Here is a 53,447-nt window from a genome sequence, read left to right on the forward strand (position 1 = left end):
GTAGCGCGGCAAAATTTTTTAATATTTTAGACAAAATTTCTTAAACGAAAAAACAGGATTGAAATACTATTTGAACGGCGTTTCAATCCTGTTTAAAACGGCTTTTGGATAGACTCAATTAGAGAAAATCTTTTTTACGTCTTCACAATCATTCAGTGATAACAAGAACTTTCCTTTGATCCCTCGTAATATCTCAGCCATTTCCTGAAATTCGGACCTGGTAAACTTGGCCGTGTAATAGTGTTCGGTCCCATAATAGGGCGGGTCGAGGTAAAATAGTGTCGAGGCAGTGTCGTAACGCTTTATCACTTCCTGCCATGGCAGACACTCAATCACCACGCGGGATAAGCGTTTATAAATCTCCTCAAGAAGAGGAACCAGTTTTGTTATGTCAAACCGGGCTGGAGCGGTTCTGACAACGCCAAAGCTGCCCCTTGTTTTCCCGCCAAATACCGTGCGCTGCAGATAGAGAAAACGGGCTGCACGTTCCAGATCAGTCAGTGTGTCAGGATCGGTTTTCATGAGTCTTTCAAACTCACTACGGCTCGTCAGTCGATATCTCAACATATCCAGCAACGGCACATAATGTCTCTGTAGAACCCTGAAAAATGTGATTACTTCCCGGTCATAATCGTTAATGACCTCGCATTTTGACACGAAATCACGTCTTAGAAAAACGCCTCCCATCCCGACGAATGGCTCTACATAACAACTATGTGTAATTTCTTTTTGACAACTGATAATCCTTTTTGCCAACAGCCTTTTCCCTCCTACATATGGGGCTGCTGGATGGCAGGGTTTAACGGCTTGCATGGTTCTCCTTCTCATATAATTTTGAATTAACATTTTTTACTGGCGTAACAGCCTCAAAATCTCCACATTCAGTAACAGCCCGGGCCGCCTCCATATTCTGCTCATTAACGCGGCGACCGTCGTAAAGAGCAGCAGAATGAGAGCACCTGATACGCTCCTCACGCTCGTAAAAGCGCTTCCATAAAGCCGCGTAATGCTCTCCACATTCTGTCAGTTTATCAGTCAGGAAACGTTCCCGCTCCAGCGCCAGACGAAGCTGCTCATTCTCAAGGGCACTTGCGTCAATAACATTACGCTCATGGCTCAGGCGGACTTTGGCCCATTGCCCGAACCACCCTGCAAACATGCCCACAACCCCGCCTATGACGGCTTCCCACCCTTTTGCGAGGTCCAGGAATTCTAACGGGCTCACATTACTCCGTCAGGGCATCCGGCTTTGCCGGCAGGTCTGTGCTTGTTGTGTCCGTGCCCCCAATGATGGCCTGCAACGCTTGCACATAGGCTTTAGTTTTGGGGCCAAATGTCTCTCCCATAGCCACCATCATGGGCGCCTGAGCATTGATTTCATCGACGGCATGTTGTGCTTTGTCTCCCAAACTCAAGCCAGGTTTGATATAGGTTGTAATTTTACAATCTTTATCAATATTGACACCCACATTATCCTTAAACAAGTAATTATAAACTTTGTTGTAATCATCTTCAGATAAGCGCAACCAATACGGATTATTTGAAACAAAATCTTCATAGCTTGCAGCAGATTGTACATTCCTGTGATCGTCAATCATTGCATAATAATACGTTGCCATTTTTACATAATCCCTGTTACGGTTAATACATATTCTCCGGCCACTTTTGACCAGGTTGACGCCGAATCAATAGAAACTCCGTAGATCATCACACCGTCTTTCGTTATGTCACGCTGCATACTGGATACGCCTGTTTTGTTGGCAATCATGACATTACGCCCCTTCCAATTTGGAGCGGCCTGATCGTAAAATTCAACATTGACAGATGTTTGAATCAGGATAGGGGTTTCTTTAAAGCTATAGGGAAATGGGACCCAAATATTTGTTTGGTCTCCATTAGGGGTTACAAATGTAAATATCTGTGTCACCAAACGCCCATCTCCTACCCCCTGGGTAATAATTTCTGAATAACGGTTACCACTTCCATTTTGTAAAACGCCATTCGAATAAAGGCGAACCTCGCCGGAACTCCCATCGCCATTACTCTGTTTGAGCGTTAAATATGTGCCCTCCTGAACGATTTCTCCAGAATAAGCACTGAGTTTACTGTTGAATTTTACACTTCCGCCGACAGTTCCACCCGCCAGATCAAGCTTTCCGGCTTCAGCGGCTTTGGCACGCGCAGCCTCGGCCTGCACATCATTCGTCGTAGCCAAAGTCTCGCCACCGGCATTTTTCAGGGTGCCATCCGTTGTAGCTTCCAGAACGCGGTAAAAATTCCCGTCCAGATCCTTGATCACCAGCCGGCCTGTAATGTGATTGCTCCCGTCTGGCTGGATGGCCTGCAAGTAAAACTGGCCGTTCCCCACCTGGGCGCCGAGTGTCTGGGACAGGGTTTCTCCCTTCTGGGCAAATGCCCCTCCAACCAGTAACGCCCCCGAAAGTGTCCCACCGGAAACAGGCAGTAGCCCGTCCTCAGCATTTCTGGCGCGTGTAGCTTCGGCCTGCACATCATCCACCGTAGCCAGGGCCTTTCCACGGACATTTTTCAGGGTGCCATCAGTCGTAGCTTCCAGAACCTTATAATAAGTTCCGTCCAGATCATTGATAAGCAGGCGCCCGGTGATGTGGCTTACATTATCAGGCTGAACAGCCTGCATATAAAACCGCCCGGTCCCTACTTGTGTGCCGAGGGGATTTGATAGCGTTTCCCCATTTTGGGAGAACTGTCCGCCTACAGACAGCTTCCCCGAAAGAGTGCCTCCGCTCAGAGGCAGAAGGCCCGCCTCAATACTCTTGGCGCGTCTGGTCTCAGCGGCAATATCCTCGCTTGTGGCAACGGACTTTCCCTGAATGGTTAGGCTGCCTGTAATATCGCCACCACTCAGGGGCAGATACCCGCTTTGGGCATCACTTACATCACAGAGTGTGTGAATGATGGGGTTGATGAGCGCCTGATTAAGCGGCGTCCCTTCCTGCTTGCCAGGCACAAGATCAAGGACAGAAGGACGCCCCTTATCATCCACCGTCATATTAGGCACGCCCATAAATTGGGGCCATTTGGGGTTAGTCATTTACCCACACTCCATCATGTCTGAAATAAACTTCGCTATGGGCCGGTTTCAGAAGTTGAAAAACCCGCATCAGCTCTGCAAAACCACTCTTATCGTCCTGCGCCGCGTCCATCATGCCAGACACAGCCAGCCCGCAAACGGCTTCCAGAGAGCCATTTGGCAGTTCCACAATCCACATAAAACGCAGCGTGACATCACTCACTTCAGAACCATCACCACACGTAACAGCCCCGCAAATCGCTGCTTCCGGCTCTGTAATGGATATGCTGACGCCGTAACTCTCGGCCAAAGCGATATAAAAAGCCGGGGTCTGGTTGCCTCGGGCCGTCCATCTCTGTTGCAGAATGTAACGCCACTCACGCTCAGTCAGATCCCCCTGATCCCGTCCCAGCGGATCAGGCCCCAGCAATGTACGATAATCATCAAGGAAGATCCGATGAACCAGGGCAAATCTCCCGCACAATTGCAGCGCCATCCCGCTCAAGTTCTTCCCGCGGGCCTGCGAGCGCACGCATAAGCACCCTGACATTAGAGCCGTTCAGGGCAGTGCCAGCCGGGAGGAGACCCTCACTCCACTCATGGGCAATTTCATCAGCAGAACGTGGAGCAGAAACAAACGTCATTTCTTTATCGCCTGCCACGTAATGCCGTCCATAACGGGTAGCTGATTCACATTATAGACGGTGTCATGAAGGGGAGAGATCACCGAGGACACCCCGCCAACGGCATTAAACAAAGCCGCCTGTAACGCTTCAAGATAGCGCGTTCCACCTATGCTGACACCGTTATAGACTGACTGAAACGCGGCCATAACCTTGTCACGATTGACCTGATTATCCAGCCCCAGCCTGACAATGGGCGTTTCATGCACCAGCTCAACAGGATAGACGGTCGCATGGCCCACAATGGGCCTGCGTGCTTCAATATAATCCTGCACCCGCACGATCTCTTCTTGCGTCGGCACACGCGGCCCCGCAAAACCGATAATCACCCCAACGGTGCCAGGCCCCGTATAAGAAGGCACGACATTGACGAATTTAGCCCCGGCATTACTCGCCCATTTGCGGTAATCCTCAGCATCTCCGCCATTATAGGGGTTGCGAATGGCATCAATAATGCGTCCCCTCCAGTCCTCAACGCCTTCAATATCAGCACCACCAGCCAGACCGTCCTGATCCACCGTGATCGTATCAATTCCAGCAACAGGACTAACCAATGAAAGGACATTATCGGCCGGAATGTTCCCCGTCGTTCCTGTGGTTTGACAGGATACAGAAGCGCTTTTGCTCTCTCCCGGGGAAAGTGTAACAGGCTGGCTTAATTCCCATTGCACAGAACCATCTTTGGTCAGCACACTTCCTTGCGGCAGGGACACGTCACTCACGGCCTTGATGATCACCTTACCCACTGCTGATTGCGGGGCCAAACGAGGCACACCCCAGATTTGTCCATGCTGTGGCAAAAGGCCGTCTGAACCCACCGTCGCCGTTGTCGGTAAAAGCTCAAGAAAACGATCCCGGATATAAAGGTAAGTCTCATAATCAGAGAGTGCCATGGCTGAGACCAGCACCTGCTCAAAGGTGGAGGGTGCGGTCGGGTCAAGCGTAACCATACTCCCATCATCCGCCCTGAATGTTGCCTGAGCGAAGCTTGCCATATAACGCTGAGCAATATCGGAAGGGGTGGGAATGCGCGCGCTCATAACGTCTCCACACGCTGGGTGACAGACGTGCCGGCATTTTTAACCGTTACAGTTAAAGCGCGGTCTTTCCACCCTGCTGAAACAGACATCTCCTGCCCATGATAGGCCCCAATCGGGTCCACGGCTGCCTGTGCGTAATCTTCCGCCGTAATGCGCGTAGCCTCACTTCTTTTGGCACGCTCCAACAGCCAGAGCTTGGAGCCAAGCCGTTGCCCTTCCTCCTGCAAAATATCACCAACCCAACCGCGCTTTCCGCCCAGTGGGATCATCGTGCCATCAGGCTCAGTCAATAAAGAGGGAATGACGTCATCAGGGTCTGCACGACGGTGCGAACCAAGCGCAATAATCAACGCTGAAGCCAACGTGAGATCAAAACTGATCTGTCCGCGTCCTTCACCGGTTCTGGTAATGACAAGATCAGTCTGCCCATGATGGTCGGGGCCAATATGAAGGGTGCCAATGCTCATATCCTACTGATACAAACTGCCACCCTAAAACCATCAGGGGGAAAACCTCCCCCCATATAATCTGTTACTGAGGTTTAGCTGTGCTAGCCCCACCAGCCTGCACACCACTATGAGTGTGGTTGTTGAGAGAAACTTTGGCGGTCACATCTTTACCGGCATGAATATTACCAGAGACCGTAAGATTACCTGTTATAGTGACACCACTCTGGTCCAGCTTTAATATTTCTGTCCCTTTCACGTGTATAACAAAGGAACTGACGACATCAACCTCGGCAATCAGACCGTTGCGGAAGATAAGCCTCTGTCCCGCTGCATCATAAAGAACCGTTTCGCCTTCTTTTAAATTTCCCATGCGTGCCGCCGCGGGATTGGACGGCGGTAACGCCACAAGATCAGCAGGGTCAGCCCCCGTGCTAACAATATGGGTAACCGCCCCATCAATAGGTACGTGAGAAGAAAAGCCGAACGGTTGATGAACCGGGATTTTGGTCCTGACTTGCCCCGCATGAACATTGAGATCCACCAGCTGCTCAGGCCCGTCATCATAAACAGCGCCCACAACAGCACGGGCAATTTGAGAGCGGATCGCATGATAAATATCAATGATATTCATGATTTATCCGCTTCATCACGCCGCCACGTCTTGCCATGCTTGCGGGTAATCTGTCCTTTGGTGGGAGTATGGTCAGCACCGCCTGTTAAATCATAGGCATCCGGCGGCACGACCGAAATCCGTGTCTCACACTGATCCCCTGAAATCATCCATGTTACCGCGCCAATCAGCATGTCCCCATTCACACCACAAACATCGTCTTTAACCTTCACGATCTGGTTGGGTTTCCAGAGGGTTTTCTTACTAGTCAGTAATCGGGGCACGGTATATACCCGAGCAGAACCCTGAGCACGGGTCGTGCGCATACGCCAGGCAGCCTGATCGTCCAGAGTAAAAGGCTGCCCGGCCTGACGTGACGGTGTGGCCGCCTGTTTGGGAGGGTCTGTCCTGTTCCAACCCGCACGGGGCGAAATTTGTGATTTTTGCAGGATCGACGCCAGTTCTGCCCCACTATGAGAAACCTGCTGCTGCCCCTGGCTCGTCGTTCCCGCCACATAAACCTTCGGCCGGTAACGCCCGACCTTCTCATCATAACAATAGCCAAACGCGCAGGCCGCCTGCTTTTCATGCGCAATATGCCCCTTTGTCAAAAGGGCAGCGCCGGCAGCTTCCAACACTGAAAACGCGCTTTTCTTACCCCTATGAACAGACGTGCCTTGTGCTTTGACGATATGGTCTGAGTAATTCTGGCTCAGACGCTCCTCAAATTGCAGCACATTGCCACTGGGGAAGATAAGATCCTCATCAGCGCGTGTGTTGCCAGGCTTTGTCAGAAGGATGTTGCCCAGCCCGTCAGACGTAACCAGCACGCCACGCTGGCGGCTCTGTTTCTCAATCGCATCCAGCACGGAAGACCCCGCCTCAAAGGCGACAACTTCAAAGGGAGCACCCGTATCAACCACTCTTTTGACACTGAGACCGTAAGGATTGGCCAGAGACCCGACGACCGTTTCCAGCCGGACATTATCCATCCGCCCCGGCCCCTCAGGCTGGGCGGTACAGTCAACAATATCTCCAGCGAGATCACGCCCCGAGATTGTAACGGAAAGAGAATGTTCATCCCCACGGGAATTGATCGCCTCAATCCAGCCCTTGAGCACGGGAAAGTTGGCGATATAGATCTCCACCGCCGCCCCCATGGAAGGGCGCTCCCCGGGTTGGGGAGGAAAGGATAACGCCAGCTCTGCACGGAAGATACCCGCAAGATTGGCGAGGTCCATCCCCACTTCAAGGCTGGTCCAGCGGTCATAAAGCTGCCCTTCAATGACAAGCAACGCATTGCGCTCAAGCTTCTCAAGAGACATGGTTCATCTCCAGCATTTCAAGCAGACCGGCAGGGGTGAGGGCAGGATGGCGAATACGATTGCGCGAGACGGCATCATCAAACATGGTCTGCATGGAGGAGGGGTCATCCCCCCCCATGGCATAGCAGAGCGACCAGAGCGAAGACCGCGCCGCAACGGGAACTTCCATCACTTGAGGGAGGCTCCCAATGCGGGAATTGGCATCAGCAATCAGTCCTGCCTTGAGGGCCTGAGCACCAGTATAAAGTCCTCCTAAAGACTGTGAGGATTGGGAAGAAGCCGCGTTCTCAATGGACGTACCCAAATCATTAATGGCCGCCACAATCTGGTCCCGCGCATCCTCTGCCTCCTGATTGCTCACAAAGTCTGACGCCGCCCAGCCAGAGACAAGCTGACTCACCACAAAAGCCTGCGCCGCCACGCTGAGCGCCAGCATCGTGCCCGGGTCAGTATTTTGGGAGGCGAGATCAGCACCCGCCTGTTTGATCTGCTGAGCTGCATTTAATAAGAGCTTCGTTACCGTCTGCCCTGTAACCTGCTCCCCTTGAGGCGTGACAGACGGGCTGGCAATCACCGATTGATCCGGTTCCGTAATGGCCGCAGCTACCGACGCGGGCAGCCCGGCCAGGACATCCACAACCTGTCCGCCATAATCAGGCTGGGAGGGGGACACGCCCTTTGCAGCCTGCACCAGAACAGGTGAAGCCGCACTTTTAATAGGCTCTGGTGCACTAGCGGTCAGAGAGTCAAAAATGCCCTGACATTGGGAGACGAGAGAACTCACCCCATTAATTAGCGCAAGGGGCAACGTTGCGACAGACAACACATCAGAAATCAGGCTCTGGGCCTGGTCCATTAATTGGTCAGCTGTTTCCAGAATATTATTGATGGTGTCACTAATCTGGGCAAATAATCCCTTTTTCGCCGGCGGGTCAGGGTCACGAACCAGCTCAACGTGAAAGGTCGTGCACCGGATGGCATTTTCACGGAACTCGAACGTCGCAGGAGAAACCAGCCGGACCTTGAGGTTCCCCCACCATGGATGCACCAGCGTCACCTTGCCGGTCTTCATCAAAGCCGTGCGCATCCGTTTGGAACGGGTAATATAATCATCCCCAACAATCACACCACTTATGGAAAGTGGGGTATCGATTGCACCAAAATCCTGAAAGAGCTGCTTGTCAGGGTCCTGATTAGGGAACAAAACCCGGTGAATACGCCGCCCGGCTTGTTCACGTGAGTCAATAATGGAGAAGGACACACCTGCGAGCGTGCTTTGCTGCGTAAAACGGGCAAAGAGTCCACCCGCCAAACCGCCAGCCAGCTGGGAAAGCTCAGACCCTGCAAGCCCGCCAAGGCCCTGTGTATCGATAAGCGACATCAGGGCCTCACCATCATCGGCCCATGATCGACCTGAATAGAGGAGTGGTCAGAACGGGCCGAGACCTTTAGCCCTTTCTCTGCTTCAATCCTGATTTTGACAGTGCGTTCTTTTGGCTCTGTCCTATGTCCCGAAGGCTGAGCATGATGCGCCAAAACATGGTGATGATGATAATGTTTTGTCTTTGAGATCACCGAAGAATGATGTTTCGGATGTTGATGATCATATGTTTTGAGAAGTTTGGCATTCACACTTCCCAGCGCCCTTCTTTTATTGAAATGCCTGATTTGCTCTGCATACCATGACTGAAAACCCTGAACTTGTTGGTCTTTTTCCTTTTGGGTTTGCAGCGTATTCACAGGGTCATAATGGGAGTGATCATCACGTCCCGATAAAAAATCATGCAGGTTTCTTGGCCACATATGCTTCAGGCGGTCAATAAACGCACTGATCTGGTCCCCCAAATCCTGGAAAAATTGCTTAACCTTGTCAGAATTTTTCCAGAGCAGAACCAGCACCACCACTAATGCCAGCAACCCCACAATCACCAGAACCACAGGCCATGAGACCAGCCCCAAAATAACGCCCATGGCCCCAAAAGCCACACTGGCCAGCCCGATGACAGCCCCCAGTCCCGTGATCACCGTAACCGCCGCAATGACCAAACCTACAAGGCCAATCAAAACAACCGTAAGACCATGACAATGCTTGTCCATCCACTCAAGACATTCATTAACAAAATTGACAGCCACCGTCAGACCATTGAGAATGGGCGTAAAATCATCCCCGATGCGTTTGAGCAACTCCATCAGGGATTCCTCAAATTTTTGCACGGAAATCAGACCGGACTTTTTCCCGTCTGCATAATCACGGTCAATCACCTGTTGGTCAGCCCCTGCCACTTTTTTACGAATTTTGCTGAATTGTGGCCAGTGATCCAAAATCGCCCGGATAGCCCCTGTGTCATATTGGTTGCCAAACAGGTTCGAGAGAACAATTTCTTTATTGCGGGCATGATCGACAGCAAATTTGATTTTGTTAATAACGGCTACCATTGGGTCGATACCATTTTTTCGGGCCTTGTCCTCAAAATCAAACAGATTTTCCCCTTTAAACACCCGTCCCCAATGCTGTAATCCATGCCTTGACGTTACCGTCTGCAAAAATGCCATACCTCTGGTGAACGCCTCACCATCATTACCGGTTGATTTTCTAATAACCCCGATAGCCGCAGCCAGATCATCAACACCTGATCGCCCTTTGATACCCAGACTTCCTGCTGCCGCTGCCAATTCTGGTAAGAGTGGTGCAACTTTTTCAAAAGGCAGGTCTGCATTTTTCCCGTCAATCGCGAGTGATGCCAAAGCACCCTGTAAGTGTTTGTCGTCAATGCCTAAATTCTCTTTGAGAGCAAAAGCCGTCTTGGCCACGGCTTCCGGCTTGGCATTATAGGCTGTGGCAATCTTTGCCGTTGTAGCCAGAGAGCTTTCCAGTTCCTGTCCACGAAATCCTTCACGTGAGAAAAACCCTAACGCTTCTGCAAGCTCCCCACCGCTCTGGCCTGTATTTCGTGCCAGCTCATTGATTCTTATTTTCTCAGCCGCAACATATTTATCGAGATCAGCCCCATGAATTTCCAGCCCAATCCCGACGTGCCTTATTGTATTGTCATACTCCGCCGCCTCCTTAGCCGGTTCCAAAAGCTCGAACCCGCCCATGAGCGCGCCAAACCCACGGGACTGCGTTTTTTCCCAATTTTCATGAAAGCTGTGTAAAGCCCCGCCAAACCGGCTCCCATGACCAGACTCACCAACCCCTGACAGGGCCGATTTCAGCCGCCCTAATACCCCAATAGAGGCACTGGCCCGCTCATCTAGAACCGCCATTTCCCCTATAGCCGCTCCGAGACCCCCAGAGGCCGCTTCACCAGCTCCTGCCGTAGCTCCCAAGGCCTCACTTAATTCCCCTGAAACCCCCACAGCACTTTGCATGGTTTCTGTGAGGTGCCCAGTTGTCCGTTCCATTTCAGTAAGGGAACGGTTCGCGGCCTCACTGCCTGTGGTCGCTTCGGCAATTCCCTCAAGCCGTGCGGTTAAATCCTCAATACGCTGGAGAATTTTTTGCAGGGGAGAGCTCATCTGGTCGAGCAACTGCAATTCAAATTGAGCCGTCAGTTCTCCAGCCACAAAGGCCTCCGTTAATCCAGCGTGTTAATATCCAACCTCTGATTTGAGGCGCTCGCTATAGTCGTTCTGGGCAGCGGTCCAGAAATTGAGTTCCTGAAACGTCAAGGCCCGAAGGTCGCTGCGGTTAAACCGCAGCGTATTGGCGAGAGAGGCCAGCCTTACGGGCCAGTCATCTCCCCATCGTCCAAAAAACCGGACATGATTTTCTGGCAGCGCACATAATCACGTCCACTCATGGCGCGAAGGAGCTTTTCCCCCACAATCCCCTTATTGCCGGTGCAGCGCTGCAACATATCGAGAGAGGTCTTGGCATTAACACCCCCCGTGCTGCTATCAATCAGATCACCAGCTGTCAGTTCACGGAAAACAAGCTCTGAAAGCTCTTTCCTGTCGCCACCCTGAAATTCAAGGGATACAGGGCGGGTCAATGTGTAACGGATGGAACCATCTTCCAACAGCTCAGCCCCTTTGGGGAGTTCTTCTGATTTATGCTCTTCGGTCATTATTTAGTCTCCTGATACGTATTGAAGGTAAAGGTCACGGTGGCTGGCTTGCCGCCACCAGCCCATTCCGGCTGCTCACGCACCCAGGCGTCAGACACCACAATGGTCGTGCCAAGGTCGGTCTGGAGCTGAAGTTCGCCTTCGCCAAGGGATGGGTCAAAATCATTAAGCGACATGTCGCTCGTCATATTGACGTTCACCTTGACCTGCCCGCCCTGATATTCAGAGGAACGGAGCGTGCGGAAATTGGCGTGAACGTCATTATTCTTGACGCCACTGAGTTTGATGGAAGAGCTTTTATCAGTGTCGTACTGTTTGCCTCGCCAGAAAAAGCGGATAATGCCAAGCGTTTGTGCCATTTTTACACCTGTAATTGCAGAGAGTTCGCCAGGACAACCAGACTGCCCATAGGCTTGATTGGAAGAGAGGAATCAACACGTGAGCGGTCTTCCCCATTGCGCTCAAACTGTGCCTGTGCCCCAGTCGTCGCCACATCATCAATCCAGCCCTGATTTTGATAAAGCAGGCACTGGGCAACCCATGAAGCCTTCAAGGTTTTGGGTGTGACCACCCCTTCCGCATTAGCCAGTGGACTGTCATCATCAGCGAGCTTTGAACGGGCATAGGTCTCATTTACGTAAGTGTTCCACTCATAGCGGACACGCGCCCCAATGGAAGGAATCATAACGTCCCACACTCCCATAGATTGCCCCGTTTTGGGGTCAGAGGTACGGGTAGTCACCACACGCTCAAGCGCCATTGTGCCGTCACGTTGGACTTTAACAGTTGAACAGCCATTCTGAAGCAGAACCGAACGCTGCGTGTCTGAAAACTGGTCCGCTGTTTCCGGTCCTAGATCACTCAATGTATTGAGCGGCAAGGTCCGCAACTGACGGGCGGGGTCATTATTCAGAGACTGTGCCACCTGTGCGCCCAAAGCCGCAGCAATCTGCCAGGAGCTGCAACGGGGGTTCTGGAGCGGCAGCATGATCAGCTCTTCAGAGGTCATGAAATTCTGTTGCACAGCCAGAGCCTGGCCCTGTGTGGCACGCAGACCAACAAAAACGCGCATATCCTTGGCGACCATGGCATCATTACGTCGTTTTGCTTCAGCCACAGCCGCAGAAATTGCCGTGACATCCGTCTGGCAGAGTATGACGTCTGTATACCAGGTTTCACCCAGAGCCAGTAAAGCCGGGGCAATATCAATGTCCCCCGTGCCGCCCGCCATAGCCTTGACGGTAACGGACACACCGGCAATCTGGTCACTAACCGCGCTGGAATAGCGAATATCAATGTCGTTGGTTAGGGAGCCACCTTCACCAGCCGTAATAGTCACCGTGCTTTTATCGTCATTGCCCAGAGCCACGGACAGCCCTGTCAAACGCAGCGCGGCACTGGCTCCTGCAGCCTTGACCAGCCCAGAGGCAATGTCACCAGAACTCGCCCCAACCGCCACACTCCAACTGACCCGCACACCAGCCAGAACGACCGCAGCCGTTGTGGCTGAAGTTGCTGTGCCTGCAAAGGTGATGGCCCCGGTTGCAGCTGTGGCATCATCAGGCAGGGCAATGCCAATAACATCTACGCTTAAAGTGGGTTTTTCATTAATAAAGCCACGGACCGTCTGTGCAAGGATGGAGCCTGCTCCATAAAGCTGCTCTGCCTGCCCAGTTGTCATATATTCATGTATAATCGCTGAAGCTGCTTTATTGCCAGTCTGGCCAATAATGACAGGGCGCAGCGGCATCCCCGCCAATGAGCCGGGTGCCGGCACATAACTGACCTCTGTATAAGAGCCGGGAACAGACCATTCACCCGGGATTTCCTGAAAATCAACCGTCATTATTTATCGTCCTTTTTAGAAGGAGCCGGGGCCGCTGTGACAGGTTTTGTCGCTACTGGTTTCGTGAGTGTTTTTTCATCGACCAGCACCAGATCACCCGCCCGCAACGCTCGCGCCCAATAGGGGTCGTTCTTTTTCACCTTGAACGGCTCACCCGGCACATCCTGTCCCTGTGGCGTAAGCACGCGCCGTTTCTCTCCGGCTTTCACCAGAATTGTTTCATCCATTCTTTTTCTCCTGTTCTGCTAACGTCTCAATCTGGTTGGTCTGTTTGATGAAATCGTCCAGCAGGGCGAGTGTTTCGCTATTGCCCAGCTCAACATTGTCAAAAACCAGTTCTGCGACGATCAACGCACTGCGTTCGTTAAACCACTCCGCTGTTTCCGGGATGTTCAGATTACGCACACAGCACGTGCCAATGCCCGGCACCGTCCAGTTATGCATCCCGCCCGCAATCGCGGCCATCACACCCATAATGCCCATGCCACGGAGTTGACCTGTGCCCTGATAAAGGGCCTCACTTTTCACCTGCGTCAGTAAAATGCCGACCGGAAAGGAAACCGTGCCGGTAAATGATGCCCCCGCACGGTCATTCCCCCGCCAGCCACCGAAACCTACCGCTACCGTGGCCCCGTTCTTGATGATTTTCTGCCATGTCCCCTGTGTCGGGTGGGGCGGTAAAATCGTGTGAGCGAATGAGGCTTCAGGCAATAATCCCCTCAAACGAGCACATACGGCCTCAAAGAGTTCGGCCAGAACATCACCCTTCAAAATCGCTTCAGGATAGCCTTTAGGGGTTATGTCTTTCACCATAACGCCCCCGCACTCATTCCAGCTTGCCGTGAAGTGATACGGGACCAGCTCTGGCTTGTTTCATTTACGACCTGGGCATCAAGCGTGGCTTTTCCAGAAGCAACATCACGCAACTCATGGCGGCCTGCTGGCCGGCTTTGATCTGTTCAGAGGGAATGTTGTCACCCCCCGTCGCCAGATCAAACCGTGCCAGTTGACAGCAAACACGCACCAGAACCGGCGTCACCGGGTTTACAGGCAATTGGTAACGACGCTGGAGATAGCTATCCATCACGGCTGAAACATCGTTTAAAACCTGTTTCACACGCACTTCATCCAGCGTGCCACGGGGCGCGTCCAGATCAGTCGTCGTGGCCGCAATTTCATCACGGCCGTAACGTGAAGTCAGATCATCCAGCGTCGCATAAGCCATTGTTACACAACCTCAACCAGCGTCAGTTCAGGTTCACGTCGCATTGTCTCAATCTGCTCATCAGACAGTTCACGGCGGGACCAGATTTTGACCCGCTCATGCGTAATACCTGCCCGCCTGAAGCCAGGGGTCGCACACATCACCAGAACAGAGCCTGAGGGCAAGGGGTGCTTTCCTGACGGCGTCAGCATGACAGCCTTCATTTCAGTTTTTTCGTCAGTCTTGCTCATCAGTCATTCACCGCCAAAGTGTTGAGGTAAGGGCACACAACGAGCTTGACCGTGCCAGCCCAGGGGTTGGACCCCGTGACGTACGTCTTGTTGTCGGGTGCTAGCGTGGGTAGGAAGTCCTTTTCCACCAGCTGCCGCGCAGGCCCTTCCAGTGAGGTCGGGACGTACAGAATGTCCGGCCGGGTGTTATAGGGCGTGCCATCCCGCCTGAACTGCGCCTGCATCTGCGCAATCGCTGCGCCAATATTCTCGGCCGTTAAGGGTGCCGTGGAGCGGAAGGCAAAATTATGCAGCCCATAACCAGCAGCACAACGCCCATCAGCCCCCCACACAAACTCATTGCCATTAAAGACATTTCCTTGTGTCAGCTGCGTGCGCGCCTGAACGGTAAAGGGACGGCGACGCTGGAAAATCAGGGGTTTTAAAGGCTGTTTTGTGTTGAACAGATACCAGGCCGGCACTGCCCCAACACTCCCGCTAGGACGCTGAATGTTAGAGAAAACACTCTCCTTGCCATTCTGGTCATAAGCCTGATGGTCGGTATCAAAGAAATATTGCCCGTCCATGCCCTTCTGCTTATGGCCATTTTCCAGAAGCTCAAAGACCAACTTATCCGGCAGACTTCCTGCGTCCGCAGCCAGTTGCTGGGTGATGGGTGTCAGAAATCCTAATTGATCATCCTCAATATCCTCACGGCGGATCGAGAATGTCTGCTCAAAGGTCTTGTTGCGGATGGTCATGCGCCCCGCTTCACCAATGCGGTGCACAATGCGCTGGCCGAACCATTCCCGAAAGCCGGGCAGTTCCAGCAGGCGGGGGTAAACTTCCTCCCCTGCGGAAGAAGGGACATCCAGCGTAAAGGGCTTATAATGCGTCTCAACCGTCTGGATATATTTATCAAACGCCAGATTAACACGCGCGGTCAGCGCATTAATCGTTCCAATATTAATGTCCATGATAAACCTCTCAGGAAATCAGCACGTAGGGAACGCCGGACTCAAGACCAGCAAGAATGCCCACCTTCAGCCGCGTTGCAGGGTTATGAATCTGCGGGTCATCAGAGGGAGCCGCGCCATTACCAAGGGTAACGGTCTCATCATCGAGCGCGTAAACATCCTGCCCGACTGCTACCCACCCAGGCACGCTATCAAAAGGCAAGGCGTAACAGCCCTTTTTCACCCAGACAGGAACGGATGCCCCCACCTGAGCAGAGCGGGCAATGCCCACAATGGACACGAGCGGTGACGGCGTATTGGTCGAACCAGCGGGGACAATCGTCCCATCCTCACACACCGCAACGAGTGATCCGCGATAAACCCGGAACCCCTCAGCCACAGAGTGACCAAATTCAGGCGCATGAGGCACGATCTTTTCAGAAAGGATGCGATCAGCTTTCAGCATTAGATCAACCCTCCTGCTTTCAGATCGGCCTCTGTTAGGCCAAGCGCGTTATCAACAACCTTCATGGATTTGTTCTCAATTCCAGAGGGGGCATGGCCAACCACAGCACCATGCAACGTCGTTACACCAGCGGCAGGAGCATCTGGCAGGCTGGCAACAATATTTTGCGCCAGCGCAGGATTGTTGGCATGAAGTGTCACAAGCTGGGCTTTCAGCTCATCACTTATGAGCTTTTTCCGTCCGGCTTCCTCAATAAAGCGCTCACCAGCCATTCTGGCGTTATTGGCTTTCAGCTCATTGATCTGTGCTTGAAGCGTTTGCTCAGCAGCGGAATGAAGTGTGACCTGTTCCTGCTGTTTTTTCAGTGTCGCAAGAAGGGTCTCATCAGTCGCCGTCTGATCCAGCCCTGCAAGATGAGCCAGCTGGGCATGAAGGGTAACGTGGCCTTTCGCTGCATCGAGCGCTGTATTAATCGCCGTTTCATCAGCATCAGCCGACAGGCCAAGGCGTGAACGCAGCGCAGAAAGTGGATACGTCAACGCATCCTCCTGTGTCTGTTGTGAATGAAGGGTTGTGAGCGAAAGATCAGGATTATTGGTCAGCGCTGCCCGCAGGATCTGCGTCACAACACCCCCAGTGCTTTTCAGGACGGGAGAAATGGCCCTATAGGCCCGGTCTGCCATCGCAGCCTTGCCACGCCGTGTCCATTCAACCCGCCCCCAAATCCCGTCAGGCCGGGTTTGCATTTCAACAATCCACCCCATGGCCGGGGCCGATTTCCCTTTTGGTGCGGCAAGGTCCGTGCTGTGATTTTCATCCAGCACGATCTTGCCACCCCGAAGAGAGGCGTTAATAATGGAAGAAAGATTGTCAGCCCGTAGCGTCCTGGACCCACCCACCGCCGGGAATGCCCCTGATGGCAGCACATGCACCCATTCAGGTACACCGTCAGTCTGTTCAGGTAGGGGAATTGAAGTCATCTCGCTCATGCGAGACAGAATGCGGGGGAATACCCCACCGAAGCAGGGGGAAAATCTCCCCCCCTTATAGCCCATTTAAAAGACCATCATATTTGCCCGCACAGCGCGTTTAATCCCCTCAACGCTGTCACGCATCATATCACGCCTAAAAACGCACGCTACCCCGTTCGAAACCGTTTGAAAACCGTTTGAAAATGAAACATGCACTCAGCAGTATAATGACCAGGCATAATAAGCTGCCCAAAATAGTATGATAGAAACCAGAAAGGTGAGTCCCAATCTGGACTCACCTTTCAATGAAATCACTCTTTTGTGGGAAACTGGGACAAATTCCCCTCATATTCCAAGCCTCTCTGAATAAGTTGTCTGATCGCTTCAGCCCTATTGATCTTATTAATTTCTGCCCATTTGTCCAACTTCTCAAGCAAAAAGCTATCTAACCTTGCGCCAATAAGGGGATTGGTACCTGTAGCAGGCCGGCCTCTTCCCTTTTTTATGTTATCATTTATTCTTGACGAGGATTGAGAGGGCATATTATGAATGTCCTTGGACAAAATTTTTTACACCAGTCCGTAAACCGACAGCACAAAGAAAGATTGCCGTCTCTCTTTGTGCTTAACCCTAAACATGAAAGCAGTAATTTCATGCCTAAAGATAGCTTACACTCTAGCACACTCGTTTTGTGTCATAAAGTTATAAGACAAGATGAAAACGAATGTAACCAAAGAGTCTTGGACAAAATTTTTTACACTTTCTGATTGATCTTACTTGCGGCGCATTATATACACAAATTATACCAAACAGGTAAGGAGACGCATGAACAAAAAAGACGAACAAATGCACATCCGTATTCCAAAAGACTTGAAAGAATGGTTGCAACAAGAAGCACAAAAAAGTTTTTGTTCTGCAAATGCCAAGCTTTTGATGATTTTGGATGAGAAAAGAAGAGCTGACGAAACTAGCTCCCCAAAATCATAATCTAACAGCCCACGAAGAAACTGGAACTTTCTTCATGGGCCTAACCAAAACGAAAAAAGGACTTTCGATATGGCTAATAATAGTTATAGCGTTCTTATCCTTAGAGGAACAGGGATAAGACGAGATAAAGAAGGGCGTTTTTGCCTCAATGATATTCATCGTGTCTCTGATAGCGATAGATCAAAACAGCCGTCAAATTTCTCACGACTTACGACGGCAAGAATGCTTATCGACGAATTGATCCGATCCTCAGATCTGAGGATCGCTCCTGTGAATGTCGTGAAGGGTGGCGTTTGCCAAGGCACTTACGCCGTGCGTGAGCTGGTTTATGCTTATGCCATGTGGATCAGCCCGGCTTTCAACCTGACGGTCATCCGTGCCTTTGATGCCATGATGCAGAATAAGGACGAAGTTACCGTCACATCCACTGCATCAGACATGCCACGCTTTCGCAATATGAGCAGTGCGTTCCGGCAGATGATGCAGGTTGCCCTGATCTGTGGCTGCACACCAAGACAGGCCGCTGAGCGCGCCGGGATGGGGGTTGAAAAACACTGGGGCATCAACCCGCTAAAAGAAATGAACCTCCTGCCAGAAAGCAGAAGCCTTTTTGACCTGAATGAGAAAGGATCAAACCATGCTTGATTTCTCCCTCATCGAAGTATCCGGTGTCATCGCTTTTTTGCTTGAAGGTGTCGCTGATCATAATAATCTGGAACTGGGGAATGAAGCCGTCTATGGCCTCAATACTATTCTCAGGGCCATCAAAAATACGGTTGATCAAACCGTATCTGATACAAACGAACAGAACGCCCAATAATAAACCCCAGTAATAAATCAGGGTAACAAGGGGACTTTCTTCTTGTTACCTACCCAGACATATCGGATAAACAAGCCAGAGGTTAAACCATGAAAGACAGACCCCACGACACAGCCATGGCCGAACTCTTTCGTAAAGACCCCGCTTACACTGCCGAGCTTCTGACCGCCATCCTTAAGGACGGTAACCCGGATGAACTCAGGATCGTCCTGCGGCAACTGGCTCAATCAGCGTCTCCTGCTACCCCTTCAGACAAGTCCTGAAAAACACATCCAACGTATCCATAACCGCCGCCTTGTCATCCTCATTAAACCCAAGATAAGGCCGTGCGGGGATTGTGACGGACTGTTTTTGGAAGTACATTCCACCCATCTTGAATTTTAAAGCAGAAGCTTTCTTAGGCTTAATAATCGCTCCAAACTGATGCACGGCTGCATAAACCTGATTAGACCCCCAGATTAATGTATTTCCACTAAGTGTCGTTACCAATCTATTCTGAAGGGCATGGCTTTTGATTAAAATGCCCGTTGTCTTCTCGGTCGCGTATAGTGGGTTAAGGGGAGCAAAGGGATTCCCGGAAGGTGTAACCCCTTGTTCAATGCGGCGGCTGGTCTGGGTGAGCATTTCCTGCCCTATATCAGCCAGAAAGTTTTGTGGCTGTCGCCCCAGATTTTCCAGTCTCTTCAGAGCGCCCGTTATGGAAGTCGCATCACCATTAATCTTGATTAACGCCATAATGTGTCCTATCATAATTTCAAGCAGCGTATGGTGATCAGGTGATATTCTGCCGGCCTGGGCAACCCGGAAACGGGGATCGCGCTATTGTGGGGTTATCGGCAGGCCCCACTCATGCGCTGCTCATTTCTCTTTAGAATTGTTCCTTTTGTAAAGAATTTTCTGCTTCTTAAGCAGGCGTTCGACCTTCTTGCCATCCATGAAGATGACGGAAAGAATATAATTTTTCTGACCGTCTTGTGTTCGTTTAACCGAAACCCTGTAAGCAATGCCTTCTCCAGCAATAAAGGTCAGACGTTCAGGCTGATTTTCTTGCAGGACATAATCAGGTTCCGCAATCAGTGAAGGCAAGGAAGCATAATCCTTTTGAGATAATTCAGGATGATGCATCTGGTTCTTCATCAAGGTTTCACCCGATAAAAGAACCTGCCTTGTTTGGCTGCCAAGTTGCTTCTGTAACAGCTCGGGCATGGTCCCAGCCTCCACTTCACCAGATGGAGGAGACATCTCAATAAATTTCTTGATCTGCTCTTTCTGTACAGCCTGACGCTCTTGAATAGGCAGTTCAGAAACCGGTCTGCCTTCAACATGCGTCAGAGGCTTCATGGCGCCAGCGGTCCGCTCTTTTTCAGCCTTTAACCATTCAGCACCCTGATTGCTCTGGAACCCTGGATCAATCCCGTGAGGAACCATTTCAATCTTTCCGGTAGCCGGGTTACGCCACTCTTTTTCAGCCAGGGGAGGAGCCTCGGAAATCTGTAGTTCCTCACGTTGCAAACGTCCCTCGGAGACAGGCTCCACCGTGCAATGACAGCGCCATCCATTCGGCGGGTAATGCGTTGACCACCACGGGTCATCATTACGTAGCACAATCCCGTCCCATGCCTCATGTTGTGGGCGTGGGTGCTGACAGGCATGATGGACATAACGCCAATAAGGATACAGCTCCCGCGCTGTAGGGGTCGTCATCTGCCGGTAACGACCCGCGGCATAAGCAGAGGTTAAATTGGTGTCATAAATGATCTTTGCCCGCCACCCCGCGCTACCATTATGCGCCCAGCCATGTTTTTTGACGATGCGGTCAAAATCCTTGCGAAAGTCTTGAAGCGTCCGACCCTCACTAAGAGCACGACCAACAGCTGCCTTGAAATCATTCAAAAGCGCCTTCGAGGTTGCTCCCGCCACGGCAAATGCCCTGGCATGAGCCGCTGCTTCCAGCTCGCCCCATTTCTGGGTCGGCACGTTGAGTTTCTGCCGGAAATAGCTAATTGCCTCACTAGGGGCCAGTTTTACATGAGAGAGGACGACATCGTCAGGCATGTTTAAAAGTCTCAAGCATGGCGGCCTCTCCAGCCAGTTCACTCAAGAGCAAACCACGTTCCATAGCCTCCGCAAACTCATCATCAGACAAATTCAGTTTATCCAGGCGACTGCTTAAATCCTCCAGAGAGCTCGCCTGTCCAATTTCATGCCTGATTTCCGCCGTCATACGCTCCAGACCAGACGTCGCCTCATGGGCTATATTGTCGGTCAGGGCTGCAATAATAGACGGGGTATTAACCGGTGGCTCTATCTGAACAGGGACGGCGTGCAGTGTCTGCTGCACAGGCTTGTTTCTGTCGGTTGGTGTGGGAATATGGGAGGCAATCAGTTTAGCAGGCTCCTCCCGAGCAGGCAGAGCAGAGGCCGGCACGGGGTTTTGAGGCTGCACCTGCACGCCAACCGTTTCATCCCTCTCAAGGGGAGCTTCAAGATTAAGGCGCGTCCATAGCTCGCTGGCCTTCACCTTAAACCCTTGCGGACCCAATTTTTGCACGGCATCAATCAGAACCTCCACTGGGGCTTCATCGGGCCGCCCGATGGCAATCGTGGGATATTTCCCGTCAGATGGCGGGCCAAAACTGTAATCAATCATCCGGTGGACAATCTGGCTATTAACTGTAAAGGCCAGGAGTGAGGCATCTGAACGCTCAATATCCTCCTGCACCAGGCGGTGCACCGCGGCAGCGGCATGCGTTCCTTGCCGGGCATCCGTCGTGCCAGTCTGGCCTAGAACGGCCTTGGAGGTCTGTTCATCCAGCCACTTAATACGGCGCTCATGGGTGTCATTAGACCCTGCGCCACTTTTAGGCTCAACAAAGTCAAGCTCCATGGATTTGGGAATGAGACAGCCAAGCGACCCCGCCACGTCAGAAACAGCACGCCATAACGTGTTACGGTCCTCCTGCGTGCTCGCCTGGTCAAATTTCCCAACCCGGATGGGAATGCCAAAAGACTGCACAAACACGCCCCAATCACGGTTTGAAAAGAGTTTGAACAGCGTATTAAACACGATTGAACGGGTCAGCCCCGCCCGGATGGTCAGGCCAGACCAGGAAGGGTGCTTATGAACCAACGCCTTGGCAGGCTCTAATGCCCGCATTCCGCTCTCCGCCATAGCTCCAGCGATTTCAGGTGTGGCAGAGGCCGCATCATCTCGAAGCCAGATCGTTTCCCCATCCTGATAGGAAATCTCAAACCAGCGCTGGGGGCGGTAAATCAGACGTTCCGGGTAATAATTCCCAGCCTCGCAATGCCAGACCATTTCATGGACTGAAAACCCTTTGGCAATGGCGTCCAATATATCAAACGCCGCCCGCTGAAAGAGGCCGCTATCAAGCCAGTTCTGCACAAACTCTGCGTGTTTCTTCTGGGCCGGCGAGCTGCCTGCCGCTTCGACTGTGACAGGGAGCTGCGCTACAGAGCGTTTACGCGTGCCAATAACCCCCAGATAATGAAGGTCACGTTCCTCAATCAATTCACAAAGCGTCTGCCAATCGCTGGAATTCCCATGTGCTGCCGCATGAAGAAGCGCCCCCACATCAGCAGGATTGAGACCGAGCGTCGCAATCGGGTCCGAGAGTGCAGGACGAGAGCCAAGAACAGAGGCTCCCATTGTCTCACGCTGTGCAGAAGCTGGCAGGGCATTCCCGAATTGATCAAGGAGTTTCATCGTTATTTCCCCTGACAGATCACTTTGAGGGCTGCCCGCTGCTTTCCGTAATCCTTGATGAAGCGATACGTCTGGGTTTGCGGCACAGCGGCCTCTTTCCCAGCCTGCAACTCCGCCAGCAAGGCTTTTTGATCATCCTTGCTGTAATCCACATAGGCCGGGCAAATCCCCACGATTTCAGGGCTGGCACAGCCTGTCAGAACCAGTCCCAGAAGCAGAACAGTCGCTATTTTAGAAAGAGCCATTTTTCAGAGCCTCCTCCAGTGCGTCATCTGTAGTGCAGCTATTGGTGGCGGCCTGCGCCGCTTGTTGTACAAGTGCGGTTGTTTGCTGCGCTGTATCGGTATTTTTTTCCGCAGCGCCTGTTTTGCTGGCACGCCAGGACAGCCAGACCAACCCCACTAATGAGACCAAAGCAAGAACCACGAGTGACAAAACTTCTTTCACAACATCACCTTTCCAATAACGCCAAATTCATTGACACTCCCCAGCCGGTCACGTTCTTCTTCCTCTTGGGCGGTGAGCACGCCATGGGTTGCGTTACCCCGATCAGCCCAGGGGAGAGGCACAGGAACATAGCCATATTCCACCACCTCTGACCGGCTGGCCGCATAAGCCAAGGCCAACGCAATCGCTGCATCACCATGGCGCTTGCCCGTAGCACCAGTCGTTCGTTTTTCAGGGATACGCGCTACACCACGCACTAATGTGAGGGCGCGCAGATCATCCGTGATTTCCCTGTCTTGCGGGAGGGTCACCAACCCGTCTTCAAACCCGGCTTTCAGCGCAGGCATATGGTCGCGATACCAGCTTTCAGACAGCATGACGGCCTCAATGTGGGTGCCATATTTCTGCATGGTCACTTCCGCCAGATACTGGCCATTCCCACGTCCATCCAGCGCCCCGGCACGAAGCCGTGGCAGATGGTCAAGAACGTGATGCAGGATCTGCTTCTGCTGCTCAAAAGGGACGTTCCGCAGCTCAATCACCAAAGCGGTGCGGCGGGTCATGTCGCTTTCCAGAGCCAGCACCCATATGACGGTTAAATCTCCCGAACGGCCAAAATCCACCCCGAACATATGAGGGGTCTTATGATCCAGTCGCTCCAATATGCCGGTCAGTTCAGACTGAATAAAATCGTCTGTTTCTTGCGTTCTCAACGCTTCTGACAGCAGGACAAACCCGTCAGCACATCCCCAACGGATGACAGGCACATTGGCGTCAGAGCGTGCCTCAATCAGGGCAAGGGGCAGATAAGCCCCACTTCCTGAAGAGGGAATACAGAAAAGCTCTTCATCAGAGGCAGCACCATAATTGGCAATTAATTCTGCTCGCCACCTCGACTGATCTTCAGCACTCCATTTTTGGCCCGTCTGTTCACAAATCTTGCGGTAAAGCCCGTCTTCAAGAGCATCATCGAGGGTAAGCCTAAGCAGATGATAGGGTTTGCGGCCTGAACGCACATCATTAACTAAAGTGTTAAAGGGGTTCTGGTCGCCATTATGAGTGCTGATAATCAGAACCTTGCCACCCCACATCAACAAGGCCATCGCTGCCTTTAGTAGTTCATCGAGATTGTCGTGGAAGGCAGCCTCATCAATAATAGCCAGTCCCTGCATCCCGCGCAGTGCTCGTGGTCTGGAAGGCAATGCCAGTACCTTATGACCACTCCCAAAATCCACCCGAAAGACCTTGACGTTTGCTTCTTCCTTATCTGGGTCTTTCCAGAAGCTTTCATGCACCTGCATTGAGACATGCTGCATGAGCTTGGCATGGTCCGCACAGTAATCAATAAACTCCCGCGCCATTTCGAGGTTATAGCCCAGATAGAAAACATCCATCCCGCAAGCTTCCTTGGAGGCAGCAGCCGTCAAATCCGCTATGAAAGAAGCCGCCCAGCTAATCCCTGTGCGACGGGACTTTTCAATAACCGTGACCTGGTGGTTTCTGACTGATTCCATCAACTCTGTCTGATAGGGCAGGAAAACAGCGCAGCTCATGATTTGACCCCAAAAGCTCCCGCCATGATCTGCTCAACTGTTTCGGGAGAAAGTCCCTGTTTTTTCGCAGCCGTAACTACGGCGTTTTTCGCATCATGTTCCGCTTTTAACCGGGCTTTCTCTTCCAGATCAGCCCGGACATCCACATCCAGTCGGTTCGCCCGTGCCAGGGAATGAACGGCGTCTGCTAATGCCGCCAAACCTTTCGGGTTTCCTTTCAGGGCAGAAAGACCATCTTTATTGACCGTTCCATCCTCTGCATTAAGGAAGAGGTCCAACATAGCGCTATGGAATAATTCAATCAGAAGCGCCTGTTGTCGCCCCGGTGTCTGATTGCCTAATTGTGTGACGAGGGACTCAGCTATTTCCCGCGATCTCCGCAGCTCTACGCCTAGTCTATCCCGTTGTTTGATATGCCTGCCCAAGGCAGAGCGACTCACCTCAACGCCGTCACCTACGTGAGACAAAGCCTCAAGAATTTCATCAATCGTGTGACCGGCATCTCGAAGCTGGCCGATTTTTTCGCGGACAGGCAAAGGCAGACGGGAGACAGAAGACGGGCGCGACATCTCAAAGCGGCCTTCTGCCAGCAACACCGGGGACCGCACGCTCACAATGCCATGTTTTCAGCCCCTCAGCGGTGAGTTGCGCCACCAGCAAATGCCTGGCCTGTTCAAGCCGATATTGCGTCAGACGCAGGCATCCCAGCCGTTCCAGATAGTCCAGATCATGCCTGAGTTCCGTAATATCAATCGGGAAGCCGATCTCACGGAAGCAGAGCAGCAGCACATCTTCATTCAGGCTACGGGCAGGAACATCCGCCAGAAAAGACAAGATCCGCCAGCGACGCTCTTCAATCAGTTTTTGAACAAGTGACATTTTATAATTTACCAATGCGGATGATGATCGTTACTCAAAACACCGATGATGAAGGCAATGGAAACGATCACTAAAATACAAAGAAAGAGGTCAACGTTTTGCATCAAGGTGGCTCCTTATGACGGTCATGACCAACTCACGGAGGTGCTTCATTTCTTCAGTCTGGCTCTGTATTTGCCCGTCGAGACGGCGCGCCCAGAGTGCAAACGCCACCAGAAGGAGGCACAGCGTCAAAAGAAGCGCGCCCCCAACGCTGATAAAAACACTCCAGGGCACCATCTCACTCACAATCAGGCTGCCGGTGTGGTTGTGTCAGAAGGCGTGCCTGATGTGGTTGTTTCAGGCGGCACAAAGACAGATGCCAGATCATGGATCGCCGCCTTGACGTGCGTCTCCACAACATCAGCATTGGGCACATCAATCCCGGCCACTTTCAGCAGCTTGCAGGCTTCATCAATCGCTTCCTGCACCAACGGGTGGTCACTCTCATATTTACGGTAAACCGCCAGTAAGTGGTCTGCTCCGCCGTCAATTTTGGTCAGGGCAGAACGGACGGCGGTCTTGGCTGCGTCGTAATATTTGGAGAGGGTTCCCTCAATCACAGGTGTCAGGGCTGTATTAAAAGCGGGAAGCAATTTTTCCAGCCATTCAAGTAGTTTCATAGTTCCTCACAATGCGCTGCGTCTGCGCTCAAATTACCCAGCCCGCCGCGCCCGACAGGTGGAAACTGTCAGGCAATTTTTGAAGGTGCCTTTTCTGATGAAAGTCTGGCTTCACGGCAAAGTTCCAGAGCTTTTGAAACACGTTGCCGGAGCCGGGAGAGCCATCCCTTGCCAAAAATGCTGAAATTACGTTTCTGGCGATAATCCACCTCCTGCATGGAGGCGAGCGCACAGCACCAGAGAGAGGACCGCCATTTCAGGCAATTCAGCTTCGCCCGCATATCGGTGCTGATACTGCCTGTCTCATCGAGCATCATCTCACGCTGAAGCAACACAATCATGTCGTGATTGAGATAGGGGATCAGCTGAACCGCCGTTGCGTTTCCTATGGCCTGCAAGGTCGCAGGCCCCATCACACCATCATCACGTGTCCCCGCAATATGCTGTAGCAGCCGAACCGAAATCTTCAGGCCTGTATTAAAGCCATGATCAAAAACCAGAAGGTCCAGCCCTAACGGTAGCGCGTCACAATGAAGCGGGGTCCAGAACTGCTCTAAAGCAATCCGTCTGAAGTCATCTTCCGTCAACATCCGCATCTTGCGCGGTGTCAGATCGGGCATATCTTGTGCTACCAAAGGCGCAGATAGCCCATATTTAGTGCCGACCAAATGGCCAGAGCCAATACGTCCGCCCGTCCAGTTGCCGGGATCTGAGCGCAGGCACTGATAACCTCCTTCAGAAAGGAGGGTAAAATTCAGGGAAGGGTCCAGGTTTTGTCTCATGGGGCCAGAGTAAAAAACTGGTCCCAAAGTCTTCAGGGGGAAAACCTCCCCCCACTGATAAAGTGGCGTTAAATCAGGGTTTAAACGATGTTTGAAACTTCTTTATACCCTGTTTAAAACAAACTCAATTGCCGCTCATCCACCACTGGCTGCACCCGCCGGACTTCATCCTTGATATTATAAAGCGTGCGTTGCAGATAGCGGCGCGTAATCCCCACTCGGGCAATGATCTCGTTATTGGAAAGCCCCAGAAAAGCCAGCCGCCTGATACGCCACGCCTTAAGCATCGGCACCTCCCAGCGCTCCCCGCCAAACTGCTCTTTCAAACACCGCGCCATAGGCACACCCCAACTCTGCGCCAGACTGGACTGCTCAACCCGCAAACGAGGGACCCAGATTTTCTGCCCCGCCATGGACTCAATAAAATTAAACGTCAGCTCCTCACCAACAGCCTCAGCCATCCACCCAATCTCTACAGGCACAGGAATAATAAACTCACCCACAACACCCCCAAATTTCCCCTGATTACTGGGACAATTTTAGCAAATAAGGGCCTCTGGTACAAATAAATTACGCTCATTATTATTGATAAAGGACTTGATCATCCTCATTGTTATGTGATACGCAACCCATAACAAGCAACGAAGGTTGACCAGATGATTATATCATTCGCCGACAAAAGGGCTGCTGCCATATGGGCAGGAAACCTGCCTAAAGGGTTTCCTGTTCAGATCGCGCAAACCGTCCGTCGCAAATTGCGGATGATCCACGCCGCTCATATTTTAAATGACCTGCGCTCCCCACCCGGGAACCGGTTCGAAGCCTTGCAGGGCGATCGAGACGGTCAATATTCCATAAGGGTGAACGCGCAATTCCGTATCTGTTTTACCTGGCTTGATGGCAATGCCCATCAGGTCGAAATCGTTGACTATCATTGAGGGAAGGAACTCACCATGCAAACACTGGGTTACGTGACACCGGGGAATATTCTCAAAGAAGAATTTATGGAACCTCTGAACATAAGCGGTCGCCAACTGGCTCGTGAACTTCAGGTCCCCGCCAACAGAATTTCACAAATCATTAAGGGTGAACGCATCATCACAGCCGAAACAGCTCTACTTCTGGCCGAACGCTTCGACACCAGCCCCGAATTCTGGCTAAACCTGCAAATCAGCCACGACCTCGAAAAAGCCCGCAATAGACGCACTACAGGAAACCATAGCGATGCTCATATCTGAGCATCGAAACCATCAATAGAAGGTTTCTTGATAGATTATACAGAAATAATTAACCATTTTACTCATAGATAACCAATATGTAAAAAAAGAAATTTCTGGTTTTTATATCTATATGCGCTTTTATGGGTCTTAGCCTGTCTTTATGTTCATTATTAGTTACCCCTGCCGGTAAAGAAAATCACAAGCGTCTGGTGAACACGATACGTTTTTTTGATATGCCAGAACAAAAGAAAGAGGTGGCCAGAAAAGCCATTTCTGCTTTGCTGAATGCGTGTCCCCGCATTGAAGATTACGCCAGACATGGGGAAATTTTCACAGTGGACTATTACCCCGAAGGCTGGGAAAAAACACAGGCACATCTTGATGTAGAACTCACTCTGGACCGTGACTCCCTCGCCGTAATGCCTCACGGCCTGAGAGACCCACAATGGGGCGGCCATGTAGAATTTGGCCTGGCAGGGGACGACGAACCCGGTGCCATCATGCAAATGCCATTACCCTATTGGCTGTGCAGCCTGAAGGTTGATGATGACATCCTCTCCAGCATGAAACGCGATTGGGAACCCCACAAAATCCTCATGCCCATCCCAGGCATCGCCCCAAACAGCTTTTAATCACCAAAGCCCCCATAATCAGGGGGCTTTTCATTATGACTGATACGTTCAAAGCGCCTTTACGGGGCTTACCTGATTGATTCATAGAGACGAAGAGCAACCGATGCACAGATCTGTGCATCGCTCCCGTAAAGACCGTGAAACGTGGTAAAGCCCAAGGAACCTACGTTGTTCGTAATCGTTTAAAAGTGAAACAAGTTTAAACGCAGGAATTCCTGCCTTGACGGAAAACAGCCAATTCCTACCCTTATAGAAGACTTTTCATTATGACTGTCGCAGAGTGAACAAAGTCGGTGAACAAAAACGACCTAACAAATAGCCGGCTACCGAATATCCTCGCTCATTAGTACAGGAAATAGAGGTGAGCCCGAATTCAGGCTGACCCCAGTGCTCAGATCTGAGCACTGCTCCTGTGACGGTTATTAATGGGGGATATGATGCAGAAGGTGACGCCAAATATGGCTTCACCTTTCAATGAAATCACTCTTTTGCGGGAAAGTGAGATAATTCTCCCTCATATTCCAAACCTCTTTGAATAAGCTGTCTAACATAATCTGAACGGGATAGATTTTGTCTGACCGCCAATTCTGTTAGTTGCTCTATTAAGACAGTCGGCAAACGTAAAGTTAACTGAGGATCACGCCCTCCTTTGGCAGGTCTTCCACGGCCTCTTTTTTTTGGTGTGTCCATTATTGACAAATTAACCTTACTTGTTCCAAAAGAGTCTTGGACAAAATTTTTTGCACTAGTCCATAAACTGACAGCACAGAGAGAGACGGCAATCTCTCATCTGTGCCTAACCCTAAACATGAAAGATAACTTCATGAGTAAAGCTAAACTACACTCTAACACACTCATTTTGTGCCACAAAGTTGTTAAACAGGATGCTGAAGGGCGTTTTTGTTTAAATGATTGCCATAAGGCTAGTGGTGGCGAAAATAGTAAACGTCCGAGCTTATGGCTTGCTAACAAACAAACACAGGAACTTCTACAAGAAATGGCGGAAAACTCCCAAAGCAGGAATTCCTGCTTTGACGGAAAACAGCCAATTTCTACAATTATAGGGGGCAATAAGGCAGGCACCTATGTCTGCAAAGAGCTGTTCTATGCTTACGCGATGTGGATTAGCCCTAAATTCCATCTGACGGTCATCCGTGCCTTTGATACCATGATGCAGAATAAGGGCGACATTCCGGTTCCCGTCACATCCACGGCAGTAGACACCCCACGCTTTCGCAATATGAGCAGTGCCTTCCGTCAGATGATGCAGGTTGCCCTTATTTGTGGCTGCACACCAAGGCAGGCCGCTGAGCGTGCCGGGATGGGGGTTGAAAAACACTGGGGCATCAACCCGCTTAAGGAAATGAACCTCCTGCCAGAAAACAGAAGCCTCTTTGATCTGACTGAGAAAGGCCCCCACAATGCTTGACCTTTCCCTTATCGAAGCCTCCGGCATCATAGCCTTCCTTCTGGAAGGCGTTGCCGATCACAATAATCTGGAACTGGGAAATGAAGCCGTCTATGGCCTGAATACCCTTCTAAGAGCCATTAAAAATACGATGGACCAAACCGTTTCTGAAAGTGAAACAGAACAACAAAACGCTCAATAACAAAAAAGGGGCGTCCCGCAAGACGCCCCTTTCTGCGTGAACCTATCAGTAAGGCAGAAAATTTCTGACCATCAAATATTTACGCTTTCCATTCATGAACTCGGAAATGCGTCCTTGATTAATTCCTAAATAAGCCGCTATTTCGTGCTGATATTTCACTTTTTGTTCAATCAACGATTTAGCCTTTTCCGCCTGGTCATCGGGAAGACGAAAAAGGTTTTGTTTTCGGTTCGGCATTTTTATACCTCAATTTGTATTTGACACACTGAGGCATGATGGTGCATAGAACAGAACACACGGTTTCCGTGTCTTTGAGAATTTTTTCTCTATACATTTAATAGATACCTGCCCTTTCTATGCACTCTCATACAGTGCGTCATGTTAAAACGATGGTAGCTGATTCGCCGTCGGCTACCGGATTGTTGCCCGTATCAAAAATTAAGGGCAGGTATTTCTATAATACTTCACAAATATAGAGTCGAGTCTTTTTTGATTGATAAATATTGTTATTTTTATGGCAGTAATGTTGTAAAACTATGATAATATTTCTTTGCTTGCCCTATGAAAGATGCATCCCTTAAACAGGGAAAGAGCAACATATAAAAAAGGACGTCCCGTAAGACGCCCCTTAAACCGCTCATTATTTCCTTTCTTTACGTCCTTTGACGAATCCCCACCCCATAACGGCTTTGCATGGCCTTCAGCGCTTCAATGACTTTTTGTGCCTGCGGTCCTGTCAGGAAATTTGGATCTGAAACGCCGCTCAAACGCTCGACAAAAGCTCTTAAACCGCTTCGTGATCCCTTGCACTCGAGGTGAGCCGACAGGCTTTTCCAGATGGCAAATATTTTTCTTACATCTGGGTGAATGGAGAGAGCTGGGCAATATTGCTGCTCCGATTTCCAGCCCAGCCGCTTAAACTCTGCCAGAACGTCCTGCATCTGGCTTTCTGTCATGTCTTTTGCGGATTCTTTGCCTGTTACCCGGTGGAGAAGAGCACGATAGCTCTCCTCCTCCAATGCCAGGGCTTTTTGGGCAATATGCAGTTGTGCCAGTAATTTACGGCGGTTATCAGCATTGCTCATTATTTTCTTTTCACTTTACGCTGAGATGGCGGCCTCACTTTTTTTGAAGAACCAACTTTTCTGACGATATTGTCCTGTTCCAGGAGCTCAACTGTCTTGTCGATAACAGCCTTTATCATTGTGTCTTTTTCTTTCACTGTCAGCATTATATCGAGTGTTACTACAGCATAAGAAGCTGCACCGAGAATATAGCCCTTACCTATCCAATCAACATGATCAGCTATAGCTTTATCTTTATAAAACTTCTTTAGCGCACATTTAAGTATAGAGACTATTTTTTGAGACTCTTTAGCAATAAAGTCCTCATATGAGTTTCTGCTCATAACCCTAAATCCTTTTCTTTTGATTATTCAATAATGACCAGAGGGAATGGGTAAATTTGCTTAGCCATCTCCCCTCTCACTCGCTGTTTTTTTGAGGAAACATGCTACGAGCCACGTCTTTGCCCAACGCGGTCAAATTAAAAAATTGCATATCATTAGGCCATGATTGATTGCGGCTTTCAAATACGCCTAATTTCACCAATCGCGTTAGTATTGGATCTTTTCTGCTACAATAAAAATGCGTTCTAGATCCCGGAGCTTTGTTCGAAGCACCATACGAGTGTTTAATTACCTTGACTTCTTCACAAGATAATGTGCGAATAAGTGGATGAAGTGGAAATTGATACAAATCGTCAGATGGTGATCGATTAAAACTTTCCTTTATTTCCGTTAAAGAAATTTCTTCGAATTCACTTATTCCTTTATAATATTGATACCGAGCTTGACTTGCATTTTTTCCGTAAAAAATCATTTTATGGTTATCTACGTAAACTATGTAAGCCTTGGCGACAAGAGTTGCTTTTGCCATTTACACCTCACCTTTGAGCTTGTTCATTAAGTATTCGAAATATGGTAGAGGACTTCATCCGCATTAATGGTGGTTTCATTGCTCATTATTCTCTCCGCACTCAAAGTCCAACGTAACAACAACATCTGGATCGCTTTTAATTACGTCTCGGACCGACTTTAATTTTGTCAGCCAGTCATTTACAAAATCGCAAGGTGCGCAGTCAGTCTCCAAGAACATGATCGTCCTATCGATATTTTCGGCATTTAGGATGATTGACGTCATAATTAATCCTCCAGTGATGAATAATTGAGGTCGATCAAAGTCCACTGATCCGTAGGTTTGGCACGCTGGTAAAACCGCATATAGCGGCGTGTCCCGCCTGATTTCAGGGCCTCGCGCAGTGCAGCCTGGGCGGCTGGCCATTTTGGATGGGTGATGTCGAGATTAACCAGGCCGGCTATCCGCGTCGTCGAGATTTTACCGGTCAGGCGGTTACGCACAAAGGCGCGGTCAACGATCTGTTGCAGGTCGGATGATGTGCCATTCATGAGGTCATCCATAACCTCACGCACCAATTCCTCAGCGGCTGTAATAGCGCTACCAACATATTTCTGGTCACAATTCGTGACCTGCACTTTCATTAATCCGTCCAGCGTTTCAAACTCACCACCGCCGCGTGTCCCGGAAATACGGGCACCGAACTCTTCAAGGATTAATCCCTGAATAAGGTCAAATTCCTCAAAATCCTGCTTCTTTGCCGCCAGCATATGCCCTTGCAGGTGTTGTGCCGCGGCAACACGTTCATGCACCCAGTCATGGATCAGCACGTCACGGGGCCTGAAGCTCTCTACTGGTTTAAGGCGACCAAAATGGGAAATTTCCCGCCCTTTGGTGAAAGCACTTTCCATCAAATGCTTCTTCTTCATGTCATTCATGATTTCACGTCCAAAAATTTCATATTGTCCGGGTTGGGGTGCCCTTTGGGCACCACCACATCATTGATCTTGCTAGCGCACAGCACAGATGCTCTCCCGCTGCCGCGCCCGATAGGCAGCACGCCAGAAGCGTAATTTCCGATGGGGCCAGAAAGTCTCTCTCGCATCCTGCTCAAAGAGTTCCGAAAGCACAGGCGGCCGTGCCTCACGTGTCAGTTGGTCACAAAGATCAGAGAGGGTTAGTTTCCGTGGCAAGGTTTCGAGGTAAAAGACGAGAACGCTCCAGAGCCTGCAATGATGCGGCAGCCCCCGCACATCCTGTTGGGAAATCAGGGCATCCCTCAAGATACCAACCGTGCCAAAGGCTGGGCTGACCTTGCTCAGGATTTCAATAATCTCCGCCCGAGTAAGGGACACATCTTCAGAAAGCGCGAGCACATGAGACAGTCGTTCTGTTAGTATATGAGTCATGATTAAGCTCCCACACTATTACGCAGCATATTAGGTTTGCGCTGGTTCCATCCGTCCTCTACGTCCTTGATTTCCAGTTCAGTCCGTCCCGTGCTACCGGCAATATAAAAGGCGAATTTGAGCGTTTTATTCAGCTCTCTCAGCCCACCTTCACGCGAGCCAATCCAGCGCAATAATTTCTCAATCTCGGGGCTGGAAACTCCCCAGGCAGAAAGCATTTGATCAATGTCAGCACTCGTTGGTTTTGAGCGTGATTTCCACATGCCCACGCGGCTGAAAATCTGGGCATTGGCGGCTTGTTGCCCCATGCCTTCAATACGGCCCCGCAAGGGTTCATTGCCGATCCATGCCAGGCCAATGCCTGCTTGATCGTTCAAGGCCCGGAGCTGGTCCAGTGACTCAGTTGTGAGGTGCTGTGCTTCATCAATAATCAGCAAACCGCCGGTGTTTTTCAGGCGTGTGACCAACGCACGCATCAGCCGTGATCCTGTTTTCACCGGGCAATCCACGACTTCAGCAATTTCCTGAAGCAAGGCTCTGGGAGAGCGTAAAGACGTATCCGCTGTTATCAGCCAGGCATTGCTGTTTGTTTTGCAGTAATATTCAGCCGTCCATGTTTTGCTGGTGCCGGGAGCGCCTGTCACAACCCCTATATCGCTCGCTAGTTGGGCATATTCAAACACCTGAAGCCAGCGTTTTGAAGAAGGCAGCATGAGGAAGTCCGGTGCGGCTTTCATCTTGTTGCTGATGTGATGGCGTGCTGTGTAGGTATCAACCCAGCGCTGTAATTGCTCGGCGACTTTCTCATTATTGCCGCAATATTGGCCATTCAGAAACTGGCTGATCGTCGATTTCGGGCAGCTTGACTCACGGCTGATCTGTGTCAGCGTCAGAGCTTTCTCGTCCTGAATTTCCTTGATTTTGGCAATCAAGTCGTTATAGGCATTATTGGTTTCGTTGTTCATTTTCTTGTTTCCTTAGGCACTGTGACGCATGAAGTTCAGGATGCTGGCTGTGCTCTGATCTTCATCATCTTCAAGGGAGAGAGCGGTTTTCGGGCCTGTTGTCACAACAGGCTGAGGCCTGAATGGCGAAACCACCTTCTGTTCAATCAGTTTTCCACCATCTTCTTCAGGCGTTGGCAGCAATTTCGCCAGGTCTGAAACGGATAAGGTGCGTTCAGCCTCAAGCTGCATTTTCGCTGCCTTGAGGAGCTGCTTTTCAGCACGCTTTTTCTCGGCAGCCGCGGCGGTATTATCGAAGCCTGTTTTCTCAATAACCGGCGCATCGCCCAGAAATTCACCTGAATTGCTGTAAACATGCATCGGCTCATGAAGGGCCTGTGGGTCAAAGCGAACCACAATCGGCTCACCCATATGGTCCCTGAGAAATTCGGCCCAGTAGCGGTTGCCCAGAAAGCGGAATGACCCATCACGTTTGGAGGCTATGACATTCTCAGCGGCACGCAACCAGAGGTGACTTTGCTCAGGCGTAGGCTTTCTCACGGCGACCTGGCTCAAACTCTCTTCAAACACCTGCCGAAAGGATTTCACACCCCGGCACACACCTGTGCGGCGGCCTATACGATTATTATGCTCCTCAATTCCAGCCGAGATCACAGCAAGGAATTTCTCAAGGGGAATGGCCTTTTCACCGTAATTACTTGGCTTGTTGACGGTATTATTACCCGTATAGGCACCGGCAAATTCCGGGTGTTTGGCCAGGTCGCTTGCCAGATCACGAAAAGCACGCTCAATCGGCTTTGACTGCCCACTATAGGGAGTCACAAAGACGGTCTCTATGCCCAGAATGGTCATGACGCCAGCAGCATCGCCCTCACGCACTTTAAAGCGGAAGCGGGTTTTAGTGCCTCCTGTCATACGTTTGGACGCAAAAGCTCGTCCATTATCAAGGTAAGCTCGTGAAGGTATGCCGTATTTCTCAACCAGATCCCCCAAAGCGAGCTGAATGGCGTCCGTATTTTCGGACCGATCTACGCGCCAGCTTAGGATCATATTTGAATAAAGGTCTTGCCATGCCACCATGAGAGGCCGTCCGATTGTGCCATCTGGCCACTCAACACGTACATCCCATTTATGGCCGTCAGCATTGACGGCTTGCAGGGCATGAAGATGCGTGCGGTCGCGTTCCTGAACAGGAACAAGGTTTTTAACGGCATCTCTCCCTTCACGGGCCAGTGTTACGATTTCCACAGGCAACTCAGCAAGCCAGCGTGAAAAGGTCTTCTCTGAAGGAATGGTCCAGCCATTCTGGGCCGATGCCTGACAGAGACGGCGATAACAGGCCGATAGTGTTGGTTTTTCAGGGCGCAGCCAGTCCGCTTTGAGAAATTCCCATGCCTCTTCAGAACAGCGGAAGCGTGCCGATTTAGGGCCGGTTTTGCTCGGGACCAGATAAGCCAGCCAATGTTCACGTGGAACGTTTCTGACAAGCCGTCTCCAGCGCATCACAGAAGGCCGAGTAAGTCTGTTGTCTTTCTTTAGCGCTTCAATGGCTTCATCAATCGTCCAACCGGCATCTGTCAGTTGTTTTACGGACTCCAGAATACGCAAGGCCCGCATGGCCGCCTGTTTCTGTTTCTGTCCTGCCACTTGGTAGGCTGCCCAAGCTTGAGCATGACCAGTGGGATCAGGCGTTTCGGATTGGGAGCAATCAAGAAAACGACGTACCCATTCCAGCTGGGCAGGTTTGGGAAGAAGCTTGTAGGAATATTCGATCCCGCCTCCAACAGAGTTACGCGGTCTCCAATATTTATTTTCCCATTCATTGCGATGCCAATTTCGTTTATCTGCCTGCTCGTATAACCATGATTTTGCAGGTATTTCAGGCAAGCCCAAATTAACGATTTCAGAGATTGTAGCGAATTCACGTGCAAGCATCACGCTACCTCGCACTTACGAAGGTGAGACGGGATTTCCTTAGTCTGATGCTTGTTCAGAGAACGTTTAACAGGCGTTCCGTCTCTGTGAAAACGCTCTGATCCCCAGACCTCATAAGGAGTTTTTCCTAGAAGTTCAGCTATGCGAATTTCCGTAGGAACGGAATAATTATATTCTCTGATTGTTGAGCTAATGGCATTTTTATTAAGACCTAACTGGGTTGAAATATGGGTAAGCGGCCCATATTTTTTTCGTAATGATGACTTAATGTCTTCACCATCCATGCCGGATCGGATATTTATCATAGGTCGTAATTCCGTTTTGTAGGGAGGTTATTACCTCCCTTCTTTTTCAACCGTCGGAACGTGTTTTTAAATGAATATTTAAAATCATGTCCTTATCTGGTTATAAACCACGCTATATCCAAATGGAACATAAATTTCCATACGGAAACATAAAATATTTGTAATGTTTTACGTTTGGGTATGATTTTGGCTGTTTTCTGGGGATTTTAAAAACAATGACTGACGATATGAACAAAAACGGATACCGGAAACTTCCCCAGGAAGAGAATCCTGTGTTGGCACGTAGTTTACGTTTGAAAACCGCTATCCAGAATGCCGGTGGTAACGCGGTTGTTTCAAGAAAATCTGGTGTTCCTAAACCATCAATCAGCAATTATATGGCGGGCCGAGATATGAAGGTGTCGGCATTAATGGCAATCGCTGATGCGTGCGGTGTCACCCTTGATTGGCTCGTAAGAGGTGAGGAAAAAGACGGAAAAGAGAAGGGGAAGTCATCCGTCACACCATCGCAAGCCTACACTATAGATAGGCGTGTGAATAACGACGACGCACTTACCATCCCATTTTTCCAGACAGAAGCTTCAGCAGGTACAGGGATCGTTTCAGGCGATTGGGAAGAATCAGAAGAACTCCATGTTTCAAAAGGATTTTTGCGTTCTATTTTCGGCTATATTCCCAAGAATGTTCTGCTAATGCGTGTTCGTGGAGACAGTATGCAGCCGACGATACAGTCACAGGATGTTCTGATCGTTAATTATACCCCTAACAACGATCTAAGGCCGGGCATTTATATTATGGCTCTTAATGACACAATACTGGTTAAGCGTCTGGATATCAAAGACCCCAAAACATACGAAATTATCAGTGATAACAAGGAATATAATAGCTTTGATGTATCTATGAGCGAGGTCTGCTGGGGGGATGCCATGCCTAACGCAGCCGTAAGAATTATCGGCAAGGTAGCAGGCCACATTCATTTAGATAAATAGCGACTGAACCCATTGTCTTTTAAAACGCGTTTCAAACACGCTCGAACAGTTTTTCAAATTCCTATGAGAGTTTAACCAATCTGTCTATAAAACAGAAAAGAAAACCCCGATGAATATAAAAAACCTGTCTGACGTTTAAAATGGTAAAAACTCATTTCCCTCTATTGCAATTTCTGCACTCGGCAGAATTTCAAAGAAATTATCCCGAAAAATCCCGGCTGATCCCATGTGATCCCGGGTAGATAATTGTATTACCAATATGTCCCCTTACAATCTGTCTGTAGTGTGACCAGACTAAGGGTTTGGCCCGATATAAGACCACTATCGCGGCGTATCGTCCAGTTGGGGCTCCAATGGCTGTTATGGACAGTAATCCGTCCCAGGCGATATTCCAGCAGGGCAATGTGCAATATGCCTTTTTTTACGATCTGGGGTGGAACGTTGACAGAAAGAAAAGCCTTGTCATGAAGGCGGAAAAAAATGCCGAATTTTCCTTTCAGGGCCTCAATTTGGGCGAAAGATAAAGGGTGGCCCAAATAAGGTTTCATAATAGCGTCTATTTCCCTGGAATGTGTGAGCTCAATCAGAGAGGGCGAGAGAGGAAATCTTTCGCTCTTTTCATTTCTTGCAGGTTGCTGCTCAAATATGATGCCTTGCAGAAGTGGGAGTGCGGTTTTTGTTTTCGGATCGTTTATTTCGGAAGCAAAGGTTTTATATGTGACTAAAATGCTTAACAGAATTACCCAATATGGCTTCATGGACCTACTCGCACGTCACTGGGGCCATAGGGAGGTGTGCTGATAAGCTGTACGTCGCCATTGGGCATGGTCGAGGCGGTATCGATTTCACTAACGTCATTACGATTACCGGCAAGAGTGAAAATATTCCCGTCCACAGCAGCGAGTGAAGCAGCCGCTCCCATGGTCAAGGCGCGGTCATTTTTCTCATCACCAATGCAGGGAGAGGGTACGACATAAACACCAGAAGGTGCAAAAGATGCATTGAGTGTTGCTCTGCGTTTTCTGTCAGGTTGCGTACTGACACCAATCAGTACAGTTTCAAATTTTCTTTCAAGAGGGACAAATGTAAAACGATAACGGCTTTTATGACGTGCCCGAATACTGCCATGTAAAGTACATCCTTCATTGATGATCAGTCCATTAGGGGCGATAACCCTTCCATCAGAAGTGACCCTATATTCCGCACCTGTCGCTTTGGTCTGCGATTTAACGGGAGAGTTCCGGTTTCCTACAACATCATCCAGCATCGTGTTACTGGTGGTTGAACTGCGGGCTCCTGCGGCAAAGCCGGCAGCGCGTTGAGCCTGAGCAGGAGGGGAGGCTGGACCGATGAGCCATAAAATCAGGCAGAGGAAGCATGGATATAGAGGCTGGCAACGCATAGAAAACCTCCAATAATCTGTCAGATAAATCAATCCAGTAAATCAGGGTGAATTTTACAAAAACAGGGCCATGGCATGAAGTTATTGATAAAATATTATCATGATATTATTATGATATGATTAAACTCAGCAGCTCTTGCTCATTGCTTTGAGGCATTGCATTATTATCATATGACAGGATCAATAACTGAAAAGAATTCTTTCTGTTCACAGCAGGAAGAGGGTATTGACTATTTGATGGATCTCGCAGGGGCGTGTATCCTGGCTTATCTGCGGGGAGAGCCGGCGCATCTCTGTCAGGAAAGTGCGGCTTTCTTGCTTGATCTTGAAATATTATGGAAACAGAAAAAGATCGACTCACAGCAGGTTTGGGCTGAGCTGGATGAGCGTATCACCCTGTCGGATGATCTGCTAAGACGAGGTATTAGGGCGCGTAAGGGCGGCCCTTATCGCTCGACGAAATTGCCATAATAACTTCATATCACAGATTAAGATAAAGAGATTGTACAATGGACGAAGATCCCCCTCCACCGACTGATCAAGGCACTCCGGAAGAGGCTGTTCCTTCTGCTGGAGAAACATCACCCCCGACGGATACGACACCATCAGATGCTGGTGCCGCTGCTTCCGGACAGGATGCAACAGCTTCAGACGCAGGCTCAGCTGTTGCGAATGGGAAAGATAGTACCCATCTTATTGACCAGCTCCATCATTTGAGTTCTTTTGATACGGCATGTCTTGTGGTTTTCTGTATGTCTCTTTTATGGGGTCTCATGCGGGGGGGATCGCGAGAGCTTTCTGGTATTATGGTCTGGGTAGGAGCCTTGTGGCTGGCGCTGCGGACAAGTAATGCCGTACTCGCATGGGCTGATCCGTCATTACCTGAATCACTTCAGGATTCTGGTGTGGCTCTTTGGGGGGCCAGAATTGTCATCTTTATCATTGCGGTTGTCATTCTCAGTACTTTAGTGGATAGGATTTCCTATATTGCAAGGAGTAATCTCTCGCGTGGTCTGGATACATTACTTGGTTTTGTCTTTGGTGCTATCCGTGGTTATGCCTTGCTGGTGGCATTCTGTCTTGTGTCAAGCTGGGTTTCAGTGGACTGGATTACTTCAGTGTCGCAAGATAGTGTCATGATGCCTTATATTACGAAAGGAATGCAAATTTTGCAGGGTTATGTGCCTCCTTCCTTGCAATCATACCTTGCCTTACCAGATACAAATACATTACAGGACACAAACAGTCAGTGAAGGGGTGTTTCAGGCTGAGCGTGTCTTTGTATCCCTGGTGGTTATTTGGTTTATGGCGGGGATTCCCCTATAGGTTGGGCCTTTATGTCGCTTGTTGAAATTTCAAACCGTCCTCATGAAGAATGTGGTGTTTTTGGCGTATGGGGTACACCAGACGCCGCCGCACTTGTTGCATTGGGGCTTCATGCTTTGCAGCATAGAGGACAAGAATCGGCGGGGATTGTCAGTTTTGATGGCAAGATATTCCACCAGCATAGAGGACTTGGCCTCGTAGGTGAGGTTTTTGCCGATAGTGGTGTAATTGCCTCTCTGCCGGGGGCGGCAGCTATTGGGCATAATCGTTATGCGACGACGGGTGGCACGCATTTACGTAATGTACAGCCTTTTTATGCAGATTATGCTTTTGGAGGGTTAGCTGTCGCGCATAATGGCAATTTAACCAATGCGGCTACTCTGCGTAAGGTATTGGTTAATCGCGGATGTATCTTCCAATCCACAACAGATACGGAAGTGTTCGTCCATCTGATTGCGATTTCCCTCTACAGCACGGTTGTTGAGCGGTTGATTGATGCTGCCAAGCAGGTCAAAGGAGCTTATTCCCTTATTGCTCTGACGCCGGATAATGGTCTGATCGGGATGCGTGACCCTCTGGGGGTAAGACCGCTCGTTCTGGGACGTATTCCTGGCTATGAAGAAGAAAATGGTGGATGGGTTCTGGCAAGTGAGACATGTGCGCTTGATATTATCGGTGCAGAATTTGTGCGTGATATCGAGCCTGGCGAGATGGTTGTCATTAATCATAAGGGTATTGAATCAATCAGACCATTTGGTGAAACGGGCCATCGTTTCTGCGTTTTTGAATATATCTATTTTGCCCGTCCTGACTCGGTCCTAGAGGATCGTTCCGTCTATAATAGTCGCACACGTATTGGCGAAGAGCTTGCTCGAGAGTCGGCTGTTGAAGCAGATGTTATCGTCCCTGTGCCTGATTCAGGTGTGCCTTCAGCAATTGGTTATGCAGCTGAAAGTGGTATTCCTTTTGAGTTGGGGATAATCCGCAACCATTATGTCGGTCGTACTTTTATTGAGCCGACAGACCAGATTCGTCATCTTGGGGTAAAAATGAAACATTCCGCCAATAGGGCGGTCTTGAAAGGTAAGCGGGTTGTTCTGGTTGATGATTCCATCGTCAGGGGGACGACTTCACGCAAGATTGTCGATATGGTGAGAGCTGCCGGGGCGACAGAGGTGCATATGCGTATCACATCGCCTCCAACGAAGCATCCGTGTTTTTATGGAATTGACACACCCGATGAAAGCAAGCTTCTGGCTGCTACCCATAGCTTAGAAGAAATGCGTGAAGCGATCGGCGTTGATAGTCTGGCTTTTATCAGTTTTGATGGTCTGTATCGGGCCCTGAATTATTCCGACAGGGAGAAAGCACGCCACCGTTATTGCGACGCATGTTTTAGTGGTGATTATCCGATCTCGCTCGTCGATAAGGACGGAAAACTTCTGCCATAATCCTGTTCTTCAGAGATGTTCTATATGGCCTATCCTTGTTTTTATAAGGATAGGCCTTTTATTTATATAAATCACAATATTAATGATATATTTATAAATTATTTTATACAATATACGAAATATACTTTATCTGATGAATTTAAATAATTTTATATAAAATTAGTTTTATTATAAATATTACAATACACAACAAATTAATATCATATTCTAGAAATTTTCTTCATTTTATATAAGATTTTTTAAGAGTCTTTCTGAAATATTATACAATTCTTAGTCATTGAATCATAATTTTAAGGGATATGGTTTCTGAAATAATAATATAAAAAGGATAATTACATGATTGATTCAGGTAATGTGAATATATATTCTTCTCAAGGTCTTCCTTTGAACGCTAAATGGACTTTAATTGTTGCTGCCCTGATTTCCGGGAGTTGTGGCGGCCTTTACGGGTATGATACGGGCATTATTTCCGGTGCCTTATTGCTCATCACGCGGGAATTTCATCTCAGTGCCGGCTTACAGGAAACTGTTACAGCAGCCATTCTTCTAGGTGCAGTGATCGGCGCTTTAGGAGCGGGTTATTTTTCAGAAAAATTTGGTCGCAAAACGACGATCATTCTCGTAGCAGGGATTTTTGTCGTTGGTGCGACATGGTGTGCTTTATCACCTAATGTCATCAGCCTGATTGCAGCGAGGGTCTTTCTGGGGTGCGCAGTCGGTGGTTCTTCCCAGGTTGTACCCATGTATATCTCAGAGCTCGCTCCGGCAGCCAGGCGGGGCACATTGGCGCTATTCTTTAATGTTTCTATAGGTGTGGGAATCCTGCTGGCAAATATTATTGGTCTCACATCGCAGCAGACTTTAGGCTGGCGCGGGATGATCTTTGTTGGAGTGTTACCTGCGGCTTTTGTTTTTGTAATTATGTTTTTCATGCCCAGGAGTTTCAGGTGGGTAGCAGAAAATATTAGCGTAAAAGAAGCTGTTCCGATCCTGAATAGTCTGCGTGACGACCATCAGGAGATCAAAGAGGAAATAGCACAGATCAAGGAGAATATCGCTTCATCAGATGAGATGAATCAGGGGTGGCGTGGATTGATGCAGCCATGGGTAAGGCCGGCTTTGGTGGCTGCCCTGGGGGTTGCGTTTTTCACGCAATGCGGGGGATTGGAAATGATGATCTATTATGCCCCAACCTTTCTGAAAGATGCTGGTTTTGGAGATTCTTCAGCATTATTGGCAAGCCTCGGGATTGGCACTGTTTATCTGGTCATGACTTTTCTGGGATGTTTATTTGTAGACAGGATCGGTCGTCGTCGTTTGGTGCTGGTGATGGCACCTGGGTCTGTACTTGCACTTATTGGTCTTGGGATCATGTTCCTGATTCATCCTGCGCAGGGAAGCGTTGGTTCCTATCTGGTGATTGTCTTCATGCTCCTTTTTATGATGTTCAATTCAGGCAGTATTCAGGTTATTGGCTGGCTCCTGGGAGCTGAAATGTTTCCACTTTCCATGCGTGGGCAGGCGACATCGCTCCATGCGGCTGTTTTGTGGGGGAGTGATATGCTGGTTACAGCTACAGCGCTTTCACTTGTTAAGTTAATTTCACTGGGGGGAACGATGTGGTTCTATGCCGGGATTAATCTGCTTTCTCTTATCTTTGTCTATTTCTGTGTGCCGGAGACAGCTGGTGCAACGCTTGAAGATATTGAAACTGCTTTAAAGAATGGCACTTTCCGTCCTTCAAAAGGCCATAGCAGCATTGCGCATGAGGCAGAAACAGCTTCGTAATATTTTTTTGGAGATAGAGGTAAGGTCCTGAAAATGCTTCCAGGCAATTGTACCGCCTGGAAGCATTTGATGATTACTAGTTAATATTGGGTTTTAACATTAAAGTTGGATCTGCTACGCGGTCATAATCCTCAGAGCTCATAAAGCCTAGTTTCAAAGCAGCTTCTTTCGGGCTTAAGTGATGTTCCATGGCATAATGTGCAACCTGCGAGGCTTTATCATAGCCGATGACAGGAGAGAGGGCAGTGACGAGAACAAGGGAGTGCTCAAGAGCATTCTGTATCTGTTTTCTGTTAGGCTGTGTGCCCTCAATGCAGAATTTTCGGAAATTTTCCATACCATCATGAAGGAGAGTCAGACTCTGCATGATGTTATGAATCATAAGGGGCTTATAGGCATTCATATCTAACATGCCACTAGCTCCGCCTAAAGAGGTTGCCAGATCGTTACCCATTACCTGAAGACAGAGCATTGTCAGGGCTTCTGCCTGAGTTGGGTTGATTTTCCCAGGCATGATGGAAGAACCAGGCTCATTAGCTGGGAGGGTTAACTCACCTAACCCTGCTCGTGGTCCGCATGCTAGCAGGCGTATGTCATTAGCAATCTTGAACAGACTTCCAGCTAGTGTGCGTAGGCAGCCGGAAAGATGTACCAAGGCGTCATGTGCACCCTGTAAGGTGAATTTATTATTCCCACTATAGAAACCAAGGCCGGTCAATTGGGCGATTTCCTTACAGGCCCTTTCTGCAAAGCCTATTTCAGTATTAACGCCTGTGCCAAGGGCCGTTCCTCCAAGAGCAAGGGCGAATAATCCTTTGAGGGCTTCTTCAAGCCGGGTCTTGTTTTCCTGAATCATGCCAACATAACCCTGCCATTCCTGGCCAAGGGTAATGGGAACGGCATCTTGTAAATGTGTGCGGCCCACTTTTACAATATCAGCCCATTCTTTTGCCTTGCTGGCAAGGGCTCTTTCAAAACGTGTTAAGGCAGGAAGCAGCTTGGTGTGTACAGATAACGCACTGGCAATATACATTGCCGTGGGAAAGTTATCATTGGTTGACTGGGCCATATTGACATCGTCATTGGGGTGCAAAGGCGTCTTGCTTCCTAAGGCGTTACCGGTCATCTGGCTAGCGCGGTTGGCGATAACCTCATTCACATTCATATTAAATTGTGTTCCAGACCCAGTCATCCAGATATGAAGGGGGAACATTCTGTTATGCTGGCCTTGCCTGATTTCATCACAGATTGTTACGATAAGAGCACATTTTTCCTTTTCAAGTCTGCCAGAGGCAGCATTGGCTAAGGCGCAGGAACGCTTCATGATGGCATAAGCCTCAATCATTTCATGAGGGATAAGTTCATGTCCTATGCTGAAATAATGCAGCGAACGTTGGGTTTGTGCTCCCCAGAGTACATCGTTGGGAACCTGAATTTCCCCGAGGCCGTCAGTTTCTATACGATATTTCATAAAAGTGTCTTTCACGATCAAACAACAGGACTATAAGGACGATAAACAGGTTGCCAGCATAGGGCTGCCATATTCTGCTCAAGGGATGCTTCGTCAAAAGCCGGGCAAAGTCCATCTTTTTGCGCCTGTTGAGCAACAGCTCGTGCAACGGCGAGTGCAACTGCTTTGATCGCAGAGAGAGGCGGGAGGAGGGTTTCATTCTGTGAAGACTGCACGCTCTCAGCAACAGCCTGTGCCGCAGCCATGAGCATCTTGTCATTAATTTCAGTTGCTTTACAGGCCAAAGCACCAAGGCCAAGACCAGGAAAAACGTAAGCATTGTTGGTCTGGTCAATGGAAATAGTACGTTCACCTAATGTTACAGGTGGGAAGGGGCTTCCTGTGCTGACTATGGCTTTCCCGTTCGTCCAGTTTAAAATATCTTCAGGTGTTGCTTCAACGTGACTGGTAGGGTTTGAAAGTGGAAAGATCAGAGGCTGTGGGCAATGTTGTGCAAGCCTGACGATCATTTCTTTTGTGAAAAGACCTGCCTGCCCGGAAACACCAATCAGAATGGTAGGGCGAATTTCATCCACCATGTCCGAAAGTCCGGCATTGACACCGCAGGAAGGCGCTTCTGCACGGGCAAAGAAAGCTTGCCCTTCTGTCAAATTATTCATGGATTTGAGGAGTAGGCCTGGGCGGTCAAATAAATAGAAACGCTCAAGTGCATCCTGCTTGTTCAGGCCATCTGCTAAACATGCCTGATAAAGCTGTGCAGCAATGCCGCAGCCAGCAGACCCCCCACCAACAATCATGACCCTCTGTTGAGAGAGTGTTTCATTTTTCTTTTTCAGCCCAGAGAGAATAGCCGCAGTAGCAATGGCTGCGGTTCCCTGTATATCATCATTAAAGCTTAAAATTTCATGGCGATAACGCTGCAGAAGAGGGGCTGCATTACGTCCGGCAAAATCTTCCCAGTGAAGCAGGATATTGGGCCAGCGTGCTTTGATTGTTGTAACAAATTCATCAATGAAATTATCATAAGCCTCTCCTCGCAAACGAGGCTGTTTAAGCCCTATATAGTCGGGATCATTGAGAAGGGTCTCATTTTCAGTCCCGACATCAAGAGTAATCGGCAGCATATAAGAAGGGTTAATTCCCGCACAGGCGGTATAAAGCGAAAGTTTCCCGATAGGGATTCCCATTCCGTTTGCCCCGAGGTCTCCCAGGCCTAGAATACGTTCTCCATCTGTAACAATAACCATACGGATATCATCATAATCAGATGAGAAAAGGAGGTCAGCCATACGGCCAGTTTCACGGGCTGTGATATAAAGTCCTCTGGGGCGGTGCCAGATTTTGGAAAAATTTAGACAGGCTTCGCCAACACCAGGTGTGTAAACTAGTGGCATCATCTCCTGGAGATGTTTTTCTATCAGTGCGTAAAAGACAGTTTCATTTTCATCCTGCAATGCACGTAGGGCAACATGCTGGCTTAATTTATCTTTCAGGAATGTGATGGATTTATAAGCTGCTGTTACCTGCTGGTCGAGTGTCAGCTCTCCAGCGGGTAGAAGGCTCTCAAGCGCAAAGATTTTTCGTTCAGAGAGAGGAAAGGCAAGCCCTTTATTGAGAAAAGGGTTATTGAGTAATTCGAGGCCTGTCAGTGATATTGGCAGAGATTCAGACATGAAAAAGCCTTTCTAAGGCGGGGAAAGTCGTAAAGAAACCAGCTTAGCGCGGTGCTTCCCATTTTTCAGCGGGGAAGTGATAGTAAGCCACCAGAAAACCACCTCCTAAGCCAATGAGGGCAAAAAGGATAGTCCATAGTGACAGGGCAATGAGTAAGGTTGAAAATGCGGAAAACACAACGAGTCCGATCAAGGCGCAAACCAGAGCCTCAATGACAGATAATCCTGTAAGGCGTATGGCGCCACAATGATTACAGTTTTCTTGCGAGATCGTAACGGGATTATGGCAGAGAGGGCAGGAATTATATTCAGATGTAGTGTTATGTGTCATTGTTTCTGGTCTTTATCGTGTTCGCCCGTGGCAATTCGTGTTTCAACAGCCAGACGCCAGGGGGCGTCTGCGGGAGCGGCATCCAGGGCTTTGTGGTAAAGTTCAAGGGCTTCTGGTGAAACGTGACCGATCTGCTCTGTTTCAGCTTCAGCAACTTTGAGGGCCAGTTCGGGGGTAAAGTGCCCTTTGACAGCGAGTTTCCACTCTTCAAGAGCTGGTTGGGCAAGGCCGATCTGTGCTTTAAGGTCGCCTAACTGTTCATGCACCAGACTATAGCGTTTATCCATAGGAGATAGACTGGCTGCCAGCTTGCCGAGTTGGCGTATCTGGGCCAGTTGGGGACTGAAGTTTTTTGTAGACCATTGATGATCTGGCTTTTCAGAGGTGAAAGAAGGAAATCCCTTTTCCGCATAGAGCCAGATTGCCAAAACAGGAATAAGTACCATTGAGCTGATTAAAATCAGTTTTTGTGAGGTGCTGTTTTTTTCATTTACAGGTGGAGGAGGAACTGGGCTGTTGAGCAAACGGCGCTGTATTTCTGTCCGGGCGCTATCATATGCTTCCTGGTCGATCAGATGGGCTTCTAGCTCTTTTTCCAGATTATCGAGCTGGGCTTTATAAAGATCGATCGTGCTGTCAGCAGTCTCTCTCGTCGCAACGGAACGCTGCCAAAGGCTCATTCCCAGGGGAATCAGGACGATAATTGTGACAAGAAAAGCACCCAGAAGGAAGGACATAAGTTCACTCTTTATTTAACAGGGTCTTCAGACGTTCTTTTTCTTCATCGCTTAAGGCATGAACTTCCGTTTTTGGATGGTTCCATATCCGCCAGGCAGCAAGCATACCTATCATAAAAGCTAAGACTGGCATGAACCAGAGTAATGCTGTTTTCAGATTAAAAACAGGTCTGAGCCTGATGAAATTACCGTAACGTTGGGTCATCCATGTCATGATCTGCTGATCGGACCATCCTTTTTTGACCTGTTCGCGTACAACGTGGCGCAAATCTTTTGCCAGACCTGCGCTACTATCTTCAATGCTCTCATTCTGACAGACAAGGCATCGTAATTGTGCCCCTAGATGTTCTGCCCGCTGTTCAAGAGCAGGGTTACTTAACTTCTCCTGAGGAGAATCAAGGGCCAGCGCCTCTAGTGGCACTATTAGAAGGAAAAATGCCAGAAGAAAATACTTCATCCTCATAAGGCCCGTCTTAAAAGAGGTCTTATTTCATGTTGGAAGGTCGCTTCATTAAGGGCGGCACTGCCATGCCAGACGATTTTTCCACCTGGGAATATAAGGAAACTTTCTGGCACGCCTGTCACGCCCCATTCGATCGCTGTCATTCCCTGCTTGTCTTGCCCAATACGTTTATAGGGTGAGCCATTGCGCTGAATAAAATTTTTAGCGCGTTCAGCCTTGTCTTTATAAATAATTCCCCAGATCGGAAGTTCTGACGAGATGGTTTTCAGGAAAGGCATTTCCAGAACACACGGTACACACCATGAGGCCATGAAATTAATGAGAAGGGGCGATGTCTGGGAGCGGAGTTCTTCTGGAGAAAAGCCATCTCTGAAATCAGTCAGTCCTTCAAGTGCTGGAAAATCAGGAAGGCCCCGTCCTACGATGGATGTGTCGACGGCGTGGGGATCAAATTGACCCGTTTTCATATTTTTCAGCATTGCCCAGAAACCGACACCACAGGCAGCGGTGCCGAGAACAGGTAAAGTTGCGAGAAGTCGCCGGCGTGTTAAGGCCATATATTCATATATCCTAATGGTTATGAAGCGCTTTGATGGGAAGTATGATGACCTTTGGAAGAATGTGCCGTACCTTTATGAAAACGTCTGTGTGACAGGGTTATAAAACCACCGAGCGCCATCATTAATCCACCAAGCCAGATCCAAGGTGCCAATGGGTTGTCGTGCAGGCGAAGGATATAGCTTGTTTGCGGTCCATCTTCATGCACATCCCCTAAAACCGCATAAAGGTCTCTTAGGAAGTTTGTATGGATCGCAACGTACATTGTACTTTGATTTTCACGTTCGAAATAGCGTTTTTCAGGGTGCATAACTGTTACGATATGGCCGCCATGCCGTACGATGATATCAGCCCTTTTGGCTGAATAGTTGCTGGCAAAAACGTCATGCACGTCTTTGAGTTGCCAGTCATAGCCAGCAAGGAGAAAATGCTCGTTTTTATGGGCCTCAACTACAGTTTGCTGTGCTGCAGACATGCCGCACAATCCCAGGATAGTGATGGCAACACCACAATGGGCCATAATACTCCCGATGAGAAAATGGGGTATGTGCCATAAAGCCGTGAAGGCTTTGCGTCGGTAATAGAAATCAGCAAGGCTTGCGGCAAGGACCCATATTGCAAGTCCTGCACAAAGAGAGGCCAGGAAACTGTTCAACCAGAAAAGTGCCAGGATAAATCCGATAATAGCAATTATGAATGATAGGCGCAGACGTTTAAGTAAGGGAAAGAGCTTTGAATGTTTCCATGAAAGTCCAATGCCAAATCCCATGACAATGAGCAGTGGTATTGTTAACGGAATGGTGGTTGCGTCAAAGAAGGGTTTCCCGACAGAAAGCGTCTGACCGAAAAGGAGCTGCATGAAAGGAGGGTACATTGTTCCGGTAAGAACGACAGCACAGATCGAGCAAAGCAGGATATTATTGACGACCATGGCACTCTCCCGCGAGATAGGGGCGAAAAATCCGCCCTGACCAGCGATGGAAGGTGCCCGCCAGGCGAAAAGAACCAGGCTGCCCCCTGTAATGATTCCGAGAAGAGAGAGGATAAAGATTCCCCGGGCGGGGTCATTAGCAAAAGCATGTACTGAATTCAGGATACCAGAGCGTACAAGAAAGGTTCCTGAGAGAGAGAAAGAGAAACAGGCAAGTGCTAATAAGATTGTCCATATTTTAAGCGATTCACGCTTTTCAACAACTAGGGCAGAATGAAGCAAAGCTGTGCTACTGAGCCAGGGAATAAGAGAGGCATTTTCTACAGGGTCCCAGAACCAGTAACCTCCCCATCCCAGAACATAGTAAGACCACCATGACCCCATCGTAATGCCGCAAGTTAAAAACGCCCATGCCGCGACTGTCCAGTTACGGACCCATCGTGCCCAAAGAGCGTTTGCCTGTCCTTCCCACAAGGCTGCAACAGCAAAGGCAAAAGGAACAGCAAACCCGACATAACCTGTATAGAGAACAGGTGGGTGAAAGGCTAAGCCTGGGTCCTGCAGGAGGGGATTCATTCCCATGCCATCAGAAGGTGCTGGAATTAGGCGAGCAAATGGGTTTGATGTTAAAATGCAGAAAAGCTCAAACCCGATGGAAATGGCCCCTAATATACATAAAACGCGTGCTCTGAGTGTCGCTGGGAGTTTGACCTTGCTATGGCGCCCTGTCAGGGCAACGGTCATGCCACATAAGCCTAGGATCAGGATCCAGAGGAGGATGGAGCCTTCGTGGTTTCCCCATACACCGGTAATTTTATAGAGGAGAGGTTTGCTGATTGCTGAATTTTCAGCGATGTTTCTGACTGAAAAATCGTCACGCAAGGCAGCTGATATAAGGCAGATAAAAGCGTAAATTAAGGACAAGGCCTGACTGACAGCAAAGGCAGAGGCCATGTTGATGAGGCGTAGGCGATTGGAATAAAGCCCCCAGGCAGGGATGATACACTGCCAAAAAGCAATAACTATGCTGAGAGCTAAGGCAAACAAGCCATTTTCTGGACCAAATAGCTCAAGCATTATGGTTTATCCGTTACCTGGAGGTGAGGTTTAGGGGCAGGTTCTGTCATTCTGCTCCAGCTGGCAGCATCAGGGGGAGGGCCGAATCTGGGATCCCATTTGCCACTTTTTTTCAAGGCTTCAGCGACTTCTTTAGGCATATATGTTTCATCATGCTTGGCAAGAACAGTTTCTGCGCTGAAGGTGCCATCCTGATCCATGTGACCAAGAGCGACGACACTTTGCCCTTCACGGAAAAGATCAGGTAAAATACCGCTATAGTGAACTGATATGGCCGCCTGACCATCCGTTATATCAAACAGGGCAAGGGGGTGTTGCCCAATGGTTTTTTTGTGGAAACTGCCAGCGACAACCATACCTCCCAGACGAAATTGTCTAGAGAGCGCGGGGGGATGTGTCTTGACCTGTGAAGGTGCCATAAAGAACATGATCGAACTCGAAAAGGCCCGCAGCATCAGGAAAACGGCGACGGCAAGACAGAGCGCGCATGCAATGACGATCCAGAGCCGTTTTGTCTTGCGTGAAAAGGAGGAATTCGCGGCCATTATGAAATTCCGTCCTCTTGCTCAAGCATTCGCTCAATGGAATGAAGGCGGCTGAGAGAACGTTTGAAGCGGATATAGGCTGAAACAGCCAGAATTATACAGCAAAAACTTACGAGGCCGTAGCTGGCAATGACATAATCCCAATGATGAAATAGACCAGGTAAAGTGTTCATATCGTTATTTCCTGGGTTAGTAATCTCTGGGTGCGACGCTCATTAATAGAGGCGCACATACGAATGCCAATTAAAGCCAGCGTGCAGAGCGTAAAGCCAAATGTGCAAAGAAGCAGGGGAATCAGGATCGTCAAGGAAATGGTCGGTGCATTGCTGAGTGTTAGGCTGGCGGGTTGATGTAACGTGTTCCACCATTTGACACTGAATTTGATGATGGGAAGATCAACGGCACCGATTAAAGCTAGAATGGCAGCAGCTTTCTGACCTCTATTGGGGTCATCAAAGGCGCGCATTAAGGTGATGTGACCGAGATAAAGGAAGAAGAGAATCAGCATGGATGTCAGACGAGCATCCCAGACCCACCAGGTCCCCCATGTTGGTTTGCCCCATAGAGACCCCGTTATCAAGCAGAGCGCGGTAGCACAGGCGCCTACAGGCCCGATTTCCAACGCAGCAATATCGGCAATGGGATGACGCCAGACAAGTGATAAGATCCCGCAGACGGCCAGGGAGGCGTAACATGCAGTGCCCAGCCAGGCCATAGGGACGTGGAGATACATGATCCGCACCGTTTCTCCCTGCTGCCAGTCGGCGGGAGAGAAAAACAGCCCGTCACACATCCCAGCAATGAGCAAGATCAGTCCAAACCCGGCAAAATAGGCGATAAGGGGGCGGATAAGGCGGTAAAAATTACCAGGATTTGCATAACGGTGGAAAAGAGAAAATTGCTTCTTCACAGGCTCTCGGTATTTATTTTTTAAAATGCTTTTACACATTTAAGCGAACTTCTCTAAACTGCAAAGGAACAAACGGAGATTGGGTTTCACAGAGTTGTTAGTGACATGAGCATTGCTCATCAAGGAAAGCATTTATGAAACATTATTGGCTTATCAAATCTGAGCCTGCTTCATTCTCGTGGGATGAACAAGTCAAAAATGATATAGAACCCTGGACAGGTGTGCGTAATTATCAGGCACGTAATAATTTATCGGCTATGAAAAAAGGCGACCTTGCTCTCTTTTATCACTCTGTCACGCAAAAAGCCATTGTGGGAGTGGTAGAGGTTGTCCGCGAAGCGTACCGTGACCCGACTTCTGAAGATGAACGTTGGGTTTGTGTGGATGTGAAGGCGAAAGGGCCTTTTGCCAAAGCTGTTACATTAGCTGAGATTAAAGCCGATCCTGCACTTTCGGAAATGGCCTTGATAAAACAGTCCCGTCTTTCAGTTGCGCCTGTAACACAGAAAGAGTTTATCCATCTGACGAAACTAGGTGAGTGGAAAGAGAGAGCCTGACATTTTTGTTTTTTAGTGATCTTTAACAGGAAGTTCGGTAAACTTGCTGTGTCGTAAAGGAGATTTATTTCAATGATGTCTCAAAATCCTTCCAGCCATAATGAGCAGCTTCCCAGCACGATGCTTGATTTTAAGCCTATGGATGCAGAGACACTTGAGCAGCTTCGTCACGTTCTCTCAGAGGTGGAGTCTGGAAAAGGCGTTTTGATCAGACTTGCTGACCTCATGGGGGGAGCAGTAGGGCAGGCTGCGAAAATGGGGATGCAAGGTTTGTCACTTGTTCCCGGATTGCAGGAAAAACTTCATAAAGTTTCTGAATTTTCGCTTAATCAGGCCTTTAATATTGCAATTTTGGGAATGAAGAAAAAAGAGAAAAGACTGCGTTCCCCTGTGAAAGAAAATCTGGCCCAGGCAGTTGTGGCCGTTTCCGGGGCGATGGGTGGTTTTGGCGGTATCTTCAGTATGGGGCCAGATATTGGCCTCACGA

At 49.4% G+C, this 53,447-nt stretch carries 72 protein-coding genes (1 of these 72 running past the window's edge); 16 read left to right on the forward strand and 56 right to left on the reverse strand.

The window, feature by feature from the left end; all coding sequences use genetic code 11:
* Positions 1-114: 114 nt before the first annotated feature.
* The 23 genes from AC3B6P_RS07640 to AC3B6P_RS07750 form a co-directional block, all read right to left on the reverse strand.
* Positions 115-813, reverse strand: a complete 699-nt coding sequence (locus AC3B6P_RS07640) for a DNA adenine methylase (protein WP_489805499.1) — start codon at positions 811-813, stop codon at positions 115-117.
* Complete coding sequence (locus AC3B6P_RS07645) at positions 800-1,225, reverse strand: hypothetical protein (RefSeq protein ID WP_489805498.1); 426 nt, start codon at positions 1,223-1,225, stop codon at positions 800-802. Before AC3B6P_RS07645 ends, AC3B6P_RS07640 begins: the two co-directional genes overlap by 14 nt.
* Position 1,226: 1 nt before the next feature.
* Positions 1,227-1,619, reverse strand: coding sequence for a hypothetical protein (locus AC3B6P_RS07650; RefSeq protein ID WP_489805497.1), 393 nt, complete (start codon positions 1,617-1,619; stop codon positions 1,227-1,229).
* Between the two features lie 2 nt (positions 1,620-1,621).
* Entirely contained in the window at positions 1,622-3,073 is a 1,452-nt protein-coding gene (locus tag AC3B6P_RS07655; protein WP_489805496.1) for a hypothetical protein, read from the reverse strand.
* Positions 3,066-3,548 carry a hypothetical protein gene (locus AC3B6P_RS07660; RefSeq protein ID WP_489805564.1) on the reverse strand — a complete coding sequence of 161 codons (483 nt, stop codon included), beginning with the start codon at positions 3,546-3,548 and terminating at the stop codon, positions 3,066-3,068. Before AC3B6P_RS07660 ends, AC3B6P_RS07655 begins: the two co-directional genes overlap by 8 nt.
* The gene (locus tag AC3B6P_RS07665; RefSeq protein WP_489805565.1) at positions 3,496-3,696 is read right to left on the reverse strand and encodes a hypothetical protein; all 201 of its coding nucleotides are present in this window, start codon (positions 3,694-3,696) and stop codon (positions 3,496-3,498) included. Before AC3B6P_RS07665 ends, AC3B6P_RS07660 begins: the two co-directional genes overlap by 53 nt.
* On the reverse strand, positions 3,693-4,775 hold the full coding sequence (locus tag AC3B6P_RS07670) for a baseplate J/gp47 family protein (protein ID WP_489805494.1): 1,083 nt from the start codon (positions 4,773-4,775) through the stop codon (positions 3,693-3,695). Before AC3B6P_RS07670 ends, AC3B6P_RS07665 begins: the two co-directional genes overlap by 4 nt.
* A complete protein-coding gene (locus tag AC3B6P_RS07675; RefSeq protein WP_489805493.1) occupies positions 4,772-5,242 on the reverse strand; it encodes a phage GP46 family protein in 471 nt (156 codons plus the stop codon). The genes AC3B6P_RS07670 and AC3B6P_RS07675 overlap by 4 nt, the downstream gene beginning before the upstream one ends.
* A gap of 64 nt (positions 5,243-5,306) precedes the next feature.
* The gene (locus AC3B6P_RS07680; RefSeq protein WP_489805566.1) at positions 5,307-5,855 is read right to left on the reverse strand and encodes a phage baseplate assembly protein domain-containing protein; all 549 of its coding nucleotides are present in this window, start codon (positions 5,853-5,855) and stop codon (positions 5,307-5,309) included.
* Positions 5,852-7,159, reverse strand: a complete 1,308-nt coding sequence (locus tag AC3B6P_RS07685; RefSeq protein ID WP_489805567.1) for a phage baseplate assembly protein — start codon at positions 7,157-7,159, stop codon at positions 5,852-5,854. Before AC3B6P_RS07685 ends, AC3B6P_RS07680 begins: the two co-directional genes overlap by 4 nt.
* A complete protein-coding gene (locus tag AC3B6P_RS07690; protein WP_489805568.1) occupies positions 7,149-8,540 on the reverse strand; it encodes a DNA circularization N-terminal domain-containing protein in 1,392 nt (463 codons plus the stop codon). Before AC3B6P_RS07690 ends, AC3B6P_RS07685 begins: the two co-directional genes overlap by 11 nt.
* Entirely contained in the window at positions 8,540-10,726 is a 2,187-nt protein-coding gene (locus tag AC3B6P_RS07695) for a phage tail tape measure protein (RefSeq protein WP_489805489.1), read from the reverse strand. The genes AC3B6P_RS07690 and AC3B6P_RS07695 overlap by 1 nt, the downstream gene beginning before the upstream one ends.
* A 158-nt stretch (positions 10,727-10,884) precedes the next feature.
* Positions 10,885-11,229 carry a phage tail assembly protein gene (locus AC3B6P_RS07700; RefSeq protein WP_489805488.1) on the reverse strand — a complete coding sequence of 115 codons (345 nt, stop codon included), beginning with the start codon at positions 11,227-11,229 and terminating at the stop codon, positions 10,885-10,887.
* Positions 11,229-11,588: a phage tail tube protein gene (locus tag AC3B6P_RS07705; protein WP_489805487.1), complete on the reverse strand. Its 360-nt coding sequence runs from the start codon at positions 11,586-11,588 to the stop codon at positions 11,229-11,231. The genes AC3B6P_RS07700 and AC3B6P_RS07705 overlap by 1 nt, the downstream gene beginning before the upstream one ends.
* 2 nt (positions 11,589-11,590) lie before the next feature.
* A complete protein-coding gene (locus tag AC3B6P_RS07710; RefSeq protein WP_489805569.1) occupies positions 11,591-13,075 on the reverse strand; it encodes a phage tail sheath subtilisin-like domain-containing protein in 1,485 nt (494 codons plus the stop codon).
* Positions 13,075-13,302 (reverse strand): hypothetical protein, encoded by a 228-nt coding sequence (locus tag AC3B6P_RS07715; protein WP_489805570.1) that lies wholly within the window; start codon positions 13,300-13,302, stop codon positions 13,075-13,077. The genes AC3B6P_RS07710 and AC3B6P_RS07715 overlap by 1 nt, the downstream gene beginning before the upstream one ends.
* Complete coding sequence (locus AC3B6P_RS07720) at positions 13,295-13,888, reverse strand: hypothetical protein (RefSeq protein ID WP_489805484.1); 594 nt, start codon at positions 13,886-13,888, stop codon at positions 13,295-13,297. Before AC3B6P_RS07720 ends, AC3B6P_RS07715 begins: the two co-directional genes overlap by 8 nt.
* Before the next feature lie 64 nt (positions 13,889-13,952).
* Positions 13,953-14,300 carry a phage protein Gp36 family protein gene (locus AC3B6P_RS07725; RefSeq protein ID WP_489805571.1) on the reverse strand — a complete coding sequence of 116 codons (348 nt, stop codon included), beginning with the start codon at positions 14,298-14,300 and terminating at the stop codon, positions 13,953-13,955.
* 2 nt (positions 14,301-14,302) lie between these two features.
* The gene (locus AC3B6P_RS07730) at positions 14,303-14,530 is read right to left on the reverse strand and encodes an HI1506-related protein (protein ID WP_489805482.1); all 228 of its coding nucleotides are present in this window, start codon (positions 14,528-14,530) and stop codon (positions 14,303-14,305) included.
* The gene (locus AC3B6P_RS07735) at positions 14,530-15,486 is read right to left on the reverse strand and encodes a Mu-like prophage major head subunit gpT family protein (protein ID WP_489805481.1); all 957 of its coding nucleotides are present in this window, start codon (positions 15,484-15,486) and stop codon (positions 14,530-14,532) included. Before AC3B6P_RS07735 ends, AC3B6P_RS07730 begins: the two co-directional genes overlap by 1 nt.
* Before the next feature lie 10 nt (positions 15,487-15,496).
* A complete protein-coding gene (locus AC3B6P_RS07740) occupies positions 15,497-15,931 on the reverse strand; it encodes a hypothetical protein (protein ID WP_489805480.1) in 435 nt (144 codons plus the stop codon).
* A complete protein-coding gene (locus AC3B6P_RS07745; RefSeq protein WP_489805479.1) occupies positions 15,931-16,920 on the reverse strand; it encodes a phage protease in 990 nt (329 codons plus the stop codon). Before AC3B6P_RS07745 ends, AC3B6P_RS07740 begins: the two co-directional genes overlap by 1 nt.
* Before the next feature lie 293 nt (positions 16,921-17,213).
* A complete protein-coding gene (locus tag AC3B6P_RS07750; protein ID WP_489805478.1) occupies positions 17,214-17,444 on the reverse strand; it encodes a ribbon-helix-helix protein, CopG family in 231 nt (76 codons plus the stop codon).
* Between the two features lie 283 nt (positions 17,445-17,727).
* Between AC3B6P_RS07750 and AC3B6P_RS07755 the strand changes: the two genes are divergently transcribed.
* The 4 genes from AC3B6P_RS07755 (at position 17,728) to AC3B6P_RS07770 (ending at position 18,972) form a co-directional block, all read left to right on the forward strand.
* Positions 17,728-17,889, forward strand: coding sequence for a hypothetical protein (locus AC3B6P_RS07755; RefSeq protein WP_489805477.1), 162 nt, complete (start codon positions 17,728-17,730; stop codon positions 17,887-17,889).
* Positions 17,890-17,958: 69 nt separating this feature from the next.
* Entirely contained in the window at positions 17,959-18,534 is a 576-nt protein-coding gene (locus AC3B6P_RS07760; RefSeq protein ID WP_489805476.1) for a KilA-N domain-containing protein, read from the forward strand.
* Positions 18,527-18,709: a hypothetical protein gene (locus AC3B6P_RS07765; RefSeq protein ID WP_489805475.1), complete on the forward strand. Its 183-nt coding sequence runs from the start codon at positions 18,527-18,529 to the stop codon at positions 18,707-18,709. The genes AC3B6P_RS07760 and AC3B6P_RS07765 overlap by 8 nt, the downstream gene beginning before the upstream one ends.
* Positions 18,710-18,798: 89 nt before the next feature.
* Complete coding sequence (locus AC3B6P_RS07770) at positions 18,799-18,972, forward strand: hypothetical protein (protein WP_489805474.1); 174 nt, start codon at positions 18,799-18,801, stop codon at positions 18,970-18,972.
* Here the strand turns inward: AC3B6P_RS07770 and AC3B6P_RS07775 are convergent.
* The 12 genes from AC3B6P_RS07775 to AC3B6P_RS07830 all read right to left on the reverse strand — a co-directional run bounded on the left by AC3B6P_RS07775 (position 18,950) and on the right by AC3B6P_RS07830 (position 27,262).
* The gene (locus AC3B6P_RS07775; RefSeq protein WP_489805473.1) at positions 18,950-19,444 is read right to left on the reverse strand and encodes a phage virion morphogenesis protein; all 495 of its coding nucleotides are present in this window, start codon (positions 19,442-19,444) and stop codon (positions 18,950-18,952) included. The genes AC3B6P_RS07770 and AC3B6P_RS07775 overlap by 23 nt on opposite strands.
* A gap of 123 nt (positions 19,445-19,567) precedes the next feature.
* Positions 19,568-20,764, reverse strand: a complete 1,197-nt coding sequence (locus AC3B6P_RS07780) for a phage head morphogenesis protein (protein WP_489805472.1) — start codon at positions 20,762-20,764, stop codon at positions 19,568-19,570.
* A complete protein-coding gene (locus AC3B6P_RS07785) occupies positions 20,757-22,436 on the reverse strand; it encodes a DUF935 domain-containing protein (protein ID WP_489805572.1) in 1,680 nt (559 codons plus the stop codon). The genes AC3B6P_RS07780 and AC3B6P_RS07785 overlap by 8 nt, the downstream gene beginning before the upstream one ends.
* Before the next feature lie 2 nt (positions 22,437-22,438).
* Positions 22,439-22,681: a hypothetical protein gene (locus AC3B6P_RS07790; RefSeq protein ID WP_489805470.1), complete on the reverse strand. Its 243-nt coding sequence runs from the start codon at positions 22,679-22,681 to the stop codon at positions 22,439-22,441.
* Positions 22,668-22,883: a hypothetical protein gene (locus tag AC3B6P_RS07795; RefSeq protein WP_489805469.1), complete on the reverse strand. Its 216-nt coding sequence runs from the start codon at positions 22,881-22,883 to the stop codon at positions 22,668-22,670. Before AC3B6P_RS07795 ends, AC3B6P_RS07790 begins: the two co-directional genes overlap by 14 nt.
* Entirely contained in the window at positions 22,880-24,436 is a 1,557-nt protein-coding gene (locus tag AC3B6P_RS07800) for a terminase large subunit domain-containing protein (RefSeq protein WP_489805468.1), read from the reverse strand. The genes AC3B6P_RS07795 and AC3B6P_RS07800 overlap by 4 nt, the downstream gene beginning before the upstream one ends.
* A complete protein-coding gene (locus tag AC3B6P_RS07805; protein ID WP_489805467.1) occupies positions 24,433-25,005 on the reverse strand; it encodes a phage protein Gp27 family protein in 573 nt (190 codons plus the stop codon). Before AC3B6P_RS07805 ends, AC3B6P_RS07800 begins: the two co-directional genes overlap by 4 nt.
* Position 25,006: 1 nt before the next feature.
* The gene (locus AC3B6P_RS07810) at positions 25,007-25,315 is read right to left on the reverse strand and encodes a hypothetical protein (protein WP_489805466.1); all 309 of its coding nucleotides are present in this window, start codon (positions 25,313-25,315) and stop codon (positions 25,007-25,009) included.
* Positions 25,316-25,405: 90 nt separating this feature from the next.
* Positions 25,406-25,603 carry a hypothetical protein gene (locus AC3B6P_RS07815; RefSeq protein ID WP_489805465.1) on the reverse strand — a complete coding sequence of 66 codons (198 nt, stop codon included), beginning with the start codon at positions 25,601-25,603 and terminating at the stop codon, positions 25,406-25,408.
* 2 nt (positions 25,604-25,605) lie between these two features.
* Entirely contained in the window at positions 25,606-25,977 is a 372-nt protein-coding gene (locus AC3B6P_RS07820; RefSeq protein ID WP_489805464.1) for a hypothetical protein, read from the reverse strand.
* Between the two features lie 68 nt (positions 25,978-26,045).
* Positions 26,046-26,759 carry a glycosyl hydrolase 108 family protein gene (locus AC3B6P_RS07825; protein ID WP_489805573.1) on the reverse strand — a complete coding sequence of 238 codons (714 nt, stop codon included), beginning with the start codon at positions 26,757-26,759 and terminating at the stop codon, positions 26,046-26,048.
* A gap of 113 nt (positions 26,760-26,872) precedes the next feature.
* Complete coding sequence (locus AC3B6P_RS07830; protein WP_489805574.1) at positions 26,873-27,262, reverse strand: hypothetical protein; 390 nt, start codon at positions 27,260-27,262, stop codon at positions 26,873-26,875.
* 153 nt (positions 27,263-27,415) lie between these two features.
* Here AC3B6P_RS07830 and AC3B6P_RS07835 point away from each other — a divergent pair, with 153 nt between their 5' ends.
* The 3 genes from AC3B6P_RS07835 (at position 27,416) to AC3B6P_RS07845 (ending at position 28,611) form a co-directional block, all read left to right on the forward strand.
* Positions 27,416-27,697 carry a type II toxin-antitoxin system RelE/ParE family toxin gene (locus AC3B6P_RS07835; RefSeq protein ID WP_489805575.1) on the forward strand — a complete coding sequence of 94 codons (282 nt, stop codon included), beginning with the start codon at positions 27,416-27,418 and terminating at the stop codon, positions 27,695-27,697.
* A gap of 15 nt (positions 27,698-27,712) precedes the next feature.
* A complete protein-coding gene (locus AC3B6P_RS07840; RefSeq protein ID WP_489805576.1) occupies positions 27,713-27,997 on the forward strand; it encodes a HigA family addiction module antitoxin in 285 nt (94 codons plus the stop codon).
* Positions 27,998-28,188: 191 nt separating this feature from the next.
* Complete coding sequence (locus AC3B6P_RS07845) at positions 28,189-28,611, forward strand: hypothetical protein (protein WP_489805577.1); 423 nt, start codon at positions 28,189-28,191, stop codon at positions 28,609-28,611.
* Between the two features lie 480 nt (positions 28,612-29,091).
* Here the strand turns inward: AC3B6P_RS07845 and AC3B6P_RS07850 are convergent, their stop codons facing one another.
* Entirely contained in the window at positions 29,092-29,301 is a 210-nt protein-coding gene (locus tag AC3B6P_RS07850) for a ribbon-helix-helix protein, CopG family (RefSeq protein WP_489805578.1), read from the reverse strand.
* Positions 29,302-29,434: 133 nt separating this feature from the next.
* On the opposite strand from AC3B6P_RS07850, the gene AC3B6P_RS07855 reads away from it, so the two are divergent.
* Positions 29,435-30,040 (forward strand): KilA-N domain-containing protein, encoded by a 606-nt coding sequence (locus tag AC3B6P_RS07855; protein ID WP_489805579.1) that lies wholly within the window; start codon positions 29,435-29,437, stop codon positions 30,038-30,040.
* Entirely contained in the window at positions 30,033-30,221 is a 189-nt protein-coding gene (locus tag AC3B6P_RS07860) for a hypothetical protein (RefSeq protein ID WP_489805580.1), read from the forward strand. Before AC3B6P_RS07855 ends, AC3B6P_RS07860 begins: the two co-directional genes overlap by 8 nt.
* A gap of 653 nt (positions 30,222-30,874) precedes the next feature.
* Here the strand turns inward: AC3B6P_RS07860 and AC3B6P_RS07865 are convergent.
* From AC3B6P_RS07865 to AC3B6P_RS07900, 8 genes are all read right to left on the reverse strand, one after another.
* Complete coding sequence (locus AC3B6P_RS07865; RefSeq protein WP_489805581.1) at positions 30,875-31,306, reverse strand: gp16 family protein; 432 nt, start codon at positions 31,304-31,306, stop codon at positions 30,875-30,877.
* Positions 31,306-31,629, reverse strand: coding sequence for a hypothetical protein (locus tag AC3B6P_RS07870; protein ID WP_489805582.1), 324 nt, complete (start codon positions 31,627-31,629; stop codon positions 31,306-31,308). The genes AC3B6P_RS07865 and AC3B6P_RS07870 overlap by 1 nt, the downstream gene beginning before the upstream one ends.
* 76 nt (positions 31,630-31,705) lie before the next feature.
* A complete protein-coding gene (locus AC3B6P_RS07875; RefSeq protein WP_489805583.1) occupies positions 31,706-32,158 on the reverse strand; it encodes a hypothetical protein in 453 nt (150 codons plus the stop codon).
* A gap of 266 nt (positions 32,159-32,424) precedes the next feature.
* Complete coding sequence (locus tag AC3B6P_RS07880; RefSeq protein ID WP_489805584.1) at positions 32,425-33,075, reverse strand: DUF3164 family protein; 651 nt, start codon at positions 33,073-33,075, stop codon at positions 32,425-32,427.
* A 72-nt stretch (positions 33,076-33,147) separates the two neighbouring features.
* Positions 33,148-33,546 carry a hypothetical protein gene (locus tag AC3B6P_RS07885; protein WP_489805585.1) on the reverse strand — a complete coding sequence of 133 codons (399 nt, stop codon included), beginning with the start codon at positions 33,544-33,546 and terminating at the stop codon, positions 33,148-33,150.
* A gap of 2 nt (positions 33,547-33,548) precedes the next feature.
* The gene (locus AC3B6P_RS07890; RefSeq protein ID WP_489805586.1) at positions 33,549-34,511 is read right to left on the reverse strand and encodes an AAA family ATPase; all 963 of its coding nucleotides are present in this window, start codon (positions 34,509-34,511) and stop codon (positions 33,549-33,551) included.
* A gap of 12 nt (positions 34,512-34,523) precedes the next feature.
* Positions 34,524-36,446 carry a transposase domain-containing protein gene (locus AC3B6P_RS07895; RefSeq protein WP_489805587.1) on the reverse strand — a complete coding sequence of 641 codons (1,923 nt, stop codon included), beginning with the start codon at positions 36,444-36,446 and terminating at the stop codon, positions 34,524-34,526.
* Positions 36,446-36,751 carry a helix-turn-helix domain-containing protein gene (locus AC3B6P_RS07900; protein ID WP_489805588.1) on the reverse strand — a complete coding sequence of 102 codons (306 nt, stop codon included), beginning with the start codon at positions 36,749-36,751 and terminating at the stop codon, positions 36,446-36,448. Before AC3B6P_RS07900 ends, AC3B6P_RS07895 begins: the two co-directional genes overlap by 1 nt.
* A gap of 215 nt (positions 36,752-36,966) precedes the next feature.
* Between AC3B6P_RS07900 and AC3B6P_RS07905 the strand changes: the two genes are divergently transcribed.
* Positions 36,967-37,740, forward strand: coding sequence for an XRE family transcriptional regulator (locus AC3B6P_RS07905; protein ID WP_489805589.1), 774 nt, complete (start codon positions 36,967-36,969; stop codon positions 37,738-37,740).
* 251 nt (positions 37,741-37,991) lie between these two features.
* Here the strand turns inward: AC3B6P_RS07905 and AC3B6P_RS07910 are convergent, their stop codons facing one another.
* Both AC3B6P_RS07910 and AC3B6P_RS07915 read right to left on the reverse strand, forming a co-directional pair.
* On the reverse strand, positions 37,992-38,288 hold the full coding sequence (locus AC3B6P_RS07910; RefSeq protein ID WP_489805590.1) for a hypothetical protein: 297 nt from the start codon (positions 38,286-38,288) through the stop codon (positions 37,992-37,994).
* A 206-nt stretch (positions 38,289-38,494) separates the two neighbouring features.
* Positions 38,495-39,142, reverse strand: a complete 648-nt coding sequence (locus AC3B6P_RS07915; RefSeq protein WP_489805591.1) for a hypothetical protein — start codon at positions 39,140-39,142, stop codon at positions 38,495-38,497.
* 171 nt (positions 39,143-39,313) lie between these two features.
* On the opposite strand from AC3B6P_RS07915, the gene AC3B6P_RS07920 reads away from it, so the two are divergent.
* The 4 genes from AC3B6P_RS07920 (at position 39,314) to AC3B6P_RS07935 (ending at position 43,707) form a co-directional block, all read left to right on the forward strand.
* Positions 39,314-39,613, forward strand: coding sequence for a hypothetical protein (locus tag AC3B6P_RS07920; protein WP_489805592.1), 300 nt, complete (start codon positions 39,314-39,316; stop codon positions 39,611-39,613).
* Between the two features lie 38 nt (positions 39,614-39,651).
* Positions 39,652-40,395 (forward strand): CvpA family protein, encoded by a 744-nt coding sequence (locus tag AC3B6P_RS07925; RefSeq protein ID WP_489805593.1) that lies wholly within the window; start codon positions 39,652-39,654, stop codon positions 40,393-40,395.
* Positions 40,396-40,479: 84 nt separating this feature from the next.
* A complete protein-coding gene (gene purF, locus AC3B6P_RS07930) occupies positions 40,480-41,919 on the forward strand; it encodes an amidophosphoribosyltransferase (protein ID WP_489805594.1) in 1,440 nt (479 codons plus the stop codon).
* A gap of 336 nt (positions 41,920-42,255) precedes the next feature.
* A complete protein-coding gene (locus AC3B6P_RS07935) occupies positions 42,256-43,707 on the forward strand; it encodes a sugar porter family MFS transporter (RefSeq protein WP_489805595.1) in 1,452 nt (483 codons plus the stop codon).
* A gap of 76 nt (positions 43,708-43,783) precedes the next feature.
* Here the strand turns inward: AC3B6P_RS07935 and AC3B6P_RS07940 are convergent, their stop codons facing one another.
* The 10 genes from AC3B6P_RS07940 to AC3B6P_RS07985 are packed head-to-tail and all read right to left on the reverse strand — an operon-like array spanning position 43,784 to position 52,403.
* On the reverse strand, positions 43,784-45,178 hold the full coding sequence (locus tag AC3B6P_RS07940; protein ID WP_489805596.1) for a class II fumarate hydratase: 1,395 nt from the start codon (positions 45,176-45,178) through the stop codon (positions 43,784-43,786).
* A 17-nt stretch (positions 45,179-45,195) separates the two neighbouring features.
* A complete protein-coding gene (locus AC3B6P_RS07945; protein ID WP_489805597.1) occupies positions 45,196-46,851 on the reverse strand; it encodes an NAD-dependent malic enzyme in 1,656 nt (551 codons plus the stop codon).
* Between the two features lie 43 nt (positions 46,852-46,894).
* Entirely contained in the window at positions 46,895-47,182 is a 288-nt protein-coding gene (locus tag AC3B6P_RS07950; RefSeq protein ID WP_489805598.1) for a hypothetical protein, read from the reverse strand.
* On the reverse strand, positions 47,179-47,919 hold the full coding sequence (gene ccmI / locus AC3B6P_RS07955; protein ID WP_489805599.1) for a c-type cytochrome biogenesis protein CcmI: 741 nt from the start codon (positions 47,917-47,919) through the stop codon (positions 47,179-47,181). The genes AC3B6P_RS07950 and ccmI overlap by 4 nt, the downstream gene beginning before the upstream one ends.
* Positions 47,920-47,923: 4 nt before the next feature.
* Positions 47,924-48,382: a cytochrome c-type biogenesis protein gene (locus tag AC3B6P_RS07960; protein ID WP_489805600.1), complete on the reverse strand. Its 459-nt coding sequence runs from the start codon at positions 48,380-48,382 to the stop codon at positions 47,924-47,926.
* A complete protein-coding gene (locus AC3B6P_RS07965) occupies positions 48,379-48,939 on the reverse strand; it encodes a redoxin family protein (RefSeq protein WP_489805601.1) in 561 nt (186 codons plus the stop codon). The genes AC3B6P_RS07960 and AC3B6P_RS07965 overlap by 4 nt, the downstream gene beginning before the upstream one ends.
* Before the next feature lie 20 nt (positions 48,940-48,959).
* Positions 48,960-50,948, reverse strand: coding sequence for a heme lyase CcmF/NrfE family subunit (locus AC3B6P_RS07970; protein ID WP_489805602.1), 1,989 nt, complete (start codon positions 50,946-50,948; stop codon positions 48,960-48,962).
* Complete coding sequence (ccmE, locus tag AC3B6P_RS07975) at positions 50,948-51,493, reverse strand: cytochrome c maturation protein CcmE (protein ID WP_489805603.1); 546 nt, start codon at positions 51,491-51,493, stop codon at positions 50,948-50,950. The genes AC3B6P_RS07970 and ccmE overlap by 1 nt, the downstream gene beginning before the upstream one ends.
* Positions 51,493-51,666 carry a hypothetical protein gene (locus AC3B6P_RS07980; RefSeq protein ID WP_489805604.1) on the reverse strand — a complete coding sequence of 58 codons (174 nt, stop codon included), beginning with the start codon at positions 51,664-51,666 and terminating at the stop codon, positions 51,493-51,495. The genes ccmE and AC3B6P_RS07980 overlap by 1 nt, the downstream gene beginning before the upstream one ends.
* Positions 51,663-52,403, reverse strand: coding sequence for a heme ABC transporter permease (locus tag AC3B6P_RS07985; protein ID WP_489805605.1), 741 nt, complete (start codon positions 52,401-52,403; stop codon positions 51,663-51,665). Before AC3B6P_RS07985 ends, AC3B6P_RS07980 begins: the two co-directional genes overlap by 4 nt.
* 134 nt (positions 52,404-52,537) lie before the next feature.
* On the opposite strand from AC3B6P_RS07985, the gene AC3B6P_RS07990 reads away from it, so the two are divergent.
* Both AC3B6P_RS07990 and AC3B6P_RS07995 read left to right on the forward strand, forming a co-directional pair.
* Positions 52,538-52,960, forward strand: coding sequence for an EVE domain-containing protein (locus AC3B6P_RS07990; protein ID WP_489805606.1), 423 nt, complete (start codon positions 52,538-52,540; stop codon positions 52,958-52,960).
* Between the two features lie 72 nt (positions 52,961-53,032).
* Positions 53,033-53,447 carry the 5' end (the start) of an EcsC family protein gene (locus AC3B6P_RS07995; RefSeq protein ID WP_489805607.1) on the forward strand. Its footprint extends 425 nt past the window's final position, so the window shows 415 of its 840 coding nt (coding positions 1-415); its start codon is at positions 53,033-53,035; its stop codon lies off the right edge, out of view.

The sequence above is a fragment of the Aristophania sp. ESL1142 genome, from assembly GCF_058107345.1.

Coding starts and splice junctions, on each gene's coding strand:
- AC3B6P_RS07640 (WP_489805499.1), bottom strand. CDS start 813: ATGCAAGCCGTTAAACCCTGCCATCCAGCAGCCCCATATGTAGGAGGG.
- AC3B6P_RS07650 (WP_489805497.1), bottom strand. CDS start 1,619: ATGGCAACGTATTATTATGCAATGATTGACGATCACAGGAATGTACAA.
- AC3B6P_RS07655 (WP_489805496.1), bottom strand. CDS start 3,073: ATGACTAACCCCAAATGGCCCCAATTTATGGGCGTGCCTAATATGACG.
- AC3B6P_RS07660 (WP_489805564.1), bottom strand. CDS start 3,548: ATGGCGCTGCAATTGTGCGGGAGATTTGCCCTGGTTCATCGGATCTTC.
- AC3B6P_RS07665 (WP_489805565.1), bottom strand. CDS start 3,696: ATGACGTTTGTTTCTGCTCCACGTTCTGCTGATGAAATTGCCCATGAG.
- AC3B6P_RS07670 (WP_489805494.1), bottom strand. CDS start 4,775: ATGAGCGCGCGCATTCCCACCCCTTCCGATATTGCTCAGCGTTATATG.
- AC3B6P_RS07675 (WP_489805493.1), bottom strand. CDS start 5,242: ATGAGCATTGGCACCCTTCATATTGGCCCCGACCATCATGGGCAGACT.
- AC3B6P_RS07680 (WP_489805566.1), bottom strand. CDS start 5,855: ATGAATATCATTGATATTTATCATGCGATCCGCTCTCAAATTGCCCGT.
- AC3B6P_RS07685 (WP_489805567.1), bottom strand. CDS start 7,159: ATGTCTCTTGAGAAGCTTGAGCGCAATGCGTTGCTTGTCATTGAAGGG.
- AC3B6P_RS07690 (WP_489805568.1), bottom strand. CDS start 8,540: ATGTCGCTTATCGATACACAGGGCCTTGGCGGGCTTGCAGGGTCTGAG.
- AC3B6P_RS07700 (WP_489805488.1), bottom strand. CDS start 11,229: ATGACCGAAGAGCATAAATCAGAAGAACTCCCCAAAGGGGCTGAGCTG.
- AC3B6P_RS07705 (WP_489805487.1), bottom strand. CDS start 11,588: ATGGCACAAACGCTTGGCATTATCCGCTTTTTCTGGCGAGGCAAACAG.
- AC3B6P_RS07710 (WP_489805569.1), bottom strand. CDS start 13,075: ATGACGGTTGATTTTCAGGAAATCCCGGGTGAATGGTCTGTTCCCGGC.
- AC3B6P_RS07715 (WP_489805570.1), bottom strand. CDS start 13,302: ATGGATGAAACAATTCTGGTGAAAGCCGGAGAGAAACGGCGCGTGCTT.
- AC3B6P_RS07720 (WP_489805484.1), bottom strand. CDS start 13,888: ATGGTGAAAGACATAACCCCTAAAGGCTATCCTGAAGCGATTTTGAAG.
- AC3B6P_RS07725 (WP_489805571.1), bottom strand. CDS start 14,300: ATGGCTTATGCGACGCTGGATGATCTGACTTCACGTTACGGCCGTGAT.
- AC3B6P_RS07730 (WP_489805482.1), bottom strand. CDS start 14,530: ATGAGCAAGACTGACGAAAAAACTGAAATGAAGGCTGTCATGCTGACG.
- AC3B6P_RS07735 (WP_489805481.1), bottom strand. CDS start 15,486: ATGGACATTAATATTGGAACGATTAATGCGCTGACCGCGCGTGTTAAT.
- AC3B6P_RS07740 (WP_489805480.1), bottom strand. CDS start 15,931: ATGCTGAAAGCTGATCGCATCCTTTCTGAAAAGATCGTGCCTCATGCG.
- AC3B6P_RS07745 (WP_489805479.1), bottom strand. CDS start 16,920: ATGAGCGAGATGACTTCAATTCCCCTACCTGAACAGACTGACGGTGTA.
- AC3B6P_RS07750 (WP_489805478.1), bottom strand. CDS start 17,444: ATGCCCTCTCAATCCTCGTCAAGAATAAATGATAACATAAAAAAGGGA.
- AC3B6P_RS07755 (WP_489805477.1), top strand. CDS start 17,728: ATGAACAAAAAAGACGAACAAATGCACATCCGTATTCCAAAAGACTTG.
- AC3B6P_RS07760 (WP_489805476.1), top strand. CDS start 17,959: ATGGCTAATAATAGTTATAGCGTTCTTATCCTTAGAGGAACAGGGATA.
- AC3B6P_RS07765 (WP_489805475.1), top strand. CDS start 18,527: ATGCTTGATTTCTCCCTCATCGAAGTATCCGGTGTCATCGCTTTTTTG.
- AC3B6P_RS07770 (WP_489805474.1), top strand. CDS start 18,799: ATGAAAGACAGACCCCACGACACAGCCATGGCCGAACTCTTTCGTAAA.
- AC3B6P_RS07775 (WP_489805473.1), bottom strand. CDS start 19,444: ATGGCGTTAATCAAGATTAATGGTGATGCGACTTCCATAACGGGCGCT.
- AC3B6P_RS07780 (WP_489805472.1), bottom strand. CDS start 20,764: ATGCCTGACGATGTCGTCCTCTCTCATGTAAAACTGGCCCCTAGTGAG.
- AC3B6P_RS07785 (WP_489805572.1), bottom strand. CDS start 22,436: ATGAAACTCCTTGATCAATTCGGGAATGCCCTGCCAGCTTCTGCACAG.
- AC3B6P_RS07790 (WP_489805470.1), bottom strand. CDS start 22,681: ATGGCTCTTTCTAAAATAGCGACTGTTCTGCTTCTGGGACTGGTTCTG.
- AC3B6P_RS07800 (WP_489805468.1), bottom strand. CDS start 24,436: ATGAGCTGCGCTGTTTTCCTGCCCTATCAGACAGAGTTGATGGAATCA.
- AC3B6P_RS07805 (WP_489805467.1), bottom strand. CDS start 25,005: ATGTCGCGCCCGTCTTCTGTCTCCCGTCTGCCTTTGCCTGTCCGCGAA.
- AC3B6P_RS07810 (WP_489805466.1), bottom strand. CDS start 25,315: ATGTCACTTGTTCAAAAACTGATTGAAGAGCGTCGCTGGCGGATCTTG.
- AC3B6P_RS07820 (WP_489805464.1), bottom strand. CDS start 25,977: ATGAAACTACTTGAATGGCTGGAAAAATTGCTTCCCGCTTTTAATACA.
- AC3B6P_RS07825 (WP_489805573.1), bottom strand. CDS start 26,759: ATGAGACAAAACCTGGACCCTTCCCTGAATTTTACCCTCCTTTCTGAA.
- AC3B6P_RS07835 (WP_489805575.1), top strand. CDS start 27,416: ATGATTATATCATTCGCCGACAAAAGGGCTGCTGCCATATGGGCAGGA.
- AC3B6P_RS07840 (WP_489805576.1), top strand. CDS start 27,713: ATGCAAACACTGGGTTACGTGACACCGGGGAATATTCTCAAAGAAGAA.
- AC3B6P_RS07850 (WP_489805578.1), bottom strand. CDS start 29,301: ATGGACACACCAAAAAAAAGAGGCCGTGGAAGACCTGCCAAAGGAGGG.
- AC3B6P_RS07855 (WP_489805579.1), top strand. CDS start 29,435: ATGAGTAAAGCTAAACTACACTCTAACACACTCATTTTGTGCCACAAA.
- AC3B6P_RS07860 (WP_489805580.1), top strand. CDS start 30,033: ATGCTTGACCTTTCCCTTATCGAAGCCTCCGGCATCATAGCCTTCCTT.
- AC3B6P_RS07865 (WP_489805581.1), bottom strand. CDS start 31,306: ATGAGCAATGCTGATAACCGCCGTAAATTACTGGCACAACTGCATATT.
- AC3B6P_RS07870 (WP_489805582.1), bottom strand. CDS start 31,629: ATGAGCAGAAACTCATATGAGGACTTTATTGCTAAAGAGTCTCAAAAA.
- AC3B6P_RS07875 (WP_489805583.1), bottom strand. CDS start 32,158: ATGGCAAAAGCAACTCTTGTCGCCAAGGCTTACATAGTTTACGTAGAT.
- AC3B6P_RS07880 (WP_489805584.1), bottom strand. CDS start 33,075: ATGAATGACATGAAGAAGAAGCATTTGATGGAAAGTGCTTTCACCAAA.
- AC3B6P_RS07885 (WP_489805585.1), bottom strand. CDS start 33,546: ATGACTCATATACTAACAGAACGACTGTCTCATGTGCTCGCGCTTTCT.
- AC3B6P_RS07890 (WP_489805586.1), bottom strand. CDS start 34,511: ATGAACAACGAAACCAATAATGCCTATAACGACTTGATTGCCAAAATC.
- AC3B6P_RS07895 (WP_489805587.1), bottom strand. CDS start 36,446: ATGCTTGCACGTGAATTCGCTACAATCTCTGAAATCGTTAATTTGGGC.
- AC3B6P_RS07900 (WP_489805588.1), bottom strand. CDS start 36,751: ATGATAAATATCCGATCCGGCATGGATGGTGAAGACATTAAGTCATCA.
- AC3B6P_RS07905 (WP_489805589.1), top strand. CDS start 36,967: ATGACTGACGATATGAACAAAAACGGATACCGGAAACTTCCCCAGGAA.
- AC3B6P_RS07910 (WP_489805590.1), bottom strand. CDS start 38,288: ATGAAACCTTATTTGGGCCACCCTTTATCTTTCGCCCAAATTGAGGCC.
- AC3B6P_RS07915 (WP_489805591.1), bottom strand. CDS start 39,142: ATGCGTTGCCAGCCTCTATATCCATGCTTCCTCTGCCTGATTTTATGG.
- AC3B6P_RS07920 (WP_489805592.1), top strand. CDS start 39,314: ATGACAGGATCAATAACTGAAAAGAATTCTTTCTGTTCACAGCAGGAA.
- AC3B6P_RS07925 (WP_489805593.1), top strand. CDS start 39,652: ATGGACGAAGATCCCCCTCCACCGACTGATCAAGGCACTCCGGAAGAG.
- purF (WP_489805594.1), top strand. CDS start 40,480: ATGTCGCTTGTTGAAATTTCAAACCGTCCTCATGAAGAATGTGGTGTT.
- AC3B6P_RS07935 (WP_489805595.1), top strand. CDS start 42,256: ATGATTGATTCAGGTAATGTGAATATATATTCTTCTCAAGGTCTTCCT.
- AC3B6P_RS07940 (WP_489805596.1), bottom strand. CDS start 45,178: ATGAAATATCGTATAGAAACTGACGGCCTCGGGGAAATTCAGGTTCCC.
- AC3B6P_RS07945 (WP_489805597.1), bottom strand. CDS start 46,851: ATGTCTGAATCTCTGCCAATATCACTGACAGGCCTCGAATTACTCAAT.
- AC3B6P_RS07950 (WP_489805598.1), bottom strand. CDS start 47,182: ATGACACATAACACTACATCTGAATATAATTCCTGCCCTCTCTGCCAT.
- ccmI (WP_489805599.1), bottom strand. CDS start 47,919: ATGTCCTTCCTTCTGGGTGCTTTTCTTGTCACAATTATCGTCCTGATT.
- AC3B6P_RS07960 (WP_489805600.1), bottom strand. CDS start 48,382: ATGAGGATGAAGTATTTTCTTCTGGCATTTTTCCTTCTAATAGTGCCA.
- AC3B6P_RS07965 (WP_489805601.1), bottom strand. CDS start 48,939: ATGGCCTTAACACGCCGGCGACTTCTCGCAACTTTACCTGTTCTCGGC.
- AC3B6P_RS07970 (WP_489805602.1), bottom strand. CDS start 50,948: ATGCTTGAGCTATTTGGTCCAGAAAATGGCTTGTTTGCCTTAGCTCTC.
- ccmE (WP_489805603.1), bottom strand. CDS start 51,493: ATGGCCGCGAATTCCTCCTTTTCACGCAAGACAAAACGGCTCTGGATC.
- AC3B6P_RS07980 (WP_489805604.1), bottom strand. CDS start 51,666: ATGAACACTTTACCTGGTCTATTTCATCATTGGGATTATGTCATTGCC.
- AC3B6P_RS07990 (WP_489805606.1), top strand. CDS start 52,538: ATGAAACATTATTGGCTTATCAAATCTGAGCCTGCTTCATTCTCGTGG.